Below are 55,890 nucleotides of genomic sequence, written 5' to 3' on the forward strand. Positions count from 1 at the left end.
CCACGGTAGGGGATGTTGACCTTCAAGGTCTTCTGGCGACGGCTCAGGGTGCTGAAGTTTGGCACCGCCCAATCCAAGTCGATCAGGTGCAGGAGGCTCTCGACAAACCCCGTCGTCTGCCGCAGCGCCATGCCGAACAGTACTTTCATCGTCAGACATGTCTGGATCGCAGCGTCACTGTAGTCGGCTGTCGGCCACGTTTTCCGGTCGGCGCAGCCTCCCAGGTCATGGTGGGATCGAACCAAATCGTCAGCGAGCCACGACGCTTGAGCGCTTCGTTATAGGCGGACCAGTTCCTGGTCTTGCAGGCGAGGGGTGTCGGTTTACTCATACCACACAGCTACCATGCTGGATTCACAAGATGAATCCCTCATGGGATTTGTGCAACAGAGCCGGTTAACAGGGCAAACTTACGAGAAAAGCTGTTTGAAAGACGATTTCAGATTTTTAAAAAGGCACAGTCATTTTTGTCTGAGATATTGGGAAAAGCAAAACTCTCAGATGAAAGTTATTGAAAATCCACAGACACATGCCAACGCATCACGGTTTCTTTTTGGGAAAGACATCCAGCGCTATCTTCTGGAAGTGCGAAATCATGCCGGCAAAATGAAAATGTATCAATCAATTTTGGCAGACTTAGAACTGGGTGAAGAACGAACAAAAAATGTTAGATTACAACACGATCACAACACTTGGTTAACGGACCAACTTAACCCGTTATTCGATAAGTTTGAACCGTTTCTCGGCTTTGGAAAACATAGGTGACATACGAAGTGTTCGGCACGCCTCAAAATAGTTTCACTTTAATTTCGGCTCTTCGAGACAATTACGCCACCCTTTGGCCCTGTTAGAAGCAAACGTAGGGTGAGGTTCCACCCCACAACTCCCCCACCCCACCAACAGCAAGTTAAAACCCACCCTACGCCCCCTTGCATCCTCCCTCCCACAAGCCCATCTTCCAACCACAGGCTCCGGCCCACCGCCCCTGATGTGCATATCGCGCAACCATCCGCCCGGCACCCCGCACGGCGGAAACTTCGGCCAAAGGGAACACCCCATGTCCAAAGAGAAAAACAAAGGCAACAAGGAAACCAAAAAGCCCAAAAAGGAAAAGGTCAAAATCCTCGCCACCGCCAATTCCAACGCGGGCAAGGATGCGACCACCATCGCGGGCAAAAAGATCAAATAACCACCGCGTCAGGCGTAGGTCGGGGTTCACCCCGACTCTCCCCCTCTCTGCGCACTCCCCTCCGCCCCCCGCACCCTGCCGCAAAAACCCGATATTTTCCCTTTGACAATACTCCCCCGCCCCCGGCATGAACCGCGAGCAATCAGCGCAGGCCGGGGGTGTGATGCCGCAGCGACGTTCCGGGTTTGACGTGGTCAAGGGGGCGGCCATCATTCTGGTAGTCATAGGCCATGTTTGGCGCGGGCTTTTCACCGCCGAAATGATCCCCAATACGGGTCTTTATCAACGCATCGACGCCGCCATTTACCTCTTTCACATGCCGGTGTTTTTCTTCCTGTCCGGCCTGTTCTTCAGCGCCCGCCTCCCTTTGACAGATTTCATGCAAAACCGCGCAATTCTGCTGATCTGGCCAATGCTGCTGTGGGGTTGGATTGATGCTGCCCTAAAAACCGCCGCAAACATCCCAATCAAAGGGCAGGTTTTGATATGGCCCGAGGTGGCGCTGTCGGTCCTGCCGCCCATCGGCATTTTCTGGTTTCTGTACACGCTGTTTATTCTGCATATCATCGGTTGGGCCGTCACGCGCTTGCCGCGCACCCTGCGCCTCATAACCCTTGCGGGGCTGTCTATCGCTGCGATCATGGGCTGGATCAACGTCAGCCCCTTCGACAGCCTGTGGCCCAGCGTCATCTATGCCCCACCGTTTTTCGCAGGGCTGGCCTTTGCTGTGGTGGCGGGGTCGGGCAAGCTGCTGCACCGCGCGCTGATTTGGCCGGGGATTGCCGCCTTTGTGCTGGCGCAAGGCATGGTCGCAAGCGGCGTGACCGTGCTGCATCCACTGGTCGCAGCGCTGGCGATGGTGCTTGGCACCGCCGCGTTCATCGGCCTGTTTGCGAACTTGCCGTCAGGGGCGCGCTGGCACGCAGGCTTGCTTGCGCTTGGGCGGGTGACCATGCCGATCTATCTGACCCATGTGATTTTTTCGGCAGGCACCCGTTTGATTTTGCGCGCGCTTGGCACCGAAAACCTTGCGCTGCACCTTAGCTTGGGCACAATCGCGGGCGTCCTTGGCCCCCTCGCTTTGGTCTGGGCGGCGCGGCGCATGGGCATTGCGACTTGGATCGGCTTCGATGCCCCCGCCCGCGTCAGTTCAACGACAGCCCGCTGATGCTGGCACGAATGGCGGTTTTGGTGTCGTCGCTGTCCGCAGACACGGCCAACCCAACCAAGGCCCCCGGCGTTCCACCAAACGCGCGCTTGTAATCCGCCACCAAATTCACGCTTTCGGAATGTTGCCCCGTCCCCGCCGCCCGCAGCAAAATCGTTTTGCCGCGACTGCCAAGGTACGGGCTGGCAAGCTGCGTGCCCCGCGCCCGGTTGTCGCCCCAAACATAGGTCAACACCCGTGCGGAATCTTTGGTCAACAGCTTGCGCACATCGGCATTTGCGCCCAGCGCGCGCGCCTCTGCCTCGGGCAAAAACACGAAATACAGTGACGCATTGCGATCATCGCCGCCTTTTTTCGCCAAATCCGTGGCGGGCACTGATTGCGTCACCCCCCAAGACCATTTCGCCGCCTTTGCCCCCCAAGATGCTTCAGTCACGCGGGCATACGCCAGCGATACCGATCCATCCGATGCAATGGACATCGACCGACCGCCAAACCCGTATTTATTCGACGAAAACAGCGAAAACCGTTGGGTTTTCCATGTGTTGTCAAAGGCCACGCTTTGCGCTTGCGCGCTGGTGGTCAGGCTGGGGGCAAGGAATGCGGCCAAAATGCTGGCAAGAATAAAACGCGTCATGGGGCCTCCAATATATGTAGCCTTAGCCCTAGCACCCTTTGGCTGTAACAGGGCACACAACTGCTTGAAGCGCGCGTGAGCGTGTCACACCACGACCTGCCCCGCCTCCAGCCGCACGATGCGGTCCATCCTTGCGGCCAATTCCATGTTATGCGTGGCGATCAAAGCTGACAGCCCGGTGTCGCGCACCAGCGCCATCAATGCGCCGAACACTTGGTCCGATGTGGCGGGGTCAAGGTTGCCCGTGGGTTCATCCGCCAACAGCAAACGCGGGCCGTTTGCCAGCGCCCGGCAAAAGGCCACGCGCTGTTGTTCGCCCCCCGACAGGGCGGCGGGGCGGTGAACCGCGCGGTGACCCACGCCCACTTGGTCCAACAGCATCCGCGACCGCGCATCGGCCACGCTGCGCGCCACGCCATTGGCGAGCTGCGGCAGGGTGATGTTTTCCAACGCCGAAAATTCGGGCAGCAGGTGGTGAAACTGGTAAATAAAACCCACATCGCGGCGGCGCGCATCGGTGCGCGCGCGGTCGGATAAACCCGCCAAATCGGTGCCCCCCAACCGCATTTCGCCACTATCGGCGGTGTCCAGCAACCCCGCGATATGCAACAACGTCGATTTGCCGGCCCCCGATGGGGCCACCAGCGCCACCACCTCGCCCCGCGCCACGGTCAGGGACGCGCCGCGCAGCACTTGCACCTCGGCGGGCTTGCCTTTGTTATAGGCTTTGGTCACGTCTTGCAGCGACAGCATGATGTCATTCATAGCGCAGCGCCTCCACGGGGTTCATTCGGGCCGCACGGCGCGCCGGGAATATGGTCACCACAAACGACAGCCCCAGCGACAACCCCACCGCCGACATCACATCGGCAAGTTGCAGCTTGGCGGGCAGCGCATAAATGCCGCGAATGGCCGGGTCCCACACGCCGCCCCCCGCAACATAATTCACAAAGCTGAAAATCGGGTCGATATAGACCGCAAACACGCAGCCCAACACCACGCCCAGCGCGGTGCCAATAATCCCGGTAAACGCGCCACAGATGAAAAACACGCGCAAAATCGACCCTTCGGTCAGGCCCATCGTGCGCAAAATCCCAACATCGCGGCCTTTGTTTTTCACCAACATAATCAGCCCCGACACAATGTTCATCGCTGCAATCAGCACCAAAACGGACATGATGATGAACATCACATTATCCTCAATATCCAGCGCGCGCAAAAATCCGCCCGAACTGTCGCGCCATGTCCAGACATTGGCCAGCGGCCCCGCAGCCCCCATCAGGTCATACACCATCCGGTCCACGCCTTCGGGGTCTGTCACCATCACCTCAATCTCATCCGCCAAACCTTCGCGGTTGAAATAGGTCTGCGCCTGCGCCAGCGGCATATAAATCCGTGTGCGGTCAATGTCATAGCGCCCAGCGGTAAAGACATAAACCACCTCATAGGCCGATACGCGCGGGCTGGTGCCAAAGGCGGTTTTCACCCCATTGGGCGAAATCAGGCGAATACGGTCGCCCACCGTCACCCCCAATTCGCGCGCCACCCCCGACCCTATCGCGATGCCTTCATCATAGCGTTCAATCGCGCCATATGCCTCCGCCCCGTCGCCCACGCGCGGGATGGACCGCATATCGGCGGCGCGCATGCCGTACACCTCAACCCCCGAACTGCGATCACCCGATGTCGCCATCACTTGGCCGCGCAGCATGGGGGCCGCGCGCGTCACACCCGGCACGGCGGCCACGTTTTGCGCCACCGCATCATAATCTTCAAAGCTGCGAATGGTACGCCCATCCGCCGCCTCATGCTGGCTGGCATAGATGGTCACATGGGCGTTGGCCCCCAAAATCGTGTCCACAAATTCCGCGCGAAACCCTGCGCGCACCGACAAGGTGGCAATCAGCGCAAACACCGCCAACGTGATGCCGATCAAGCTGATCCAGGTCATCACCGACACGCCACCTTCGGCCCGTTTGGCGCGCAGATACCGCCACGCGATCATCCATTCAAACGGCGCAAAGGGCGGGGTGGACAAAGGCATATCTCCTGTAATCGGGCGGCGTCTTGGCCCTAGGCCATAGGGTTAACCAAGCGCCGGGTCAATGCACGCGCCCGTGTGCGGCGTCGCGCACCGGGCTTTTCGCGCGCAACCGCCGAAACGGCCAACCAAGAATGGAAAAAACCAATTTTATCCCCGCAAAACCGCCAAAAAACCCCAGCACCCCAGCCACAGCCCCCGCCACCGTCAAGGGCAGCGCAGGTTGGTAATCCCCCCATGTCGCGGCGAACGTTTCTGCGTCGCCCAACCTATGCGGCATTGCGATGCGTTCCATCGGGCTGGCCAGCCGCAAAAACGCCAAATCCGCCGCCAACCGTTCGTGGCGCGCAAACATCCGCGCCGTATCGGTTTTGCGCGCGGCCAAAAACGCGGTGCCTTGCAACTGGTCCAGTGCGGCGTCCCGCGTCAGGCCATTGGCGGTGGCAGACCGATCAAAATCGGCCACCACCAGCGTCAGCGCATCGACTTGGCCGCCAAGGCGTTGAATATATTGCTGCGAAAATTCGGGGTATTGCGACAGCGCCACAGCCCCCGAAATGCCACCGGCAAGGGCAAGAATTTTAGCAATCATCCTTGCCCCCTGCCCTTAAATTCCGGCGTAGATTTCGACAATCCGCGCCACGGCATCCTCTGCCGTCATCTCTACACTTTCGCCCGTGCGCCTGCTGGTCAATTCCACCACGCCGTTTTTCAACCCACGCGGCCCCACGGTGATGCGCCACGGCAAGCCGATCAAATCCATCGTCGCAAACTTGGCCCCTGCGCGTTCGTCGCGGTCGTCATACAAGGGGTCAAGGCCAGCCTTTTGCAGCGCCTTATACATCGCCTCACAGGCCGCATCGGTATCGGCGTCGCCTTGCTTTAGGTTCACAATCCCGCAATGGAAGGGCGTGACACCTTCGGGCCAGATGATACCCTTATCGTCATGGCTCGCCTCAATAATCGCACCCAGCAAGCGTGATACGCCAATGCCGTGGCTGCCCATATGCACGGGCACTTTGCCGCCATCGGGCGTGACCACATTGGCCCCCATCGCATCGGAATACTTGGTGCCGAAATAGAAAATCTGGCCCACCTCGATCCCCCGCGCCGATTTGCGCCGTTCCTCGGGGATGGCATCAAACACCGCCACATCATGCGTCTCGTCCGTACGAGCATAAAGCGAGGTAAACTCCTGCATCACCGCCTCGCACTGCGCTTTGTCGTCATAATCAATCTCGCGCGCGCCCAGTTTGATGTCGGTCACTTGGGCGTCATAAAACACCTCCGACTCGCCGGTTTCGGCCAGCACCAAAAATTCATGCGTGTCATCGCCGCCAATGGGCCCCGAATCCGCGCGCATCGGAATGGCTTGCAGCCCCATGCGTTCATAAGTACGCAAATAACTGACCAAGTGGCGGTTATACGCGTGCAGCGCATCTTCCTTGGTCAAATCAAAGTTGTACCCGTCCTTCATCAAGAACTCGCGCCCCCGCATCACGCCAAACCGTGGCCGCATCTCATCGCGGAACTTCCACTGGATGTGGTACAGCGTCAGCGGCAAATCCTTGTAGCTGCCAACATGGGCGCGAAAAATATCGGTGATCATTTCCTCATTCGTCGGACCATAAAGCATGTCCCGCCCCTGCCGGTCCTTGATGCGCAACATTTCCTGCCCATAATCATCATAACGACCGGATTCGCGCCACAAATCAGCGGGTTGCAGTGTGGGCATCAACAACGGAATATGGCCTGCGCGCGCTTGTTCCTCATGCACAATCTGTTCAATCCGCCGCAGCACTTTGAACCCCAGCGGCAACCAGGAATAAATCCCCGCCGCCTGCTGCTTTATCATACCCGCCCGCAACATATAGCGGTGGCTGACAATCTGCGCCTCGGCAGGATTGTCTTTCAAAACAGGAAGGAAATAGCGTGTCAGCCGCATCAAGGCACCTATCGGGCAAAGGAATTTATCCGCAGCTTTAGGCAAAACCAACCGTTCAAGCAAGGGTATCGCTGCAAAGCACCGCCAATAGGCACCACACATCGGGCGCGGCCCTTGAAAACGGCGGGCTAATGGGCAATGTGTGGCTTAACTCATGGGGGCGCTATGGCATTGCCGGTAAAACAACAATTGACCTATTGGGGCGTGGCCAGCGTGGTGTTCTTGCTGGTGCTGTGGTTTTTGGCCCCTGTGCTGGCCCCGTTCTTGGTCGGCGGCGCGATTGCCTATTTCATGGACCCGGTGGCGGACCGCCTCCAACGCTTCGGCGCAAGCCGCGTTGTCGCTACCACCGTCATATCGCTGTCCGCGCTGCTGATTGCGGTGTTGCTGATGCTGGCCGTCATCCCATCCCTCGCCGCACAGTTGACCGCATTGATCGACGCCACCCCCCGCATTTTCCAACGCCTGCAAGCCGTGCTGACCGAACAATTCCCCGAGCTGCTGGATGAAAACAGCGTGATCCGTAAGGCGATCTTGTCCATCGGCGACAATTTGCGCCAATGGGGCACCGAGGCCGCGAAAACCGTGTTCACCAGCGCGCTTGGGGTGCTGAACGCAGTTTTGTTCTTGGTCGTGGTTCCCGTGGTCGCTTTCTACTTGCTGCTGGATTGGGACAATATGGTCGCCCGCATCGACGCGCTGCTGCCGCGCGACCACGCCCCCACCGTGCGCTTGCTGGCGGGCCGCATTGATGGCGTGCTGGCCGCATTCGTGCGCGGCCAAATCAGCGTTTGCATCGTGCTGGGCGTCTATTATTCGGTGGCATTGATGCTGGCGGGCTTGGAATTTGGGCTGGTTGTGGGGGCGATTGCGGGGGCCATCACCTTTATCCCCTATATCGGCGCACTGGTTGGCGGCGCTTTGGCAATCGGTCTGGCCTTGTTCCAGTTTTGGGGTGACCCCATTTCCATCGGCATTGTCGCCGCAATCTTCGCCCTCGGCCAGTTTTTAGAAGGCAACGTGATCACCCCCCGCCTGGTTGGCAATTCCGTGGGCCTGCACCCGGTGTGGCTCTTGTTTGCACTGTCTGCCTTTGGGTCCGTGCTGGGCTTTGTCGGCATGCTGGTCGCGGTGCCTGTGGCCGCCGCGATTGGCGTGATCGCCCGCTGGGGGATTGAACAATACCAAGACAGCCTTTTGTATCGCGGCACAAACACACCCGATGACACATCCCCCCCGTGACCGATCAACTGGCCTTTGATCTGCCATTTCGCGCGGCCTTGGGGCGGGGGGATTTCTTTGTCTCCGCCACCAATGCCGCAGCGCTGGCAGCATTGGACGATTGGCCCAATTGGCCAAGTGCCAAAATGGTGCTGACAGGCCCGCCCGCATCGGGCAAAACCCATCTGGCGCATGTCTGGGCCGAAACCACGAATGCCGCCCTGCACCAAGCCGCCAGTTTGGCCACTGCCGATATCGCCACCCTCGCCACCGCAGCCGCCGTGGTGGTGGAAGATTGCGAAAATCTGCCCCACCAAAACGGCGCGCAAAACGCCCTGTTCCATCTGCACAACATGCTCGCCGCCCGAAACGCGCCGTTGCTCATGACCGCCGCCACAGCGCCCCGCGATTGGGGCCTCACCCTGCCCGATCTGGCCAGCCGCGTCCAAGCTGCCCCCCTGACCCGGCTGGACGGTCCCGATGATGCGCTGCTCGCCGCCGTGCTGGTCAAACTGTTCGCCGACCGCCAAATCAGCGTCACGCCCGCCCTGATTGGCTATCTTTTGCCCCGCATGGAACGCAGCTTTGACGCCGCCCGCGCGCTGGTCGCCACGTTGGATGCCCACGCCCTTGCGCGCGGCACTGGCGTCACCCGCGCGCTGGCCGCAACTGTGCTGGACAATTCATAAAACCCAGCCCACAGTTGCCACATGCGCGTTACAAACCAAAGACATAAGCCCCGCCATGACACAGGCTGATTTCCTCTCTGCCCCCTTTGCGCCCCCCGTGGCGCTGCCCGGCGTCGATCTGCGCGGCCCCGCCCGGTTTTTCAACCGCGAACTCAGCTGGCTCGCCTTCAACTGGCGCGTGCTGGATGAGGCGTCGAACCCCGCCGTGCCGCTGCTGGAACGTCTGCGCTTTCTCTCTATCTCCGCCACCAATCTGGATGAATTTTACACCGTCCGCGTGGCAGGCCACCGGGCCTTGATGCGCGGCGGCAAACCCGCGATGTCTGAAGATGGCCACACCCCCGCCCAGCAATTGGTGATGATCAATGAAAACGCGCGCCGCTTGCTGCAAGCCCAACAAACCGTTTTCAACAAGCTGAAAAAGGAAATGGACGCGCAGGGCATCACCATCGTCACCCGCTCCAAACTCAACGCCCGCGACTTGAAATTTCTCGAAGATTACTTTGTAAATAAGGTGTTCCCGGTCCTGTCGCCGCTTGCCATTGACCCCGCGCACCCGTTTCCCTTCATCCCCAACACCGGGTTTTGCCTCGCACTCGAACTGGAACGCGCCACCGACCACCGCGCGCTGCAAGCGTTGCTACCCATCCCCCAGCAAATCAACCGCTTTGTTCCGCTGCCCGCCAAGGATGGCGAGGCGCGTTTTTTGCCGCTCGAAGAACTCCTCCTCCTGCACCTTTCCATGCTTTTTCCCGGCTACACCGATCGCGGCCATTGCACCTTCCGCGTGCTGCGCGACAGCGACCTAGAGGTGGAGGATGAGGCCGAAGATCTGGTCCGCGAATTTGAAACCGCCCTAAAACGCCGCCGCCGGGGCGAGGTGATCCGCATGAAAATCAGCGCAGGTGCGCCGCATGATCTGCGCGCCCTGATCATGGGGGAACTTGGCGTCACCGACGATGATGTGGTCGAATTGCGCGGGCTTTTGGGCGTCGCCGACCTCAAGGAATTGGTGCTGGACAGCCGCAAAGACCTGCAATGGCCCAAATTCACACCCCGCATCCCCGAACGCGTCCAAGACCACGAAGGCGATATGTTCGCCGCCATCCGCCAAAAGGATATGCTGCTGCACCATCCTTATGAAACCTTTGACATGGTCATCCGGTTTCTGGAACAGGCCGCGCGCGACCCCAATGTTTTGGCAATCAAACAAACCCTCTACCGCACCAGCCACGACAGCCCCATCGTCGCCGCGTTATGTGAGGCGGCCGAAGCGGGCAAATCCGTGACTGCGCTGGTGGAGCTGAAAGCCCGGTTTGACGAGGCCGCAAACATTCGCCAATCGCGCCGCCTTGAACGCGCAGGCGCGCATGTGGTCTACGGCTTTATGACCCTGAAAACCCACGCGAAAATCAGCACCGTGGTGCGGCGTGAAGGTGACAATCTGGTCACCTACACCCATTACGGCACGGGCAATTACCACCCCATCACCGCCCGCATTTACACCGATCTGTCGTTTTTCACCTGCGACCCCGCCTTGGGCCGTGATGCGACCAAAGTGTTCAACTACCTGTCTGGTTACGTCCAACCCGAAGGTTTGGAAAACCTCGCCATCGCGCCCAGCACCCTAAAACCCCGCCTGCTGGAACTGATCGCAGCGGAAGGCGACCACGCCCGCGCGGGCCGCCCGGCGGAAATCTGGGTCAAGGTCAACTCCCTTGTCGAACCCGATATCATCGACGCGCTTTACGCCGCCTCCGCCGCTGGCGTCAAAATCAGCCTTGTCGTGCGCGGCATTTGTGCGCTGCGCCCCGGCATCAAAGGGCTGTCCGAAAACATCCGCGTCAAATCCATCGTGGGCCGCTTCCTTGAACATTCCCGCATCGTCTGCTTTGGCAACGGCCACGGCCTGCCGTCCAAAAAGGCCCGCGTGTTTTTCTCCTCCGCCGATTGGATGGGCCGCAACCTGTCGCGCCGCGTAGAGACGTTGGTGGAGGCACATAACCCAACAGTAAAAGCCCAAATCGTCAGCCAAATCATGGCCGCCAATATGGCGGATGAGGCGCAAAGCTGGGTCCTTGGCCCCAATGGCTGCTACACCCGCAGCCTAACGCCAAAGGATGGTCGCCTGTTCAACTGCCACCGTTTCTTTATGGAAAACCCGTCCCTGTCCGGGCGCGGCAAAGTCGGTGCCAAGGATGTCCCAAAACTGGCGCACAGCCGCGACGACACCCCTTAACCACTTGGCCAATCGAACGGCATGAATCGTTGACCTCCACGCTGCAACGCGGCAAAGTCTGCGCGCAATAACCAAAAGCAGATGATAATGGCGCAAACGACCAAGACCAAAGCCCCCAAAACCCAAAAGCCCACACCTGCGCTTGATGATGGTGGCCCCTTTGGTCGCTCCCTGCTCGATGATCCGCAGGTCCGCGCCCTCAGCCGCTTTGGCGTGGTCGATGTCGGTTCCAACTCGGTGCGGATGGTGGTGTTTGACGGGGCCGCGCGCTCACCCGCCTATTTTTACAACGAAAAACTGATGGCGGGCTTGGGCAAGGGCCTTGCCGAAACCGGAAAACTGAACGTTGAAGGCAAAAAGCGCGCTCTGATCGCGCTGAAACGCTTTGCCATTCTGGCCCGCGGCATGGGCATATCGCCGCTCACCTGCGTCGCCACGGCGGCCGTGCGCGAGGCCAGTGATGGCCCCGAATTTGCCGCCCTTGTGCTGGCCGAAACCGGCCTAAAACTCTGGGTCGTGAATGGCGAGGAGGAGGCGCGCCTGTCCGCCCAAGGTGTGCTGCTGGGCTGGCCCGAGGCGAAGGGCATTGTTTGCGACATTGGCGGCAACTCCATGGAAATGGCGCGCATCGGCAATGGCAAGGTCGGCACCCGCGCCACATCCCCGCTTGGCCCCTTCCGTCTGCAACAGGTCGAAGGCGGCGTGGAAAAACGCCGTTTGCTGATCGACCGCGTGCTGAAAAAACTGAAATCCAAACTGGAACCCGATGGCGACCGCATTTATCTGGTCGGCGGCTCGTGGCGGGTCATCGCGCGTCTGGATATGGAGCGGCGCAACTATCCCCTCACCGTTTTGCACGAATACCGCATGACCCCGCAGTCGGTGCTGGACACGCTGGATTGGATCGCGGTGTCCGACCCCGCCATGCTGCGCGCCCGCACGGGCACTGGCGCCGAACGCATGGCGCTGGTCCCGCTTGCGTCCGAGGTGTTGCGCGAAATGATCCGCATTTTCAAACCCCGCGAAATCGACGTGTCCAGCTATGGCATTCGCGAAGGGCTGCTCTACGAACAAATGCACGAAAAACTGCGCGCCCGCGACCCGTTGATCGAGGCGGCGCGCGCCACCGAAATCACCTCCGCGCGCCTGCCCGGTTTTGGCAAAAAGCTGTTCAATTTCCTGCTGCCCATCTTCAAAACCGCCACCGCCGAGGAGATGCGCCTGATCAAAGCAGCTTGCCTGCTCCACGACACCACATGGCGCGCCCATCCCGATTACCGCGCCGAAGTGTGCTTTGACAACGCCACCCGCGCCAATCTGGGCGGGCTTGACCATCCGGGCCGCGTGTTTTTGGGCCTGTCCTTGCTGCACCGCTATAAAAACAGCCGCGCCGGGTCGCGCCTTGAACCCCTGTTTCGCCTGCTGACCGACGATCAGATCCAAAAGGCCGAAGTGCTGGGCAAGGCCATGCGGTTCGGTGCCATGTTTTCCGCCACAGGCCCCGAAAACGCAGGCAGCCTGCAATGGTTCCCGCGCAAAAAGGTGCTGGAACTGACCCTAACCCCCATGGGCCGCGACCTGTTTGGCGAGGTGACAGAGGCGCGGTTTCGCTCCTTTGCCACCGCCTTGCGCGCAATTCCCGTGGTGATCGACGGCCCCGCAATCACCGAAAACGCCCCCGATGTTTAAGCTCGATCATCTGGCGGTCTCCGCCACCAATTTGGCCGAAGGTGCGTTATGGCTAGAATCCACCCTTGGCGTCCCCCTCGCGCCGGGCGGTGAACATCCCCACATGTCCACCCACAACCGCTTGTTAAACCTTGGGGATTTGTACCTAGAGGTGATTGCGATCAACCCCGCAGCCCCCACCCCACCGCATCCGCGTTGGTTCGATTTGGACAATTACACCGGGCAGCCCCGGCTGACCAATTGGATCATCGCCTGCGATGATCTGGACGCAGGGCTGGCCCAACTGCCCGGCAGCGGCCAGGCCACCGACCTTGCACGCGGCGATTTGCGCTGGCGCATGGCCATTCCCGCAGACGGTCGCCTGCCCTACGGCGGCGCACATCCCGCCCTGTTGCAATGGATGGGCAGCGCCCATCCCGCGCACCGCCTGCCCGACCAAGCCGTGCGCCTTACCACCCTCCACATCACCACCCCCGATGCACATGCGCTGCAAACATCGCTGGCCGGGCTTACCGATCCGCGCTTGCACATCGCCCACGGGCATCACGCCCTGCGCGCCGAATTTGCCACCCCAAACGGACCGCGCGTGCTGGAATGATCCGCCCCGCGACCAGTGCCGATGTGCCCGCGATTGCCGCGATCATGAACCAAGTGATCGCCGAAACAACCATCACCGTCACAAGCGTCCTTAAATCCCACGCCGATGTGGCGGCCATGATCACCGAACGCCGCGCGCTGGGGTTTGACACTTTTGTCGCCGACCTTGACGGCATCAAAGGCTATGCCACCTATGCGCAATTTCGCCCCTCACCCGGTTATCTGCGCACGATGGAACACTCGCTTGCCCTGTCGCCCGCCGCCCACGGCCTCGGGTTTGGCCGCGCGTTGATGCATGCCGTCGAATCCAATGCCGCCGCCGCGGGCGCGCATGTCATGATCGCCGCAATCACCGCCGACAACACGACCAGCATCGCCTTTCACGCCCGCTTGGGCTACGCGCAGGCAGGGCTTTTGCCGCAAGTCGGCTATAAATTCGGCCGCTATCACGACCTTGTGCTGATGCAGAAATTCCTGACCTAACATCGCCCCCGCTTCCAAGGTATAAGGCCGCATGGAAACCTCAATCTGGACCCGTATCAACGACGCGCTGGCCGCTTTGGCGGCGGGCGAAGGTTTGTCAGTGGTCCTTGACCGCCTGCGCGGCGCGAAAATCGACACGCCCGAACGCTCTGTCAATTTCACCATCGCGGTCATCGCTTTGGGCGCAAAAATGGCCAAGGCCGATGGGCAAGTTACCCGCAATGAAGTCACCGCCTTTCGCCGCCTGTTCACCGTCCCGCCCGAAGAGGAGGCGAACGCCGCCCGCGTGTTCAACCTCGCGCGCCAGGACGTGGCAGGATTTGATGCCTATGCCCATAAAATCGCAGCCCTTTTCCCCGATGAAGGCCGCCAAACCCTGATTGACCTGCTGGAAGGGTTGTTCACCATCGCGATGGCCGATGGCGAATACCACCCGAATGAAGATGCGTTCTTGGCCGAAGTCGCCCGCATTTTCGGCCTTGGCGACCCGTGCTTTCGCAGCTTGCGCGCGCGGTTCGTCGAAGGCGCGCCGCGCGACCCTTACGATGTGCTGGGTGTGGCCCCCGGCGCCCCGATTGCAGATGTGCGCGCCGCATGGAAACAGGCCGTGCGCGACAGCCACCCCGACCGCATGATCGCGCGCGGCGTCCCGCCCGAGGCCGTCGAACTCGCCAGCCGCCGCATGATCGACATCAACGCGGCATGGGAAGAGATTAATGGAAAACGCGCGGCATGAAACCCCTGCGCCTTGCCACCTATAACGTCGAATGGTTCAACGCCCTGTTTGATGATGATGGCAATCTGTTGGACGACATCCAACGCTCCGCCCGGCATGACATCACGCGGGGCGAACAACTGGCCGCCCTTGCGGCCGTGTTCACCGCGATGGACGCCGATGGGGTGATGATTATTGAAGCACCCGATACCGGATCGCGCCGCAAAACCACCCAGGCGCTGGAAAATTTCGCGGCGCGCTGTGGGTTGCGCACCACCCGCGCGCTGCACGGCTTCACCTCAGACACCGAACAAGAAATCGCGTTTCTCTATGACCCGACCCGTCTCACGGCCACCCACGCCCCCCAAGGGGCACCCCCCTCCTCCCACGGCGATGCGGGGGGCGTGCAGCGCTTTGACGGGGTGTTTTGGCACGACCTGAACACCGACGCCCGCCCCGAACGCATCCGCTTTTCCAAACCCCCGTTGGAGGTGGCGGTGACCGACCGCGCAACAGGCCAAGCCCTGCACCTAATCGGCGTTCACGCCAAATCAAAATCGCCCCACGGCGGGCGCAACCCCGCCCAAATGAACCGTATCGCGATTGAAAACCGCCGCAAACAACTGGCGCAATGCTTGTGGCTGCGCGCGCGGGTGGATGTGCATCTGGACGCGGGCGATGCGCTGATTGTGATGGGCGATTTCAACGACGGGCCGGGATTGGACGACTATGAAAAACTGTTTGGCAAATCCGGCATCGAAATTGTGATCGGCACCGACGGCCCCGTTGATCGCCAAATGGCAGAGCCTTTTGCCCAAATGATCTTGTCCCGCCGCTTGGGGTTAAGCCCCACATCCGCACGGTTTTACGACCCCGCGCACAAACGCTATTTTGGCGCGATGCTTGATTTTATCCTGCTGTCCCCCGGTTTGGCGGCAACGTCGACGCCCGAATGGCGCATCTGGCACCCGCTGGATGATCCGGCCTGTTGGGGCGATCCCGCCTTGCGCACAGCCCTGCTGGCGGCATCCGACCATTTCCCCGTCACGCTGGACCTCGTCCCCCCCGCGCGTTGAAAGGGCTGGACATGCGGCCCCCCCCTCCCCATATCTGCAATATGAAACACATCCTCGCCCCCCTTGCCCTGGCGATTTTGCTGGCAACCCCTGCCATGCCCCAAGACACTTCGCCCACCCTGCCTCCGGGACCAAACGACGGCTTGGGCCTGATTGATCGTGGCATGCGGTTGCTGTTTGAAGGGTTGATGCAAGACGTCGAACCCGCCCTTGAGGATATGGCCGAAGCGATGAAGTCGCTGCAACCCATGGCGCGGCAATTGGCAGACCTGATCGGCGATGTGCAATATTACGATGCGCCGCAACGGTTGGAAAACGGCGATATCATCATTCGGCGCAAAGCGGATGCGCCGCCCCCGCCCGCGCTGCTGCCCGCCCTTCCCAAACCCGACGCAAACCCAGCCATTGATCAATCGCCCGACGGCCAGATCGAGCTGTGATGGGTTATTAAGGGTGAAAAAGGGGGCTGTTTGCCCCCTCGGGGCTGCGCCCCTCACCCCCAAAGGTATTTTAGCCAAGATGAATGGGGGCGTTAGGCGCGTGTTTCGCGGATCAGGCGCAAAATATCCTTTGCCGCCTCCGGGATATTGGTGCCGGGGCCGAAAATCGCTTTGACCCCCGCATCATAAAGGAATTGGTAATCTTGCTGCGGAATAACGCCGCCGCAGACCACCAAAATATCGCCCGCCCCTGCGGCCTTTAGCGCTTGCACCAGTTTCGGGGCCAGCGTTTTATGCCCTGCCGCTTGGCTGGAAATGCCGATGATATGCACGTCATTGTCCACCGCATCTTGCGCCGCCTCCTCGGGCGTTTGGAACAAAGGCCCAACATCAACATCAAACCCGATATCGGCAAAGGCGGTGGCGATGACCTTGGCACCGCGATCATGGCCGTCTTGGCCCATTTTCACAACCAGCATGCGCGGGCGGCGGCCCTCTTCTTCGGCAAACGCCTCAACATCCTGTTGGATCGCGGCAAAGCCTTCGTCGCCCGCGTAGGCCGCGCCATAAACACCCGCAAGCGTTTTCACCTCTGCGCGGTGGCGGCCAAACGTGGCTTCCATCGCCAATGAAATCTCGCCCACCGTGGCGCGGGCGCGGGCACAAACCACCGCCGCCTCCAGCAAATTGCCCCCTTCGGCGCAGCGACGACCCAATTCCAACAGGGCCGCATCACAAGCGGTTTGGTCCCGCGCCGCACGGGTTTTGGCCAGCCGCGCGATTTGGCTGTCACGCACCGCCACATTATCAATATCCAAGATATCAATCGCATCCTGCTGCGCCAGCTTGTATTTGTTGACGCCCACGATCACCTCTTCGCCCCGGTCAATCATCGCTTGGCGCCGCGCGGCAGATTCCTCAATCCGCAGCTTGGGCATGCCGGTCGCCACCGCTTTCGTCATGCCGCCCATTTCCTCCACTTCCTCGATCAGCTTCCACGCCTCCTCCGCCAATTGCGCGGTCAGGCTTTCGACATAATACGACCCCGCCAACGGATCGACGACCTTGGTCACCCCAGTTTCCTCCTGCAAAATCAACTGGGTGTTGCGCGCAATGCGGGCCGAAAATTCGGTCGGCAGGGCCATCGCCTCATCCAGCGCGTTGGTGTGCAGCGATTGCGTGCCGCCCAATGCCGCCGCCATCGCCTCATACGCCGTGCGCACCACGTTGTTATAGGGGTCTTGTTCTTGCAGGCTTACGCCACTGGTCTGGCAATGCGTGCGCAGCATCAAAGACCCCTCTTTTTGCGCGCCAAATTCCGTCATGATGCGATGCCACAGCAGGCGGGCGGCGCGCAGCTTTGCTGCCTCCATAAAAAAGTTCATGCCGATTGCAAAGAAAAACGACAGCCGCCCCGCAAACGCATCCACATCCATGCCGCGCGCAATCGCCGTGCGCACATATTCGCGCCCATCGGCCAGCGTGAACGCGAGTTCCTGCACTAAATTCGCGCCCGCCTCTTGCATGTGATAGCCAGAAATGGAGATGGAGTTGAATTTCGGCATTTCCGCCGCCGTATATTCGATAATATCCGCGATGATGCGCATCGAGGGTTCGGGCGGGTACACATAGGTGTTGCGCACCATAAATTCTTTCAGAATATCATTCTGAATGGTGCCAGACAGGTCCGCACGGGCCACGCCCTGCTCCTCTCCGGTCACGATATAATTGGCCAAGATCGGGATCACGGCACCGTTCATCGTCATGGAAACGCTGACTTTTTCCAACGGGATGCCGTCGAACAGGATCTTCATATCCTCCACACTATCAATCGCCACGCCCGCCTTGCCCACATCACCTTCAACGCGCGGATGGTCGCTGTCATAGCCCCGGTGCGTCGCCAAATCGAACGCCACCGAGACACCCTGCTGCCCTGCGGCCAGCGCTTTGCGGTAAAACGCGTTCGACGCCTCGGCCGTCGAAAACCCGGCGTATTGGCGGATGGTCCACGGGCGGCCCGCATACATCGTGGCCCGCACCCCGCGCGTGAACGGCCCCACACCGGGCACACCACCCATATGCGCCAAACCGTCCGTATCGGCCGCCGTATACAAGGGCTTGATTTTAATCCCCTCCAGCGTGTCCCATGTCAGGGTTGCCGGATCACGGCCTTTCAGCTCTTTTTGCGCCAGCTTTTCCCAGGTTTTCAAGGCGTCCGTCATGGCAATTCCCTTTCCTTCGCGTCAAAGGCCGCGCCCATGACATTCTTTCTTTGGTTTGCGGCCATTACACCCTATATCTGGGGTGAAGGAGACCGCATGAAACGACTTCAAATTCTTGTTCTCACAGCGCTTTTGCCGCTGATGGCCCACACCGCCGCCGCCCAAGAGGAGCCGCTGGTTGTACTGGATGCCGCAGGCGTCACGCTGTCCGAATTTCTCTGGCTCAAACGCCCGGTTGTGGTGTTTGCTGACAGCCCCAATGACCCATCCGTGGCCACGCAATTGGAATATTTGGCCCAACGTCCCGGCCAATTGGCCGAACGCGACGTGGTGGTGATCGTCGACACCAACCCCGCCGCCAAAGGGTCCATCCGCACCACCTTGCGCCCGCGCGGGTTTTCACTCGTGCTGATGGACAAGGATGGCGGCGTGGAAATTCGCAAACCAAGGCCCTGGGATGTGCGCGAGATTACCCGCGCCATTGATAAATTCCCATTGACCCGCCAAGAGGCACTGGAACGCTTCCCGGCGGGGCGGTAACCCCAACCCCCTGTTTTTACAGCAAAAATTGGGGGGCGGACCACCTTATTCAAACTCCATAATCACTTCGTCCACCTTCAGGCTGGCACCCGCTGTGGCGTTGACCGATTTGATCACGCCCTTTTTCTCAGCGCGCAGGATGTTTTCCATCTTCATCGCCTCAACCGTGGCCAGCGCTTGGCCCTCTTGCACCTCGTCGCCCACGGCCACGTTGATTTTTACAATCAACCCCGGCATGGGGCACAACAGGTATTTCGACGTATCCGCTGGCACTTTTTCCAGCATCAATCCCGCCAGTTCCGCCTGCCGTGGAGTGCGCACATGGCACAGAAATTCCGCGCCGCGCAGCCGCAAGCGGAACCCCTGCGGCACCTTGCCCACCTTCATCACCAAAGGAGTGCCATCCACCGTCAACCGCGCAAGCGGCTGGCCGGGTGTCCAATCGCTTTCCACCCGCATCTGCGTGCCATCGGCAAACCGAATGGTCGACCCGGCACGGTCCGCCGCAATCACGACCGGATGCGCCGCCCCTTGCAAGGTCACGGTCCAATCGCTGCCCACTTTACGTTCGTGGTTGTCCATTGTGCCCGAAATCCGGCTACGGCGAATTTCCGCAACCCGGTTCATCGCCGCCGCCGCCGCCACCACACGCCGCGCCAAATCATCCTTCAGCGTCACGCCCGCAAACCCATCCGGGTATTCCTCGGCAATAAACGCGGTTGTAATATCGCCGGAAACAAAGCGCGGATGGTCCATCACGGCCGAACAAAACGGCAAGTTATGCCCAATCCCCTCCACCTCAAACGTGTCGAGCGCCAGCCGCATTTCTTCAATCGCTTGCGCCCGCGTTGGTCCCCATGTGCACAGCTTGGCGATCATCGGGTCGTAAAACATGCTGATCTCGCCGCCTTCAAACACGCCGGTATCATTGCGCACAATGCCGCCGCGCGGGGTTTCCCCTTCAACGGGCGGGCGGTAGCGCGTCAAACGCCCAATGGACGGCAGGAACCCACGATAAGGATCCTCGGCATACAAACGACTTTCCATCGCCCAGCCGTTAATCTTCAAATCCGCCTGCTTGAACGGCAACGCCTGCCCCGCTGCCACGCGGATCATCTGTTCAACCAAATCCACGCCCGTGATCAATTCGGTGACAGGATGTTCCACCTGCAACCGCGTGTTCATTTCCAAAAAGTAAAAATTCTTGGCCCCGTCCACGATAAATTCCACCGTCCCGGCCGATGTGTACCCCACAGCCTGCGCCAGCGCACAGGCCTGCTCGCCCATCGCTTTGCGCGTTGCCGCGTCCAAAAACGGCGAGGGCGCTTCCTCAATCACCTTTTGGTTGCGGCGCTGGATCGAACATTCCCGTTCGTGCAAATACACGCAATTGCCGTGCTGATCGGCGAGCACCTGAATTTCAATATGGCGCGGCTGCGTCACGAATTTCTCAATGAAAATCCGGTCGTCGCCAAAACTCGCCGCCGCCTCGTTCTTGGATGATGCAAACCCCTCGGCCACCTCCCCCTCGGACCATGCAATCCGCATCCCCTTGCCGCCCCCGCCCGCCGAGGCTTTGATCATCACCGGATAACCGATTTCACCCGAAATCCGCACCGCTTCCTCCGCGTCCGCAATAATGCCCATATAGCCGGGCACGGTCGAAACCCCCGCCTCCATCGCCAGCTTTTTGGATGTAATCTTGTCGCCCATCTGCTCAATCGCGGAACTTGGGGGGCCAATGAAAACAACGCCTTCGCGTTCCAACGCCGCCGCGAAATTCATATTCTCAGACAAAAACCCATAACCCGGATGCACGGCTTCGGCACCCGTTTGGCGCACCGCCGCCATGATCTTTTCAATCACGATATAGGATTGGTTGGCAGGGGCCGGGCCAATATGCACCGCCTCATCCGCCATCCGCACATGCAGCGCACCCCGGTCCGCGTCCGAATAGACCGCCACCGTTTTAATGCCCATCGCGCGGGCGGATTTGATAACACGGCAGGCAATCTCGCCCCGGTTTGCGATCAGGATTTTCTTGAACATTTGGGTCCCTTTTTAAACACGCCCTTGGCACGCCCTTGGCGAAAAATGCAAAAAAGCCACTCGGGGAATTACCCCGAATGGCCTCGTCAGATCGATCACCGCGACAAATCGCAGCGCAGAAATGCTGGTATTAGTTACAAGGCGTAAGGCCCGGCAGGCCACACGACACGCCGCCCGCCAACGCACCAATAAGCGCGCCTTGGGTTTTGCTGCCGCCCGTGGCACTGGCAATAACAGCGCCAGTTGCCGCGCCACCAATGGTGCGCACAGCGGCGTTGTTGACAGGCGAGTTGCTGTTTTGAACGCAGCCCGACAGGGCCAATGCGGCGGCCGCCACGATAAGGAAGGATGATTTACGCATGCTACGAAGCCTCTTTTATGGGTTTTTATTGCGACCAATTCTAACGTCTCTGACGGTAAAAGAAAGGGGGAAATTCCGGCGGCCCGGCGCAACCCCGCCGACCCGCGCAGTTGTGATGCGCGGTGCGCCACCCCGCCCCCCGCCACAACCATACCCTTGATCCCACGCAAAAATCCCGCCCCCAACACCCGGCCAGCCATCGGCACAACGCCCCGCCGAATAGCGGCTTTTGGCCCATCAGATGTGGCGCTGCGCAAGATCATGCCTATTCCTCCTCGTCGCCCCAATCGTCCCAATCGTCCTCCAACGGGGGGGCATCGGGCGCGAACACTTTGGGAAATGACGCCTCGGCGATCTTCACATTGATCTTCAGCATCGCCTCGTAATCCTCAGCGTCAAACGGCTCCTCAGCGGGCACCACCTCACGGCCAAACAGCCACGACAGGCGGCCCGCATCCAGGTTGCCACGTTCAAACGGCTCTTCGCCAAAATGAATCCACAGCGCTTTCATAAAGCCTTCATCGGCCTTACGGTCCACCGCCGCGCGGTCGCGGTATCGTTCACGTTTGATGATTTTGGTCGCCCCGGCCTTGTTGCCCCGGCGGATCACGAACTGGAAATCAGTGGACGGCAACCGCCCCGGAAAGCCACGATGCTTGATCATAACGCACCCCCAATATGGGGCATGCGGCACAGAAAAAGGGCGGGCACGGCGCGCAATGCGCCTTGCACCCGCCCCGCAGTCTTACTTGTATTTGCCGGTGTAAGTTGGCTCAGCCGAAACTGCTGTATCTTCGATATACACAGTTTCAGTTTCTTTTGCGCCGCCGCATGCTGCCAAAAAGGCAAATGTGCAAAGCGCCAGAATTGCTTTCTTGCTCGTGGACATCCTCGTCTCCTAGTTTCTTGTGGGATTGGCCCGCCGGATTGTCCCGTCACGCGTCCCAAATGCGAGATATCGGCCGCTTGGGTTCGGCCTAGGGAAATAATACCCTGCTCCGCAGCTGAAGGACACAAGATATTGTGCAAGTTATCCGTATGTGGCTTGGTTACATCAGCAACCGGCGTATTCCTGCCAACGCCCCCTACATATTGTGTTTTCATCAAAATAGCTCCGATATGCAGGCACCGTCTTGGATCTGGTACGCTTCAAAAAACTGTGTGGCGTCAGGGCTGGCTTCGCCAAACGGCACCTCGATATCCGAAAAAGTCACGACAACCTGGGCGGGCTTGTCCGCGCCAGATTCAATCTGTGGCAATATGATGGTTTCGCACAAATGGCGCATATCAACCGCCGCCACATCATGCGAAACCGCCCCCTCCCCCCGCGCGATTTGCGGCGCAATAAACCGCACGCGCAAAATCAATTCATCGCCTTCCTCCCAGAACATATCCTGCAAGGTAACGACCTGCCCCGATGGCACCTCAAACCCGCTCATGCGCTGGCCTTTCGCAACAGCACGCGCCGCGTTTTGGGTGGCCCCTCAAGGTCACTCACATCGCCAAATTGCGCCAACGCCACCACCTGCGCCTCTGCCGTGCTTTCGCGCAAATCGAAAATCGCAGCCCCGCCGGGCACCAAGGCGCGGTCCAAAAACGGCAAGTACAAATCCACAGGATAATGAAAGCCGCAAGACAGAAAAGACACTGCCAAATCAACAGGCTTGACCGTTTCAGGCGCTTTGGTTTGCGGGTTCACCGTGGTGATTTGCTTGGCCAAAACCCCGTTGGCGCGCAGCAATTCCTTGGCCCGCGACAGGTTGGAATAGGCGGCTCCTTCCTCTTGAAAGCCGAAATGCTTGCGCTCATTGCTTTCCAGATCAATCAGCACCACATCCGCCTTCAAATCCCGCGCCACAAACAGATCGAAAAACCCATAGCCGCAGCCAATATCGGCCACCCGCGTTGGTGCAAGTTCGCGCAGCAATGGTGCAATCTCGCGGTATTCGGCATGGATAACCCCCGCCGCCCGCCGCGCAATTTCAACGCCAAGGCGGTCAAACTCGGCCTCCATCGGGGCCATATCCCCCGCCGCCCACGCCCGGATCACTTGCCCCGACCGTGGCCGATCAAACATCACTTCAGACCGCTGCAAGATGATGTTGATCAAATCTTCACGGTCCAAACAGGACAAATCAAGCGCCACAACGGCCGGATCAGCCGCCTCTTTTGCAATATCAAGGGAAACAGTCATGCGCACTCCGCCTTATGGGTTATAGCGGTATGTTATCGTGCTTTTTCCACGGAGTTGTAAGCTTCTTACCGCGCAAACTTGCAAAAGCCCGTGCCACACGCCGCCGCGTCGAATGGGGCATAATCACTTCGTCGATAAATCCCTTTTCAGCGGCCACAAACGGGTTGGCAAAACGGTCCTCATATTTCGCCGCCAGCGCCGCAATCTCCTCTGCCGATTTGCCGCGGTGGATAATCTCGGTGGCCCCTTTGGCCCCCATCACCGCAATTTCCGCCGTGGGCCAGGCATAGTTGAAATCTGCGCGCAAATGTTTGGACGCCATCACAACATAGGCCCCACCATAGGCTTTGCGCGTGATCACCGTCACTTTCGGCACCGTCGCTTCGCCATAAGCAAACAACAGTTTTGCCCCATGCTTGATCACGCCTGCATGTTCTTGCCCCACACCCGGCAAAAATCCGGGCACATCAACCAGGGTCAAAATCGGAATTTCAAACGCATCACAAAACCGCACAAACCGCGCGGCCTTGCGGCTGCTGTCAATGTCCAAACACCCCGCCAAAACCGTGGGCTGGTTGGCCACAACCCCCACTGTCTGCCCTTCCAACCGAATAAACCCGGTCAGAATGTTGCCCGCAAACGCCGCTTGAATCTCGAAAAAATCGGCCTCATCCGCCAGCTTCAGGATCAATTCCTTCATATCATACGGCTGGTTCGGGTTGTCGGGGATCAGCGTATCAAGGCTCATCTCCACCCGCGCGGGGTCATCGAAAAACGGTCGCACAGGCGCGCGGTCGCGGTTTGACATCGGCAAAAAGTCGATCAAACGCCGCGTTTCCGCCAGCGCCTCCACATCATTCTCATAGGCTCCATCGGCAACGCTGGATTTGTTGGTATGGGTCAATGCCCCGCCCAATTCCTCGGCGGTCACCACCTCATTGGTCACCGTTTTCACCACATCTGGGCCCGTGACAAACATGTATGAACTGTCTTTGACCATGAAAATAAAGTCGGTCATGGCGGGCGAATACACCGCCCCCCCCGCGCACGGCCCCATGATCAAACTAATCTGCGGCACCACACCGCTGGCCATGATGTTGCGCTGAAACACCTCGCCATACGCCGCCAAACTCGCCACCCCCTCTTGGATGCGCGCGCCGCCGGAATCGTCCATCCCAATGATCGGCGCGCCGTTTTGCATCGCCATGTCCATAATTTTGCAAATCTTTTGCCCGTGGGTTTCCGAAACAGACCCCCCCATCACCGTAAAATCCTGCGAAAATACATAGACCATGCGCCCGTTCACCGTGCCCCAGCCCGTCACCACGCCGTCCCCCGCAGGCCGCTCTTTTTCCATCCCGAAATCGGTGCAGCGATGCGCCACAAACATGTCAAACTCCTCGAACGATCCCTCGTCCAACAGCAGTTCAATCCGTTCGCGCGCGGTCAGCTTGCCTTTGGAATGTTGCGCCTCAATCCGGCGCGCACCGCCACCCAGACGGGCCACAGCACGGCGGTCCTCCAGCTCTTGCAGGATATCTTTCATGGCAAGCCCCTCCTCAAATTTGCCCAACCCTATCCACTTACACCCCACCCGAAAAGCGAATTTCGGAAAATTTGCAAAGTCTTGCAGGCCATATTCCTGCAAATTGCAACCATCGCAAACAGCCCGCCGTCGCATTTCGCCAATGGACAGCCCACACCGAACCGCTTATCCCTTTCCCATGACCACAAAACCGATTGTCCGCTACCTAGACCGGACCACCGCCCCGCACATCACCACACTCGTCTTGATCGCCGGCATCGCCGCGATGTCGCTCAATGTGTTTTTGCCCTCGCTCCCCTCGATGGCCGCTTATTTCGGCGTCGATTACGCGGTGATGCAGCTTTCCTTGTCGCTTTACCTCGGGGCCACCGCCCTTTTGCAACTCTTTGTCGGCCCCATATCCGATAGGTTCGGCCGCCGCCCCGTCATGCTCGCCGCCGCCGCAATCTTTACGTTTGCCAGCCTCGGCACGCTGATTGCGCCCAATTACGGCGTTTTCCTTGCCTGCCGCCTTATCCAAGCCGTCATCGCCGCAGGCTTCGTGCTGTCGCGCGCCGCCGTCCGCGATATGGTCCCCCAAGATCAGGCCGCCTCGATGATCGGCTACGTCTCCATGGGCATGGCGCTGGTGCCCATGATCGCCCCCATGGTCGGCGGCGCCTTGGATGAGGCGTTTGGCTGGCGCGCCTCCTTCTTCATGCTCGCCGTGTCCGGCGCCGCACTTTTTTGGCTGATCTGGGCCGATATGGGCGAAACCGCAAAAACCCGCGCCACCAGCTTCACCGCACAATTTCGCCAATACCCGCAGCTTTTCGCCTCGCAACGGTTTTGGGGCTATTGCCTCTCGGCGGGCTTCGCCTCAGGCGCTTTTTTCGCCTATCTCGGCGGCGCGCCCTATGTTGCCACCACGTTTTACGCGATGAACGCCGCCACGCTTGGCTTTTACTTCGGCGCGCCCGCATTGGGGTATATGGCGGGCAATTTCATCTCTGGCCGCTATTCCGTGCGCTACGGCATCAACCGCATGATCATGGCGGGCGCGCTGACCTCCAGCCTTGGCATGGGCCTTCTTACCCTGCTCGCCATGGTCGATCTGGCAGGCCCCACCGCGTTTTTCGGGCTGATGATCTTTGTCGGCATCGGCAACGGCCTGCTCACCCCGTCGGCCAACGCAGGCATGCTGTCGGTCCGCCCCGAACTTGCAGGTTCCGCCGCAGGGCTTGGCGGCTCATTCATGATCGCGGTCGGTGCTTGCCTCTCTGCGCTCGCAGGCTTGCTCCTCGGCCCCACCACTGGCCCGATGCCCTTGATTTTGCTTATGCTTTTGTCCTCTCTCGCCGCCATCGCTTGCGTGTTTTGGGTCAAACGCCGGGAAAGGCAAGTGGGCGCTGCCTAACGCCCCCCTCTTGACGGCCCAACTTTGCAAAGCCACGGTAAACTTTGCAAATTAAAGGGCATCACATGGCCACCCAAAAACTCTATGCCGGGGCAAAACTACGCGAATTGCGCGGCCGCGTGCGGCTCACGCAAAAGGCGTTTGCGCTGAAACTTGGCGTGTCCCTGCCCTATCTCAACCAAATGGAAAACAACAATCGGCCCATTTCGGCGGGCGTGGTCCTCGCCCTCGCTTCCGAATTTGGCCTCGATGTCACCGAACTCACCACGGGTGACGCCGAACGCATCGTCACCGACATGCGCGAGGCGTTGGCAGACCCTGTGTTCACCGCACAGCCCCCAGTGGCCGATCTGCGCCTCGCCGCCTCCAACGCCCCCGCCTTGGCCCGCGCTTTCCTTGATCTGCACCGCGCCTACCGCCAAAGCCATGAACGCCTCGCCAGTCTGGATGAGGCGTTGGGCCGCGACGGCACCCCCCTCGCCCCCAGCCCGTGGGAGGAGGTTCGCGATTTCTTTCACTATTGCGACAATTACATCGACGCGATCGACCACGCCGCTGAACATTACGCCACCGCCCAAGGGCCCGATATTGCAATTGAAACCACTGCCCTCGCCACCCTCGCGCGCCTTAACATAAATGTGTCCTTATCGAACACCACCGATCTGCGCCACTTTGATCCGCAAACCAATCACCTCGCGCTGTCGGGCCGCGTCACCGCCACCACCCGCCGCTTTCAACTGTTGCATCAGGTGGCCCTGCTCACCCAAAATGACTTGCTAGAGGCGACGCTGGATCTCGCTCAATTCCACAGCCCCGCCGCGCGCAGCATCGCCAAAATCGGCCTCGCCAACTATTTTGCGGGTGCGGCCCTGATGCCCTACACCGCCTTTCTGGCCGCCGCTGATGCGCAGCGCCACGATCTGGAACGGCTCGCGGACATTTTCGACACCTCCATCGAACAGGTCGCCCACCGCCTTTCTACCCTGCAACGTCCCGGCGCAAAGGGCGTGCCATTTTTCTTCGTCCGCGTGGACCAAGCGGGCACTGTCACCAAACGCCACTCCGCCACCAAGTTTCAATTCGCGCGATTCGGTGGGGCCTGCCCCTTGTGGAACGTCCACCAAGCCTTTGAATTGCCCGGACGTTTCTTGCGCCAACTCGCCGAAACCCCCGACGGTGTGCGCTACGTCTGTCTTGCGCGCGACGTGTCAAAATCCGGTGGCGCGTTCGGGGCCCCCGTGCGCCGCTACGCCATCGGCCTTGGCGTCGAGATCGCCCATGCTGATCGTTTGGTCTACGCCGATGGTCTTGATCTGCGCGGCAGGTTTGAACCCATCGGCATTTCCTGCCGCATCTGCGAACGCCCCGATTGTCACCAACGCTCCGTCCCACCGTTGGAAAAGCGCCTGTCCGTGGATCCAGACAGGCGCGGCGTTATCCCCTACGACATCAACCCGGCCTAGGCGCGCAGCATCGCCGCAACCTCATCCTTCAGACGCGCGCGCGTCTGGCGCAGCGCGTTTTGATGCGCATCACCCGTCGGCTCCACATCAGTTTCCGCCCGATGCACCGCCCGATTGACCGAGTGATATTCGTCAAAAATCTTGGCAAAATGCGCGTTATCCAGTTTCATCTGGTGCATTTTCTCCACGTCGGCCGGAAATTCCTCGGCCAGTTCATGCGGTGTGTTCGACATCCAATGCGCTCCTTTTTGCTGCGTATAACAACAGCATAGCGCGAAACCACAACCGCCGCCTTGACCCGGATCAAGTGGCGCACCGCCCTAACGCCGCGCCGCCCTAAATCCCGCAGCCCGCGCCTCTGCCGCGCTGCAAAAATACGCCTCGCCCTTGGCCACAGACACCCGCGTGGCCGCATAATCGCGCTGCCCCGGCATATGGTAAATCCGCACACCCTTGGCGTTGATATTGCCCTTGATCTGGCAGCCCTGCGGCGCAGGACCGCGCTTGGCCACCTTGCGGTATTCGCCCGGCGCTGTCACCGCCCCCGACCAAATCCCCCGCGCCTGCGCCTTCGCATCACGCTCCAACCCAATGTAATCGCGCGAATATTTGGCATAGGCTGTCGCGGCCCCCGCCTGCACCATCGCAGCCCCCACATCGCGCCCCGACACCGCACAGCGCGCCACGGTCCGGCCATAGCGGTCCGTATCCACCGCCTCGCAGGCCAGCACACCGCGCCCGACAATGCCCGCCAAAACCTCCGCCGCCCATGCGCCGCACGCCCAATCGCGCCCCGACGCATCGCACCGCTGCGCCAGCTCCGGGGCGTCAATTCCAAACAGCCGAACCCGTTCGCCCGCGATCACCAAACTGTCGCCATCCGTCACCCGCGCCTGCCCCGAAAGGGTCAACGCCGCAGCCGGACCTGCCAACAATAACAGAACAAGGGTGGAACGAATGATTAACATACGCCCGTTTTGCCGTCGAATCGGCCCTTCAGGCAAGCGTTTTGTTAACTATTGGTTAACCATTATTAACGAACACCCACATTATCGCTGCCGCTCCTGCCAATCCTGCGCCATCTCTGGCCCCAAATTTAGCGGTGCAAGCGGTGCGCGCCCCAAGATATGGTCGGCCGCCTTCTCGCCCACCATAATCGACGGGCCGTTCAAGTTGCCATTGGTAATGCGCGGGAAAATTGAGCTATCGGCCAGCCGCAGCCCCGCCACCCCAATCACCCGGCACTCCGCATCCACCACCGCCATCGGGTCGTCGCGCCGCCCCATCCGCGCCGTTCCACATGGGTGGTATGCACTTTCCGCATGTTCGCGAATAAAATCATCAATCTGCGCATCCGTTTGCACGTCCGCCCCGGGTTGGATTTCATGCTTCACAAACGGCGCCATCGCCTCTTGCGCAAACACCTCGCGCGTCAGGCGAATACAGGCGCGAAAATCCTCCCAATCCTTGGGGTCCGACATATAGTTGAACCGAATAACAGGCTGCGCCGCCGGGTCGTTGGACCGCAGCCGCACCGTGCCCCGAGACGGGCTGCGCATCGGCCCCGTATGCACTTGAAACCCATGCCCCTCCGCACTCACTTTCCCGTCATAACGCACTGCGATCGGCAGGAAATGATATTGAATATCAGGGTATTCCACGCTGTTCTTACTGCGAATAAACCCACACGCTTCAAACTGGTTCGACGCGCCCAAACCCTTGCGCGTGAACAACCACTGCGCCCCAATCAGCGCTTTGCCCAGCAGGTTCCAATGCTTGTACAGCGTGATCGGCTGCTTGCTGGCAAACTGCATATAGACCTCTAGGTGGTCCTGCAAATTGCTGCCCACGCCGGGTCTGTCCGCCACCACCGCAATCCCATGTTCGGCCAAATGCGCCGCCGGTCCAATCCCCGACAGCATCAACAATTTCGGAGAATTAAGGCTGCTGGCGGCCAAAATCACCTCAGCATCCGCGCGAATCACCTCCACCTTGCCGCCGCGCGCAACCTCCACGCCCACCGCACGCCCGCCTTCAATCACCACTTTTTGCGCCAGCCCGCGCACCACGCGCACGTTGCCCGACTTGATCGCAGGCTTCAAATAGGCGTTTGCTGCAGACCAGCGCTGGCCTTTGTAAATCGTCGCCTCCATCGCGCCAAAACCTTCTTGCGCGGCCCCGTTGTAGTCGGGCGTGACCGGGTATCCCGCCTGCTGCCCCGCCGAAATAAAGGCGTCGAACAAGGGGTTATCGCGCGGTCCTCGTGTGATGTGTAGCGGGCCATCCGTACCGCGATAATCGGACTCGCCACCGTGCCAATGCTCCATCCGCTTGAAATACGGCAGCACATCGGCATAGGCCCAACCATCCGCCCCCGCCTCCGCCCAATGGTCAAAATCATGGGCATGACCGCGCACATAAACCATGCCATTGATGCTGGATGACCCGCCAATCACCTTGCCGCGCGGCGTCACCAGTGACCGCCCGCCCAAATGCGGCTCAGGTTCGGACGACATGCCCCAATCATACATCGGCATGTTCATCGGGTACGACAGCGCGGCCGGCATCTGAATAAATGGCCCCACATCGGTGCCACCAAATTCAATCACAATCACCGATTTGCCAGCAGCCCCAAGGCGGTACGCCATCGCGCACCCAGCGCTGCCCGCGCCCACAATTACATAATCTGCCTGCATCATCGCGCCCACACTTCAGTTTCAATACGGCGCATCGACAGGCCCCATACCGACATAAACGCTTTTAATCTGGCTGTAATAGTCCAGCGCGGCCTTGCCGTTTTCACGCCCCACGCCCGACAGTTTCACCCCACCAAAGGGCATTTCAACCGGCGTCAAATTATAGGTGTTGATCCAGCACGTCCCCGCCTGCAACGCCCCAATCACCCGGTGCGCGCGCGTCAAATCGGCGGTAAACACGCCCGCCGCAAGGCCAAAGTCCGTATGATTAGAACGGCTTACAACCTCATCTTCATCTGAAAACTCAAGAACAGCCATCACCGGGCCAAACACCTCCTCGCGGGCAATCTCCATATCATCGGTCACGCCCGCAAACACCGTCGGCTCCACAAACAACCCATGCCCTTTGCCGCCCGTAACCAACCGCGCACCTTGCGCCACAGCGCGGTCCACAAACCCCATCACCTTTTCGGCCTGCGCGATTGATACCAAAGGCCCCATCTGCGTGGCCATATCCATCGGGTCGCCCAGCACAATCCGTTCGGCCCGCGCGGTCAAGCGGTCCAGAAACGCAGGCAAAATCCCCGATTGCACAAACACCCGCGTCCCATTCGAACACACCTGCCCCGCGGAATAGAAATTGGCCATCATCGCCGCCCCCACCGCACTGTCCAAATCGGCATCATCAAAAATAATCAGCGGCGATTTGCCGCCCAATTCCATCGTCACATGCCGCACGCCCGCCGCCGCCGCCGCATACACCTTGCGCCCCGTCGGCACCGATCCGGTCAGCGACACTTTGGCAACGCGCGCATCCGCAATCAGTGCCGCCCCCACCGCACCGCGCCCTTGCACCACGTTGAACAACCCCGCAGGCAGCCCCGCTTGCATGAAAATTTGCGCCAATTCCAGCGCGCCAAGCGGCGTCACCTCAGAGGGTTTGAAAACCATCGCATTGCCCATCGCCAGCGCGGGCGCCGATTTCCAGCACGCAATCTGGCTTGGGTAATTCCACGCGCCAATCCCCACGCACACCCCCAACGCCTCGCGCAGGGTATAGGCAAAATCGCCACCCAAGGGGATGGTTTCACCCGTCACACTTGGCACCAAACCGCCAAAATACTCCAGCGCATCCGCCCCTGATGGCCAATCGGCCACCAAGGTTTCTTGCAACGGCTTGCCCGTGTCCATCGTTTCCAACCGCGCCAAACGGTCGCCATCCGCGCGAATCAAATCCGCCGCACGCCGCAAAATGCGCCCCCGCTCAATCGGTTTCAACGCCGCCCAGGCGCCCTGCGCCGCCCGCGCCCCTGCCAGCGCCGCCTCAATCACCGCAGGCGTCGCCTCGTGCAGGCGGGCAATCACCGCCCCCGTGGCCGGGTTCACAACGTCCAACGCCGTACCACTGGTGTCTTCCATCCAATTGCCATTCACAAAATGGCTCGCTTTAGGTTGCACGTTCATGCCCCACTCCCCTTGTTCAATTCTGCCGCCAAATAGGCCTGCACCAAATATATCGCCGCCCGGCCATCCGCTGCCCCCGGCCCCAGCGCCTCGCGCAAATAGACCCCATCAATCAACGCGCCCAGCGCGGCCGCCACACCCGGTGCCCGCGCCCCAATCAACGGCCGCAACGCATGGGTCAAATTCGATTGCAACCGCGCTTGATACACCGCCAACAACCGCCGCGCGCCCGGCACCGTCTGCGCCAAAACGTAAAAATTCAGCCACGCACTCACCACCTCACGCCGAAAATTCGCGGGGCTGAACGACGCCAACAAAATCGCATCCAACCGCGCCCGTGGCCCGCCCACAACGCACAACGCGCCCCGCACCTCTGCGCCATACAGCGACAAGATATGCCGCATCGCCGCCAAAAATATCGCCTCCTTGCCACCGAAATAGTGGTGCGCCAGCGCGGTCGACATCCCCGCCCGCTTCGCAATCTGCCCCACCGTCACGTCCAGCGAGCCCGCGCGCCCGATTTCCACAATCGTCGCTTTGACCAAAGCGGTCTTTCGGATAGGCTCCATCCCAAGTTTCGGCATCGCAAACCCCAAATAACTTGCGTTCCGGGCTACCCTGAAGTTTATTGACCCGTCAATCAACAAAAAATCGAAAGGATCACCATGACCCATTTCAAACGCGCGCTCCTTGTCAGCGCCGCCACCCTCGCCCTCGCAGGCACCGCACAAGCCAATTGCGACAAAGTCACATTTTCCGACGTGGGCTGGACCGATATCACCGCCACCACGGCCACCACGACCCTCATCCTCAAGGCCCTTGGGTATGAAACCGATATCAAAGTCCTCTCCGTCCCGGTCACCTACGCCTCTCTCGCCAACGGCGATATCGACGTTTTCCTTGGCAACTGGATGCCCACGATGGAGGCGGACATCGCCGCCTACCGTGACGCGGGCACCGTCGACACCGTGCGCACCAACCTGACCGGCGCGAAATACACGCTGGCCACCAATGCCGCAGGCGTGGCTGCGGGCATCACCGATTTCGCCTCCATCGCGCAGGCGACCGAGGCGCTGGATGGCAAAATCTATGGCATTGAACCGGGCAATGATGGCAACCGCCTCATCCTCGACATGGTCGCCGCCGATACTTTCGGCCTCAAGGCTTTCGACGTCGTCGAATCCTCAGAACAAGGCATGCTGGCGCAGGCCAAACGCGCCGAACAGCGCGGTGAGGCGATTGTGTTCCTCGGCTGGGAACCGCATCCCATGAACGCCAATATCGCCATGACCTACCTGCCCGGCGGCGATGATATCTTTGGCCCCGATCTGGGCGGTGCCACGGTCGCTACCAACACCCGCGCAGGGTACGTCGCGGAATGTGCCAACACGGGCAAGCTGCTGCAAAACCTCGAATTTTCCCTAAAGTTGGAAAATGAGATTATGGGCGCAATCCTTGATGATGGCGTCGAACCCGAAGCCGCCGCAAAGGCGTGGCTGGCCGCAAATCCGGGCACGCTAACCGCGTGGCTTGATGGTGTGACCACCCGTGATGGCGGCGACGCAATGGCCGCTGTCACCGCAGCCCTCGCCAACTAAACCAACTCTGGCCCCGGCAAACACCGGGGCCAAACAGCCCAAAAGGCCCTTTATGTCCGCGATCACCGACCAAATCACCGCCGCCAAAATCCCCGTCGGTGACGCCGCCGAAACCGCCGTGACCTGGCTGCAAATCAACGCGGGCTGGCTGTTTGACACCATATCGGACGCGCTGAACGCCCTGATCGACGGCGTGACCTTCAGCATCGAATCCATCGGCCCCATCGGCATGACAATTCTCTTCACCGCCCTCACCTACGCCCTGCAACGCAGCGTCAAACGCTGCCTTATCGTGGCACTCGGGATGCTTTTTATCATCAACCAAGGCTACTGGGACCGCACGATTGAAACCCTCTCGCTCATCCTTGTGTCCTGCATCGTGTGCATGGGCGCGGGCGTGCCTTTGGGCATCGCAACCGCGCGGCGCAAATGGCTTTACACCGTGGTGGAACCCGTGCTGGACCTGATGCAAACCCTGCCGCCCTTCGTCTATCTCATTCCCGCCGTTATCTTTTTCGGGCTTGGTCAGGTTCCCGGCCTCATCGCCACCGTCATTTTCGCCCTGCCCGCCTCCATCCGCCTCACCCATCTCGGCATCTCCTCCACGCCCATGGCATTGACCGAGGCTGCAACCGCCTTTGGCGCCACGCCCATGCAGCGGCTGGTCAAGGTCGAACTCCCCTCCGCCTTTCCGCAAATCATGGTGGGCCTGAACCAAACCATCATGCTGTCGCTGTCGATGGTCGTCATCGCCACCCTTGTGGGCGCAGGCGGCCTTGGCCAACCGGTCCTGAACGGCCTCAACCGAATGCAGCCAGATCTCGGCTTTGAATCCGGATTTGTCATCGTCGCACTCGCCACCATCCTGCGCGTGATGCTGGAGGTGCGCAAAGCATGAACACCCGCCCCCCCCCCCGCACCGCAGTCGAATTTGACCGCGTCTCCATCGTGTTCGGCGACCGCCCCGATCTGGCCCTGCCCCTGATGGACCAAGGGCGAACCCGCAGCGACATCCAATCGGCCACTGCCCAAATCCTCGGCGTCCACGATTGCACGCTGTCGGTTGCGGAAGGTGAGATTCTTGTCCTCATGGGCCTCTCCGGCTCCGGCAAATCCACCCTGCTGCGCGGCGTGAACGGCTTAAACCCCGTGGTGCGCGGCGAGGTCCGCGTGCGCGATGGCGACCACATGACCAGCATCACCAACGCCGACCCCGCCACCCTGCGCCGCTTGCGCCTGTCCAATATCGCGATGGTGTTCCAACAATTCGGCCTGCTGCCGTGGCGCAGCGTGCGCGAGAATGTCGGCCTTGGCCTTGAACTCGCAGGCCAATCCCCCGCCCAACGCACGGTGGCCGTCGATGCGCAACTCGCCCTCGTCAACCTCTCGCAATGGGCCGATCGCAAAGTGGGCGAACTCTCTGGCGGCATGCAGCAACGCGTGGGCCTTGCCCGCGCTTTCGTCACCAACGCGCCGATTTTGCTGATGGATGAGCCCTTCTCCGCGCTGGACCCCCTCATCCGCGCCCACCTCCAAGACGAATTGCTGGAGCTGCAAAAATCCCTGCACCGCACCATCATTTTCGTGTCGCATGATTTGGATGAGGCGTTCAAACTCGGCAACCGCATCGCCCTCATGGACGGTGGCCGCATCGTGCAATGCGGCACCGCCCGCGAAATTATCGCCAACCCGGTGTCCGATTATGTGGCCGATTTTGTTGCCCACATGAACCCCATGGCCGTGCTGACCGCCCGTGATGTGATGCAACCCGGCGATGATGCCGCGCCCCAATCAGTGGACGCAGAAACCCCCGTTTTGCAAATCATGGAAATGATCCGCGACGGGGCCACCACCCTCGCTGTCACCGACGGTGGCGCGCGCATCGGCACCCTGACCCCCGCACATGTCATGGGGCGCTTAGTCAACCCGCGCGGGTAAATCGCATTAAAAAAGGGTTAAGGTTTTTTGCAAACCCTAACCCTTTCAATGTCTTAGCTTGTGCATCGCGCGCGATGCACCCCCCTTATTCCGCGATTTTCTTCGCAGGGGCCTTTTTCACCGCGGCCTTTTTAGCCGGGGCTTTCTCATCCGCCCCATCCTTCGCCACCGCAACTTTCTTGGCCGGGGCTTTTTTCACAGCCGCCTTTTTCGGGGCCGCCTTTTTCACAGCCGCCTTTTTCACAGCCGCCTTTTTCGGGGCCGCCTTCTTGGCCGGGGCCTTTTTCGCCCCCGCTTTCCCCGCCCGTTCGGCCAGCAATTCCAGCGCTTGTTCCACCGAAATATCCGCAGGCTCAATTTCTTTGGGCACCGTCGCGTTCACTTTGCCCCATTTAATATAAGGGCCGTACCGCCCCGGCAAAACCTGCATCACACCCCCTTCCGGATGCTCGCCCAAATCCTTGATCGGCTCCACCGCCACGCGGGCTTTGCTGTATTTATTGGCCAAAACCTCTACCGCGCGGTTCATCCCAATCGTGAAAACCTCCTCCACATCCGGCAGGTTCGCATAGACTTTATTATGCTTCACATAGGGGCCATAGCGGCCAATCGCAGCCTCCACCATCTCACCATCTTCGGGGTGCGGCCCAATCTGGCGCGGCAGTGACAGCAAGGTCAGCGCCTTTTCCAGCGTCATCGCCTCCGGCCCCCAACCTTTGGGCAAGCTGGCACGCGGCGGTTTTGGAACCTCCTCGGTCGCCTCGCCCCGCTGCACATAGGGGCCGAATCGCCCATTTCGCAGACTGATTTGTTCGCCATTATCATCGACGCCCAAAATCTGCCCGTCAGGGGAAATCGCAACCCCTTCATCGCCACCCACCACCGAAATCGGCCGGGTATACCGACATTCAGGATAGCTGCCGCACCCAATAAACGCCCCCCCCGACCGCGCGGTTTTCAGGTGCAAACGCCCCTCACCACAGACTGGACACACCCGTGGGTCCGACCCATCCGCCCGCGCCGGATACAGATGCGGTCCCAAAAACTCGTCAATCTTGGTCAGCACCTCACCAATCCGCAGGTCCGCAGTTTCGGCAATCGCCGCCGAAAAATCGCGCCAAAACCGGGCCAGCACTTCCTTGTAATCCCGCTCGCCCGCCGACACATCATCCAGCTGCCCTTCAAGGTCAGCCGTGAAATCATACTCCACATATTTGCGGAAATAATTCGACAAAAACGCCGTCACCAACCGCCCCTTATCCTCGGGGAACAGCCGGTTTTTATCTTTGCGGACATATTCACGGTCCACAATCGTGGTCATGATCGAGGCATAGGTCGACGGGCGACCAATCCCCAACTCCTCCATCCGCTTGACCAGCGTCGCCTCAGTATAGCGGGGCGGCGGCTGGGTGAAATGCTGCGCACCCAAGACTGATTTGCCCGCGTTGGTCACCGCCGATGCCACGCGCAGCGCAGTCCCTTCAATCACCGCATCGCCGTCCGCGGCCTTCGCAAATGCCTCCGCAAACGCGCCGCCCACAAAATTCGCAGCCTCGCCTTGCATGATCTGCGGCAGGCGGCCCTCATCGCCATCCTCGTCGTCGCGGCCTTCCTCATACAGCTTGAGGAACCCGTCAAACAGCACCACTTGGCCGGTCGCGCGCAAAACCACCTGCGCATCCTTGCTGCCCACATCAACCGTGGTTCGTTCCAACCGCGCGGCGGCCATTTGGCTGGCAATCGTCCGCTTCCAAATCAGGTCGTACAGCTTTTTCTGCTCCCCATCGAGGCGCAGATCATCAGCCGCTTTGTCCATATCGGTGGGGCGAATACATTCATGCGCCTCTTGCGCGTTCTTCGCCTTATTTTTGTAAATCCGCGGGCTGTCTGGCACATATTTATCGCCATAGCGCGACTTGATCGCGCCGCGCGCATCCCCGATCGCCTCAGGCGCCATGTCAATGCCGTCGGTCCGCATATAGGTGATGTGCCCGGCCTCATACAGCCGTTGTGCAGCCCCCATGCATTGCTTGGCGCCCATGCCAAACTTGCGGCTCGCCTCTTGCTGCAGGGTCGATGTCATGAAGGGTGGGGATGGGTTACGCGACGCGGGCTTTGCTTCCACCGACAGCACAGTCAATGTTCGATTTGTGACAGCCTGCACGGCCAAATCGGCAGCTTCAACATTCCCAATGTCAAATTTTTCCAACTTTTTGCCGCCCAGAACAGTCAGCCGCACATCATAATCTTGGCCGCGCGGGGTTTGCAGCCGGGCGTTTACCCCCCAAAATTCGCGGGCGCGAAAGGCCTCAATCTCCATCTCGCGTTCCACGATCAAGCGCAGGCAAACCGATTGTACGCGCCCCGCCGATTTGGCCCCCGGCAATTTGCGCCACAGCACGGGCGACAGCGTGAACCCCACCAAATAGTCCAGCGCGCGGCGCGCAAGATAGGCATCAACCAGCGGCACATCGATCTGGCGCGGGTTTTTCATCGCCTCGGTCACGGCGGCTTTGGTGATAGCGTTGAACGTGACGCGGCTGACCTTGGTGTCGGGCTTGATGCTTTTCACCAGCGCCTCTTGCAGGTGCCACGAAATCGCCTCCCCCTCACGGTCAGGGTCGGTCGCGAGGATCAATTCGTTGTCAGTTTTCATCGCATCCGCAATCGCCTTCAGATGCTTTTTGCTGTCCGCCGCCACTTCCCATTTCATCGCGAAATCGGCTTCGGTATCGACCGATCCATCCTTGGGCGGCAGGTCGCGCACATGGCCAAACGATGCCAGAACGGTGTAATTGGAGCCGAGATATTTGTTGATTGTCTTGGCCTTAGCGGGCGATTCGACGACGACAACAGCCATAAATACCTCTTTCAAAAACCGTTTGTGCTTTAGCGGAGTTAGATGTGGCTGAATGGGGGGCAATGTCAATGGAGCGGGCGCCCAATCGGAAATCGCGCGCCGATTGCCCTAGTGGTCGCCTTGGTTTTAGCGACCTTACACCGCGCGCGACAACAGCCCGCCGGGTTGGCGCAGCACTTTGCCCTCCAGCTCCAGCATCAGCAACTGAGGCGTGATCTGGGCCGGCGGCATCGCCAAATCACGGATCAATTGATCCTCTGCCAAGGGGCTGGGGCCAAGGCGGGCAAGGATTTGGCTGTGCAGGTTGGACATATCCGCCAGCGGACGGCGCGCGGGGACTGGACCCGGAAGCGGGGCGGGATGCGGCACAGGTTGGCGCGGTGGAGCGGCGGCTTGCGGCAAACAGGTGCCAATCGCCTCAATCACATCTGACGATGACCGCACCAAGGTGGCCCCATCGCGGATCAGCATGTTGCACCCCGCCGCGCGGGCATCAAACGGATGGCCGGGCACTGCCAGCACCTCTCGCCCTTGGTCAAGCGCGTTGCGCGCGGTGATCAGGCTGCCAGACCGCGCCGCCGCCTCCACCACCACCACCGCAAGTGACAGCCCAGACACCAACCGATTGCGCAGGGGGAAATGGCGGGCTTGTGGCGCAAGGCCCATCGGTTGTTCCGATATACGGCAGCCTTTGGCGGCAATATCCAGCGCCAATTGCGTATTTTCCTCGGGGTAGATCACATCCACGCCGCCCGCCTGCACCGCCACGGTGCCCAGCGCCAATGCCGCCTTGTGCGCCGCCGCATCAATGCCGCGCGCCAAGCCAGAAATGGTGACAAACCCGCGTTCGCCCAGCGTTTCGGCCAGCCGTGTCGCCATCCGCACTCCAAGGCTGGAGGCGTTGCGCGCCCCCACCATCGCGACGCCGGGCCGGTTCAGCAAGCGAACATCGCCCAGCGCCCAAATCAGGGGCGGCGCATCGTTCAGGTCATAAAGTGCTGTGGGATAAGTCGCCTCCCCCCAGCAGATCATCTGCGCACCCGCAACGCGGCCCAGCATCATTTCATGCTGCGCCACCTCCACCAGGCAAATGCTGTACTGTTCCACCCCAGCGGCCGCCGCAATGTCAGGCAAGGCCAGCAGCGCAGCAGACGCCGTACCATGTTCCGCGATCAGGCGGTGAAAGGTGACAGGCCCCACCCGCCGCGACCGGATCAAGCGCAGCCACGCCAGACGTTCCACCGCCGAGAGATCGGGTTGGCCGGGTTCGGGCCGCGCTGCAACATGATCAAACAGGTCCGAATCCATAGGATGCCTTTTGGTTACCTGCCGTTCACCTTTCCTAAAATGGATTAACAGAAGGTGAATCCCGGTGAAAATCACCCCGCCCCGCAAATTTTTTGCACTGTTGATTGGCAAACGGGCAACAACCGACTATGTCACCACAATGTTTGAAGCACTCCTTCGCCGTTTGACGGCCCCGACCCCAGATCGTTTGGCCGCACCCGACGCCGCTTTGGCACTGGCGGCCTTGTTGGTGCGGCTTGCCCGCGCTGATGGCGACTATGCCCCAAGTGAGGTGGCGCGGATTGACCGGGTTTTGGCCGCGCGCCATGCGCTGTCGCCCAGCGCCGCTGCCCAATTGCGCGCCCAAGCCGAGGTGTTGGAGGCGCAAGCCCCTGACACCGTCCGCTTTACCCGCGCGCTAAAGGATGCGACCGCGTTGGAGGATCGCGCAGAACTGGTGCAGGCCATGTGGTCCGTGGCGCTGGCCGACACCACGCGGGACGCCGCCGAAGATCAGTTGATGCGGCTGGTATCCAACCTTTTGGGGCTGACAGATCAGCAGTCGGCATTGGCCCGGCAAAAGGCTGCGCAAGCGTGATTGCGGCGCTGCCGATGTATGATTTTGAAGATATGACTGCCGCAAATGATGCCTTTTGGGCACAGGTTGCAAATGGGTTGCGCGCTGCGGGCGTGGCAGCACCCGCCCATTTGACGCGCGGCCGGGACCTTTGGGACATCTGGCAATCGCCAGATTTGGTGTTGGCGCAAACCTGTGGCTATCCGTTTCGTGCCCGCCTTGCGCCCCATGTGGGTTTGGTCGGGACGCCCGATTACGCGGTGGAGGGCTGTGCGCCGGGGTATTATTGCAGCCTGTTTATCGCCCGCGCGACGGACCCGCGCAGCGATTTGGCCGCGTTTGACGGCACGCCCTTGGCCTATAATGAAGCGATGTCGCAATCGGGTTGGGCGGCCCCGCAAAACCATGCAGCACAACATGGGCTGCACTTTCCTGCGGGGCCATTGACGGGCGCACACCGCGAAACCGCTTTGGCGATTGCCGATGGCCGCGCCGATCTGGGGGCGGTGGACGCGGTGACCTGGCGGCATTTGCAGCGGGTGGAACCGGCGGTGGCGGGGCTGCGCGTGGTGGCGCGCACCATGCCCACGCCGGGCCTGCCCTTTATCACGGCGCGCCAGAACCCAGCGTGCGTGATTTTTGACGTGTTGGCACAAACCATCGCCGGGCTGCCGCCCGAGATGCGGGCGATTCTGGGCCTGCGCGGTATGGTTGCTATTCCAGCGGCGGAGTATATGGCGGTGCCAAACCCGGCCCCGCCCGCCTGAAACCAGATCGAAACCGCCGGTGACGCAGCGCCCCCTAAGCGTAGTGGGTTGCAAAGCCCGTTTTTTTGCGCCCTAATTTGGCAACACCGCCGCACCCCAAAAGGAAATGCTTGTTGTGACTGCCCAAACCCGCCCTGCGATTGATTCTGGCCTTGATGCCGACAGCGCCATGCCTGTCATTGAAATCCGGGGCTTGCACAAAAGCTATGGCAATTTGGAGGTGCTGAAAGGCATTGATATGGTGGCCCCGCGCGGGCATGTGGTTTCGCTGATCGGATCATCGGGATCGGGAAAATCCACCTTGCTGCGCTGCTGTAATTTGCTGGAGGACAGTCAGGCCGGCACCATCACCTTTGAAGGCGAGGCGGTTGCATGGCGCGGCGAGGGGTTGAAACGCCACCCCGCCGACCGTGCCCAAGTCACCCGTATCCGCACCAATTTGTCGATGGTGTTCCAGCAGTTCAACCTGTGGGCGCATATGACCATCCTGCAAAACGTGATGGAAGCGCCCGTGACCGTGCTGAAACGTGACCCGGCCGAGGTGGCTGAAAAGGCGCGCTATTATTTGGATAAGGTGGGGATTGGCGACAAGGCCGATGCGTGGCCTGCGATGCTGTCGGGCGGCCAACAACAGCGCGCAGCCATTGCGCGCGCGCTGTGCATGGAACCCCGCGCCCTGCTGTTTGACGAACCCACATCCGCTTTGGACCCCGAGTTGGAGCAAGAGGTGGTGCGCGTGATCAAAGCGCTGGCCGAGGAGGGCCGCACGATGTTGCTGGTCACCCATGACATGCGATTGGCCGCCGATGTGTCGGACCATGTCGTGTTCTTGCACCAAGGCCGGACCGAGGAAGAAGGCCCGCCTGACCAATTGTTTGGAAATCCGCAATCGGACCGCTTGCGCGGCTTTATTTCTGCGGGCGGCTAAGGCACAAAGACCTATCAAAAAAACCAACGGGAGACGACAATGAAAAACCTGATCTTGACCACCGCGCTTTTGGCGCTGACTGCCGGTTCTGCAATGGCGCAAACTGTGCGCATGGGCACCGAAGGCGCCTACCCTCCCTACAACTTCATCAACGACAAAGGCGAAGTTGACGGGTTTGAACGCGAGCTGGGCGACAAGCTGTGCGAAATGGCGGCGCTGACCTGCGAATGGGTGACCACCGATTGGGACGGGATTATCCCCAACCTGCAATCTGGCAACTATGACACCATCATCGCGGGCATGAACATCACCGCCGAACGGGCCGAGGTTTTGGCCTTCACCCAAAACTACATCCCGCCCGCAAGCTCTGCCTATATGGCGTTGGATGCGGGCACCGATGTGATGAAGGGCGTGATTGCAGCCCAAACCGGCACAGTGCAGGCCGCACATGTGGCCGCCAGCGGCGCGACCTTGTTGGAATTTGCGACCCCGGATGAAACCGTGGCTGCAATGCGCAACGGTGAAGCGGACGCAGTGTTTGCCGACAAGGATTATCTGGTCCCAATTTTGGACGAATCCGCTGGCAAATTCGCTTGGGCCGGGACCGAAGTGCAGATCGGGGATGGTGTGGGCATGGGCCTGCGCAAATCCGACACCGAATTGGTGGAAAAGTTCAACGCAGGCATCACCGCGATGAAGGCGGACGGATCGTTGAACACCCTGATCACCAAGTGGTTTGGCGAAAAAGCAGTGACGTTTTGATCTGATCTAAACCTGCGGCAGCGCACCCTTTTAGGACCTTTTCCGTGGAAAAGGCGTGCGCTGCCACATCGGAATTTTTATGTTTTTAAGCTGCGCCGACCCATCCCTCCTTGACGGCCTGAACTGGCTGGCCTGCTACCTGACCACAGGCAAGCATTTCGATTTCTATTGGTCCTTTGTCACCGTGCTGGTGTTGCTGGCCGTGACCGCCCCCACAGCTCTTGCCTTTGGCTTCGGAGGCGCGATGCTGGCCCGGTCACAGCATTTGCCACTGCGCATTATTGGCAAAGGGTACACCGCGATGGTGCGCGGCGTGCCCGATATTGTGTTTTTTCTGTTCTTTGTCATTGCTTTGGACCAAGGCATCGAATGGGCCGTGCATCAAGTGCGCTGCCCCGATTGGACCGACCCCATTCGCAATGGTCTGGAATTCCGGGTCTGCCCGCAGGCGAAAGTGCCGAACAATTCGGCGGCGCAAGTGTGGCATTCCCTTTACGGGTTTGCGCTGGCGGTGGTGACGTTTGCGCTGGTGTTTGGGGCGTTTGCGGCCAATGTGATTTACGGCGCGATGCAGGCAGTGCCCCACACACAACTGGAAACCGCCGAGGCGTATGGCATGTCGCCCCGCCAAGTGTTCCACCGCGTGTTGGTGCCGCAAATGTGGGTGTTTGCGCTGCCCGGATTGTCGAACCTGTGGTTGATTTTGATCAAGGCGACGCCGCTTTTGTTTTTGCTGGGTGTCCAAGATATTGTGTATTGGGCGCGCGAACTTGGCGGCATGAAAACCGGTGCGTTTGATTATCCGCACCCCGATTGGCGGCTGTATTATTTCCTGTTTTTGCTGGTGTTTTACCTGTGTATGACCAAGCTGTCTGAAGTTTATTTGAACCGTTTGCAAAACCACCTTAGCCGGGGCCAAGCGACCGCTGCGGGTGAAGCGCAGCGAAAGGGGATTGCATGAGCTGCCTTCAGACCATCGCCGATTACGGCCTGCGGTCGATGGGCGTGGGCGAGCGTTTGTTGCCGCGCGGCGATTTCACGCTGTGCCAGCAATTCACCCTGATCGGGTCGGGGATGCTGTGGAATATCTATTTTGGCGTGCTGGCCTTGGCGTTTGGTTTTTTCTTTGCGAATGCGCTGGCGTTGGCCAAAGCATCGCGCCAGCCTGCGTTTCGCAAACCCGCTGAATGGTTCATTTTCATCTTTCGTGGATCGCCTTTGTTCATCCAGTTTTTTCTGGCGTACGAGGCGCTGGTGCTGCTGCCCCGCGGTGGGATTGAGATTTTCGGGATGACCGCCGAGGTCAGCTGGCTGTCGCGGGCCTGGGCGGGGGCGTTGATTGTGCTGTTTTTGAACACCGCCGCCTATTCTGCCGAGATTTTCTATGGCGCGCTGCGGTCCATCCCCAAGGGCGATCTGGAGGCGGCGGATGCGTATGGCATGACCGGCTGGGCGCGGTTTGCGCGCGTGCAATGGCCGACCATGCTGCGGCTGGCGTGGCCCGCCTATACCAATGAGGCAATATTTTTGTTTCATGCGACCACGCTGGTGTTTTTCTCGGGCTTTCCGGCCTTCGCGCAGAAAGGTGACGCGCTGTATTATGCCAGCTATTTTGTCGACAAAACGTTCAACCCCTTCATTCCTTACCCCATTGTCGCGTTTTACTTCATCGTTTTGACGATGGGGTTGATTGGGTTGTTTGGGCTTATCAATCGGCGGCTGAACAGGCATTTGCCGTCCAACGAGCGGTCGCGCGTGAAATTGCGCCCCCAAATCATCAGGTGAGATATGAAAGACTGGCTGCGCAAACATCCTGAGGTGCGCACGATCCGTGTGGCCGCGGCTGATTTGAATGGGCAAGCGCGGGGCAAGCGGATTCCGGCGCGGTTTGCGGATAAAGCGGTGTCGGATGGCACGCGGTTTCCGTTTTCGGTGCTGAATTTGGACATCTGGGGCGAGGATATTGACGACAGCCCGTTGGTGTTTGAACAAGGCGACCAAGACGGGGTTTTGCGCCCCACTGAACGCGGTTTTATGCCGATGCCGTGGCTGGAGGCGCCGACAGCCTTGCTGCCGATTTGGATGTTCCATGAAAACGGCCAGCCGTATGAGGGCGACCCAAGGCAGGCCTTGGCGGCCGTGGTCGCGCGGTACAAGGCGCGGGGGTTGACGCCTGTTTGCGCGATGGAGCTGGAATTTTTCTTGATTGATGACAGCGGGAAAAAGATGCAAGTGCCCGCCTCGCCCCGGTCGGGCAAGCGCAGGAAAGCGGCGGAGACGTTGTCGATCCGGGCGTTGGATGCGTTTGATAGCTTTTTTACCGATCTTTATGATGCGTGTGAGGCGATGGATATTCCAGCGGACACGTCGACTTCAGAAACCGGGTTGGGGCAGTTTGAGGTCAATCTGATGCATTGTGATGATGCGTTGCGGGCGGCGGATGATGCGTGGCTGTTCAAAATGCTGGTCAAGGGGCTGGCGCGCCGGCACGGGTTTGCCGCGTCGTTTATGGCCAAGCCTTATCCGGAATATTCGGGGTCTGGGCTGCACACGCATTTTTCAATCCTCGACAAAAACGGGGCCAATATATTCGACTGTGGTGGGCCGAAAGGCACCGCCTTGATGCGGCATGCGGTGGCGGGGTGTTTGGCTGCGATGGCGGATTCGACGTTGCTGTTTGCCCCGCATGGCAACAGTTATGCGCGGTTGGTGCCCGATGCCCACGCCCCCGTTGCGATTTGTTGGGGCTATGAAAACCGGACGGCGGCGGTGCGGATTCCGTCAGGCTCCACCTCGGCGCGGCGGATTGAACATCGGGTCGCGGGGGGGGATGTGAACCCCTATTTGATGCTGGCGGTGATTTTGGGCGCGGCCCTGAACGGGATTGAGGATGGGGTGGAGCCGCCGGACCCGATTTCGGGCAATGCCTATGCCCAGCCGGGGTTGGCGCAGATTCCGACCGAATGGGGGGCGGCGATTGCGGCCTTTGAAAATTCCACCATCATGCCCCGCATTTTCAGCCGCGATTTGATTAGGAATTATGCCCTGACCAAGCGGCAGGAAATGCATTATTTGGCGGAGTTGAACCCCGAGGAACAGCTGGAATTGTATCTGGATACAGTGTGAATTGCGCGCGATTTGGGCTGCGCATCGCGCGCGATGCGCAGATTAAGCCATTGAAAAACATAGGTTTCGTTTTTTTCGTTTAGACAAAATTAATCTTTGCGGCGCGCCCAGAGCATGAGGGTGAGCGACACCACCGCGCAGACCGTATAGCCGATTGCGATGGGATAGGCGGTCATGTTGAAAGAAAGCCCGATCACCGCCGCGATCATCAAATTCAGCGCGGTGGTGAGCGAGGCCAGAATGGCAGAGGCAAGGCCCGCGATATGGCCCAGATTGGCAAGCGCGATTGCGTTGAAATTGCCAAAGGTCAGGCCCATGAGAAACAGGGTCACGCAGTTAAACAGCATGAAGCCCCACAGCGGCACGGCGGCCCCGGTGATGGCTGCGAGCGCCCAAAAGCCTGCGCACCAAAGAAGAAGGGCGGTCATGGCTGCGATACAAATCCCCTCCATCCCGAAGCGCAGCACGAGGCGGGCGTTGATCAGGGTGGCAGCCGCGATGAAAGCCGCGCACAGGCCAAAAAGGGCGGCAAAAAGGTGGCCCGCGCCATACAAATCTTGGAACAATTGCTGGCTGGAATTCACATAGCCCATCATCGACCCGTAACAGCCCGCCCCCGCAAGGGTGTAGGCCATGGGTTTGGGGCTGGTCAGCACCTCACGCGCCGCCGTGATAAGGGCGCGCGCCGAGAAGGGGCGCGGGGCGGCGAGGGTTTCGGGTTGGCGCAAAAACAGCCAAACGCCGCCCGCGATGCACAAGGCAGGGAGCAGCGCAAACAGGGCGCGCCATGAGATGACCACCAGCAACCCTTGGCCCAAAGCAGGCGCGAGCATGGGGACAAGGATGAAAATGCCCATGATGATCGACATAACTTGGGCCATTGCCGGGCCTGCGAAGCGGTCGCGGATGATGGCCACGGTGACGATGCGCGGGCCAGCCGCCCCGATGCCTTGCAAAATACGGCCCGCGATGAGGCCCGAAAAGCTGGTGGCCGTGGCGCACAGCACGCTGCCAAGGGTGAACAGCGCGATGCCCACGAATATGGCGGGGCGGCGGCCTGTGGAATCGGACAAGGGCCCAAAGATGAGTTGGCCGATGGTGAGGCCGATGAATAAGGCGGTGACGACCCATTGGCGCTGGTTGTCGACCGCGCCCAGATCGGCCGCGATGGTGGCGAGGGCGGGCAGCATGATGTCGACCGACAGCGAGATGGTGGCCATGAGGATGGCGGCGATGCCGATGAGTTCGGCGCGGCGCGGCATGGGCTTTGTGGGTTGGGGCCTTGCAGCTTGGGGCCTGATGATTTGGGGTTTTGTGATGGGCGGGGTTTGGGGCATATGCGGCCTTTTGGTGCGTAGCTGTGGTGTGGCATAGTGTTTGCGCGCGCGCTAGGCCGGGTGTGGTTTGGCGGGCGTTTGGCGGGGCTTAGTTTGACGGGGCTTAGTTTGGCGGTCTGATGCTGTGGTTGGGCGAGAGGTGTGGTTGATGACCCCGGTTTTATATTCGTTTCGCCGCTGCCCTTATGCGATACGCGCAAGGCTGGCGATTGATGTGGCGGGCGTGGTGGTGGAGACGCGCGAGATTTTGCTGCGCGACAAGCCGACGGCGTTTTTGGCGGCGTCGCCCAGAGGGACGGTGCCCTGTTTGGTGACAGATGCGGGCGTGGTGGATGAAAGCCTGGAGGTGATGATCTGGGCGCTGCGCCAGCATGACCCCGAGGGGTGGCTGGAGATGCCCGATGCAGGCTGGGATTGGATTGCGCGCTGTGATGGGCCGTTTAAGGCAGCACTGGACCGAGTGAAATATGCCAGCCGCCATGCGCCCGGCGATGTGGCGGCAGCACGGGGCGTGGCGGTTGCGTTTTTGCAAGATTTGGAGGCGGCGCTGGGGGATTGGGTGTTTGCGCGGGCCAGCATTGCAGATTGCGCCCTGCTGCCCTTTGTGCGGCAATTTGCGATGATTGATGCGGCGTGGTTTGCGGCCCTGCCCCTGCCCCGCGTGCAGGCGTGGTTGGCGCAAGGGGTGGCGTCTGTGCGGTTTGTGCGGGTGATGGAAAAGCGCGCGGTTTGGCAAGGGTGAGGCGGGCGGTGGGTTGCACCCACCCTACGCCACGCGAACCGGGCCGTATAAAACGAAAGGTGGGGGCAAAACGTAGGGTGGGTGCAAAACGTAGGGTGGGTGCAACCCACCGCCCCTTTTTAGGTATTTAAGCCAAGCCGAAAGGGGTCACTGCTTTTTTGCAAATTGAAGACTTTGGTTTTGGAGCCGTCTTTGTTTTTGCGCCACTTGCAGCCGGGGTTTTTCGGCGCTGTGGTGGTGATGTTATATTCGCCGCGTTTGGTTTTGGTGAAGGTTTGATTGGAGGCGTCATGCCCGCCGATGCGGACGTTTTTGCCCAAGCGCACTTCGGCCATGGCGGGCGGGGCCAATGCCGGGGCCGCGAGGGTTAGGATGAGGGTGATGAGCGTGGCGCGGATCACAAGAGATCCTCCTCTTCGCCGTCCACGTCGACGCCCATGGCGTCGAGGCCCGCCTCTAGGTTTTCGGCAAGATGGGGCATGCCCATGAGGTAATCGGCGGTGGGGGTGGTTTTTTCTGTGCGCGCGGTGTGCAGCGCCTCGGCGTATTCCTCCACCTCAAAGCTGCCGCGGCCGATCCAGGCGATGGCGGTGAGGTGGGCCTGTTCATCGACGTTGAGGTTTTCGATGAAGGCAGAAAGCTCTCGGGCGGCCACATGGCCTTCGCGGGCTTGGAAGATGATTTGCACGACTTTGCTGGGGCTAATTTCGATCATGGCGGCCTCCTGTTTCGGTTGTCCTATGCTGCGCTTTGAAGGGCGTAAGGGCAAGGGGGCGTGGGCCGTTTCCCCCCTTGCCGCGCGGGGGGGGGAGCGCGTAGGATTGGGGCCAAGCAACACATAGGATATTTATGCGGATCGGCATTTTGCAGACAGGCGCGGCCCCGGACCAGCTGTTGGGGGAATTGGGGGATTATCCCGATTTGTTTGTGCGGATGCTGGGCGGGCATGGGTTTACGTTTCAGACGTGGCGGGTGTTGGATGGGGTGTTTCCGGACGATGTGACGGAATGTGAGGGGTGGTTGATCACCGGGTCCAAGCACGGCGTCTATGAGGACCATGCGTGGATCCCGCCGTTGGAGGCGTTTATTCGGGCGGCCTATGGCGCGCATGTGCCCATGGTGGGGATTTGTTTTGGCCACCAGATCATTGCGCAAGCGATGGGGGGCCGGGTGGAGAAATATGCGGGCGGGTGGGCTGTGGGTGCTACGGAATATGATTTTGAAGGGCGGCGCGTGGTGTTGAACGCGTGGCACCAAGACCAAGTGGTGGCGCGGCCTGCAGCTGCGACCGTGGTGGGGGGCAATGATTTTTGCGCCAATGCCGCGTTGTTGTATGATGACCGCATGTTCACCGTGCAGGCGCACCCGGAGTTTCGGGCGGAGTTTGTCGATGGGTTGATGCGGGTGCGCGGCAAGGGGGTGGTGCCAGACCCGTTGCTGGCTGTGGCGCAAGAGCGACTGGGGATGCCGTTGGATGAAAGCGCCGTGGCTGGGCAGATTGCGGAATTTTTCAAGCGGCCGCGCGTGTCGTTGGAACGGGCCTGAGATGTTGAGAACCGGAGAGTTACGATGACCAATTGGACCGAACATTTGCCCGACGCGGCCACGACCTATATCGCGGGGCGGCGCTTGGATGAGGTGGAGTGTATCATCGCCGATATTGCGGGGGTTGCACGGGGCAAGGCGATGCCTGCGTCGAAATTCGCCACGCAGGCGAATTATTACCTGCCAAATTCGATCTTTTTGCAAACGATCACCGGGGAATGGGCGGACAACCCCGGCGGGCAGTTCACCGAGCCGGATATGGTTTTGGTGCCGGATTATTCCACCACCACGGCCGCCCCTTGGACCGCGGATGTGACGGTGCAGGTGATCCATGATGCGCAAGACCAAGCGGGCAACCCCATTCCCATCGCGCCGCGCAATGTGTTGAAACGGGTTTTGGCGCTGTATGCGGCCAAAGGCTGGGCACCCGTGGTCGCACCGGAGATGGAGTTTTTCCTGACCGCGCGGAATTTGGACCCCAATATGCCCGTATTGCCCCCCATGGGGCGGTCGGGGCGCAGGGCGGCGGGCAAGCAGGCCTATTCCATGTCGGCGGTGGATGAATATGGCAAGGTGATCGACGATATCTATGACTTTGCCGAAGCGCAGGGGCTGGAGATTGACGGGATTTTGCAAGAAGGCGGCGCGGGGCAAGTGGAGATTAACTTGGCCCACGGTGACCCGGTGCGGTTGGCGGATGAGATCTTTTTCTTTAAGCGGCTGATCCGTGAGGCGGCGCTGCGGCATGATTGTTTTGCCACCTTTATGGCCAAACCGATTGAGGGCGAGCCGGGGTCGGCGATGCATATTCACCATTCGGTGGTGGATATTGCGACGGGCAAAAACATCTTTTCGGCACCCGATGGGTCCGAGACAGAGGCGTTTATGCATTTCATCGCGGGGATGCAGAATCACCTGCCGGGTGCGGTGGCGCTGCTGGCCCCTTATGTGAACAGCTATCGCCGCTATGTGCCCGATTTTGCGGCACCGATTAACCTTGAATGGGGGCGCGACAACCGCACCACGGGGCTGCGCGTGCCTATTTCGGGGGCCGAAGGGCGGCGGGTGGAAAACCGCTTGGCCGGGATGGATTGCAACCCCTATTTGGGCATCGCGGCCAGTTTGGCCTGCGGGTATTTGGGCCTGATTGAAGCGACCAAGCCGCGCGCGGAATGTACCGGGGACGCATATAATATTGAAACCGACCTGCCCTATACGCTGAACGATGCGCTGGATTTGTTGGAGGAGGACCCTGCCTTGCAAGAGGTTTTGGGTGAGGAGTTCTGCAAGGTTTATGATTCCGTAAAGCGCAACGAATACAAGGAATTTCAACAGGTTATTAGCCCGTGGGAGCGGGAGCATTTGCTGTTGAACGTATGAACCTGCTGTATGCCAACGATAAACCGGGGGAATTCCCGCCGTCTTATTACGCGGCCACGGCCACGCCGTTGGACCGATTTGCGCCGTTAAAGGGGCAAACGGTGGCGGATGTGTGCATCGTGGGGGGCGGATATACCGGGCTGTCGGCGGCACTGCATTGTGTGCAAGCGGGGCTGTCTGTAGTGCTGTTAGAGGCGCACCGGGTCGGGTTTGGCGCGTCGGGGCGCAATGGCGGGCAAGTGGGGTCCGGGCAGCGGTTGGAGCAAGACGCGCTGGAAAAACTGGCGGGAATTGGACCTGCGCGCGCGCTGTGGGATATGGGCGAGGAGGCCAAAACGCTGGTGCGGGAATTGGCGGCCAGCATGGGTGTGCCGTTTCACGCGGGCGTGGCGCATGCGTGCTATACCCAAGCGGAGGTGGACCACGGGCGCGGGATGGCCGAGAAATTAGCGCGCGATTATGGGTATTTGCAGGTGGAACCGTTACCCGAAGGGCTGATCGGGTCGCGGGCATTCAAAGGCGGCGATGTGGACCGGGGCGCGGGGCATTTGCACCCGCTGAATTTCGCTTTGGGCCTTGCGCGCATGGCCGTGGCGGCGGGGGCGCGGATATTTGAACGGTCGGAAGTTCATCAAATTGTACATGGATTGCATACGGTTGTGCAAACCGCGACCGGGCGGGTAAGCTGTAAGCATGTGATTTTGGCGGGCAACGGGTATTTGGCGGGCTTGGACCAAAAGGTGGCAGCGCGGGTGATGCCGATAAACAATTTCATCGTGGCGACGGAGCCGTTGGGCGATTATGCTGCCGTTTTGGCGGAAAATATCGCGGTGGCCGATAGCAAATTCGTGGTGAGTTACTGGCGGCTGTCGGACGACAAACGGCTGCTGTTTGGCGGGGGCGAATCCTATGGCTATCGATTCCCTGATATTGTGAAAACTGTGCGCAAACCGATGCTGGCGATTTATCCACAGCTGCGCGACGCGCGGATTGATTATGCCTGGGGCGGGACGTTGGCGATTACGATGAACCGGATGCCGTGTTTCATTCGGTCGCGCGACAATGTGGTGTCTGCGTCGGGGTATTCGGGGCATGGGGTAGCGATGGCAACGCTGGCGGGCAAGCTGTTGGCGCAGACGGTGCGCGGACAAGCGGGCGGGTTTGATGTGATGGCCGCCCTGCCCCAGCCGCGATTCCCCGGCGGGGCTGCGTTGCGCTGGCCGCTGTTGGCGGCAGCGATGACGTGGTACGGGCTGCGCGACCGATTTGGTTAAAGTTTAGACAGTTTCTTTTGCAGATCGGCCAATTGGGCTTTAATCTCGCGCAGCTCTGCCGCCGCGCTGGTTTCGGCTGATTCCGTTGGTTTTTCTGCGCTTGCAGTCCAACCAGCGGCACCGCCCATGATGGATTTCAAAAACGTCTCTTGCTGTTTGCGCATCGCGTCAAACCCCGGAACGGAGGCCATGGAGTTGGGAACCTTGGTCATATTTTCGACCATTTTGGACTGGCTGTCGCGCAGCATATCGAAAGAGGAAGCAAGAAACTGCGGCACGATAGAGGTGACACCCGTGGTATAGCTGCGCACCAAGTCATTGAGAACATTGGTGGGAAGGACGGATTGGCCTTTGTTTTCCTGTTCCGCCACGATTTGGAGCAAGTATTGGCGCGTTAGGTCATCGCCGGATTTTAGATCAATGATCTGCACCTCGCGGCCCAAGCGGATGAACCCGGAAATATCATCCAGCGTCACATAGTCCGAGGTTTCGGTGTTGTAGAGGCGGCGGCTCGCGTAGCGCTTGATCAAAAGCGGCTTGTCGGTTTCGGCCATGATGCCCCCTGTTGGTAATGCTGCGTTGGCGTAAAGGGTACGGCAGTGCAGCAAAAAAGGAAAGGGCGGGCTTTTTGTAAAGCCCGCCCTTTGACAGCGTCTAACGACAGGGAGGAAGCCGGACGCCAGCCCGAGGTCGCTTACTTTGCAGCGGAAGCCACTTTTTTCGCAGCGTTCTGTGCATCAGCAGTCGCTTTTTTCACAGCGGCGGTGGTTTCTTCGGACATGTCCTTGCCAGCAGCCAGCATCAGCTCAACAGTTTCCATCTGAACTTTTTTCGCAACTTCAGCGAAAGAAGCCATGTTTTCAGCAGCCATTTCGGATGCAGCAGATGCGAAGTCTGTTGCGGCTTTGGTGTATTCGGAAGCGTCTGCCTTGGCAGCGGTCACGCCGGACACTTTTGCAAGTGTGTCTTTTGCCCATTTGGACGAAATTTCGGTCGACTTTTCAGCAGCTTCCAAAGCGACTTTGGACATCTTTTCAGCCATAGCAGCTTGGGTTTTGAATGCGTTTGTGAAGGCTGCATTGTCCACTGGGAACGCTGCCATCATGTCTTGAACCATTTTGGTCATGTCTGGGGTCTTTGTCATTTGAAAGTCTCCTATCCGGCGGGCAATCCGCGTTTTCTCGATAGACCCTATGTAGATGCTGCACTGCGGCATTGCAAGTGTTTTTCTGCGTTGCGGCATAGATTTTGCGCAACGCAGCGTTGCATGGGGTGCATGGCTTGCCGTTAGGTCACCGGATCGGCGTGCGGTTCGGGGCGCGTGGCAGGAATGGCGCCAACGTAAGTGCCGGGGGCAGCAGACAAAATTGGGTTTTGCGGGCCGCCGGGGGGGCGTGCGGGGATTTGATCGCCGGACTGGGTGGCCAGCCATTTGCCCCATGTGGGCCACCAGCTTTCTTTATGGAAAGTGGCGTTTGCGATGAAATCCTCTGGGGTCGTGAGGGGGGCCGGGTTGGTGTAATGGCCGTATTTCAGCTTGGTGGGGGGGTTAACGATTCCCGCGATATGGCCCGATTGCGCCATGAGGAAGGTGATGTTGTTTGAGCCGAACTGCGCAAACCCACGGTAGCTGCTTTTCCACGCCGCGATATGATCGGTTTCGCAGGCGATGGCGCAGATGGGCAAGGTGATGGCGGACAGTTGGACGGGGTCGCCGAACACCGGGAACACGCCGCGCGCAAGGCCGTCTTGTTGGCACAGCCCTTGGATATATTCGACAGCCATTTTGGCGGGCAAATTGGTGCCGTCGCCGTTCCAATACAAAAGGTCAAAGGCTGGCGGGGCCTCGCCCATCATGTAGCTTTTGATCGCGGGTTGATAGATCAGGTCGTTGGAGCGCAGGAATGAAAACGTGCGCGACATAAAGGATTTGTCCAAAATGCCGTCCACGGCGACTTGGCGCGCGATGCCGTCAACGAAATCATCGGACAAGAACACGCCCACCTCACCCGGATCAGAGAAATCGGTGAGGGTGGTGAAATAGGTGGCGGATTTCACGCTATCGTCGCCCGATTTTGCCAGATGCGCGAGGGTGAGCGACAGCGTGGTGCCCGCGATGCAATAGCCGACAGCGTTGACCTGTTTGGTGCCACAAATGCTGCGCACCTCGGCCATCGCGCGCAGGTAACCGTCGCGGATATAGTCATCCATACCCACGTCGGCATAGGTGTAATCGGGGTTGACCCATGACACGACGAACAGCGTAAATCCTTGATCAACAACCCATTTTATCAGGCTGTTTTGCGGTTTCAGGTCCATGATGTAGAATTTGTTGATCCACGGCGGAAAGATGATCAACGGGATTTCATGCACGGTTTTGGTGGTGGGGCTGTATTGAATAAGCTCTATCATATGGTTGCGATAGACGACCGCGCCGGGGGTGGTGGCAATGTTTTCGCCCACTTTGAACGCCTGCTTATCGGCCAACGTCACCAATAAATCGCCGTTGTTCGCCTCTATATCGCGGACAAGGTTTTCCAGACCCGCAACAAGGCTTTCGCCATCGGTGGCGACCGCGCGTTCCAGCGCATCGGGGTTGGTGCCCAAGAAATTGGTGGGCGACATCATATCGACGATTTGGCGGGTGAAATATTCGACGCTGCGTTTGTCGTTCGGTTCCAAGTGTTCCAAACTGTCCACAGTGCCGGAAATCATTTCGGCGTTCAGCATATATTGTTGCTTGAGGTAATTGAAAAACGGATGATCTTCCCACAGCGGATTGGAAAACCGCTTGTCTTTTGGGGTTGGATCCGCCGGGGCCTTGATTTCACCTTTCAGCAGAACATGCTGGGCGTCAACATAGTGCTTTAGGGTTTTGCCCCAATAGCCGACTTGATTTTCCAGCATTTTGGAGGGGTTTTGCATCATTTCGGCGACAAAAGCGGTGGCGGCTTTCATGTACACCTCTTGTCCCGGACCGGACAGGGCAGTGTCGGCGGTTTTGCGATGGGCCAAGGCAGCGGTGAGGCGTTTGGAAAGATCTTCGACCCTGGCAAGGTTGGCGGTCAGTTTGTCCAGCCGTTCGTCGCCCTCATTCTGAGTTGTTGCCATATTAAGAACTCCCCCCTATATTCGCCGCAACGCAGCATACAGATCTTGGGCCAATTTTGGACCAAGACCACATCGCCGCAGCCCCGAAAGGCCTTGGAGATAGCATGAAGTATATGATGACCTACGACCTTATGGAAAGTGCGCGCAACACAAATGCGTGGATTGGGGCATCGGCCAAGGCGATGGCGTCCTATCCAGCCTTTGCTTTGACGATGAACCCAGCGATCCAATTGACCGCCGCCTGGGGCGAAGTGATGGAGCGCAGTTTTGCCCGGATGGTGGAAAAGCCGGACTGGGGTCTGCGGTCGATCGTGGGCACTGATGGCACCGATCATTTGGTGGATATTGTGAAAGTGGTCGAACGCCCCTTTGGCGATTTGCTGCATTTTTCGGTGCGCCGCCGCGCGCCGATGAAGCGCAAGGTAATGCTGGTGGCCCCAATGTCGGGCCATTATGCAACGCTGCTGCGGTCCACCGTGAAAAGCCTGCTGATTGATTGCGAAGTTTATGTAACAGATTGGCACAACGCGCGCGATATTCCCGTATCGGCCGGCAAGTTTGATGTCGAAGATTACACCCTGTATCTGGTTGATTTTAT

57 protein-coding genes (1 of these 57 only partly in view) are annotated in these 55,890 nt (G+C 59.8%); 30 read left to right on the forward strand and 27 right to left on the reverse strand.

Annotated features, from left to right (window positions below):
* The coding region (locus tag BMY36_RS19495; RefSeq protein WP_419186861.1) for a transposase at positions 1–245 on the reverse strand (245 nt) is incomplete at its 3' end.
* Between the two features lie 256 nt (positions 246–501).
* On the opposite strand from BMY36_RS19495, the gene BMY36_RS20295 reads away from it, so the two are divergent.
* From BMY36_RS20295 to BMY36_RS10795, 3 genes are all read left to right on the forward strand, one after another.
* Positions 502–765: a hypothetical protein gene (locus BMY36_RS20295; RefSeq protein ID WP_050518545.1), complete on the forward strand. Its 264-nt coding sequence runs from the start codon at positions 502–504 to the stop codon at positions 763–765.
* Positions 766–1,057: 292 nt separating this feature from the next.
* Positions 1,058–1,189 carry a hypothetical protein gene (locus tag BMY36_RS20750; protein WP_269430806.1) on the forward strand — a complete coding sequence of 44 codons (132 nt, stop codon included), beginning with the start codon at positions 1,058–1,060 and terminating at the stop codon, positions 1,187–1,189.
* 127 nt (positions 1,190–1,316) lie between these two features.
* Positions 1,317–2,357 (forward strand): acyltransferase family protein, encoded by a 1,041-nt coding sequence (locus BMY36_RS10795; protein ID WP_050518546.1) that lies wholly within the window; start codon positions 1,317–1,319, stop codon positions 2,355–2,357.
* On the opposite strand, the gene BMY36_RS10800 is transcribed toward BMY36_RS10795, so the two are convergent.
* The 5 genes from BMY36_RS10800 to proS form a co-directional block, all read right to left on the reverse strand.
* On the reverse strand, positions 2,335–2,994 hold the full coding sequence (locus tag BMY36_RS10800; RefSeq protein ID WP_050518547.1) for a DUF3047 domain-containing protein: 660 nt from the start codon (positions 2,992–2,994) through the stop codon (positions 2,335–2,337). The genes BMY36_RS10795 and BMY36_RS10800 overlap by 23 nt on opposite strands.
* Positions 2,995–3,078: 84 nt before the next feature.
* Entirely contained in the window at positions 3,079–3,759 is a 681-nt protein-coding gene (locus BMY36_RS10805) for an ABC transporter ATP-binding protein (protein ID WP_050518548.1), read from the reverse strand.
* Positions 3,752–5,038: a lipoprotein-releasing ABC transporter permease subunit gene (locus tag BMY36_RS10810; RefSeq protein ID WP_050518549.1), complete on the reverse strand. Its 1,287-nt coding sequence runs from the start codon at positions 5,036–5,038 to the stop codon at positions 3,752–3,754. Before BMY36_RS10810 ends, BMY36_RS10805 begins: the two co-directional genes overlap by 8 nt.
* A 58-nt stretch (positions 5,039–5,096) precedes the next feature.
* Complete coding sequence (locus tag BMY36_RS10815) at positions 5,097–5,627, reverse strand: DUF2937 family protein (RefSeq protein WP_050518550.1); 531 nt, start codon at positions 5,625–5,627, stop codon at positions 5,097–5,099.
* A gap of 15 nt (positions 5,628–5,642) precedes the next feature.
* Positions 5,643–6,980 carry a proline--tRNA ligase gene (gene proS, locus BMY36_RS10820; RefSeq protein WP_050518558.1) on the reverse strand — a complete coding sequence of 446 codons (1,338 nt, stop codon included), beginning with the start codon at positions 6,978–6,980 and terminating at the stop codon, positions 5,643–5,645.
* Between the two features lie 165 nt (positions 6,981–7,145).
* On the opposite strand from proS, the gene BMY36_RS10825 reads away from it, so the two are divergent.
* From BMY36_RS10825 to BMY36_RS10865, 9 genes are all read left to right on the forward strand, one after another.
* Positions 7,146–8,222 carry an AI-2E family transporter gene (locus BMY36_RS10825; RefSeq protein ID WP_050518551.1) on the forward strand — a complete coding sequence of 359 codons (1,077 nt, stop codon included), beginning with the start codon at positions 7,146–7,148 and terminating at the stop codon, positions 8,220–8,222.
* The gene (locus tag BMY36_RS10830) at positions 8,219–8,890 is read left to right on the forward strand and encodes a P-loop NTPase family protein (protein ID WP_050518552.1); all 672 of its coding nucleotides are present in this window, start codon (positions 8,219–8,221) and stop codon (positions 8,888–8,890) included. Before BMY36_RS10825 ends, BMY36_RS10830 begins: the two co-directional genes overlap by 4 nt.
* Before the next feature lie 55 nt (positions 8,891–8,945).
* Complete coding sequence (locus BMY36_RS10835; protein ID WP_050518553.1) at positions 8,946–11,129, forward strand: RNA degradosome polyphosphate kinase; 2,184 nt, start codon at positions 8,946–8,948, stop codon at positions 11,127–11,129.
* 87 nt (positions 11,130–11,216) lie between these two features.
* Positions 11,217–12,818, forward strand: a complete 1,602-nt coding sequence (locus BMY36_RS10840) for a Ppx/GppA family phosphatase (protein ID WP_050518554.1) — start codon at positions 11,217–11,219, stop codon at positions 12,816–12,818.
* A complete protein-coding gene (locus BMY36_RS10845; protein WP_050518555.1) occupies positions 12,811–13,416 on the forward strand; it encodes a VOC family protein in 606 nt (201 codons plus the stop codon). The genes BMY36_RS10840 and BMY36_RS10845 overlap by 8 nt, the downstream gene beginning before the upstream one ends.
* On the forward strand, positions 13,413–13,898 hold the full coding sequence (locus tag BMY36_RS10850) for a GNAT family N-acetyltransferase (RefSeq protein ID WP_050518556.1): 486 nt from the start codon (positions 13,413–13,415) through the stop codon (positions 13,896–13,898). The genes BMY36_RS10845 and BMY36_RS10850 overlap by 4 nt, the downstream gene beginning before the upstream one ends.
* A gap of 31 nt (positions 13,899–13,929) precedes the next feature.
* Complete coding sequence (locus tag BMY36_RS10855) at positions 13,930–14,634, forward strand: molecular chaperone DjiA (protein ID WP_050518557.1); 705 nt, start codon at positions 13,930–13,932, stop codon at positions 14,632–14,634.
* The gene (locus tag BMY36_RS10860) at positions 14,631–15,689 is read left to right on the forward strand and encodes an endonuclease/exonuclease/phosphatase family protein (RefSeq protein WP_050518560.1); all 1,059 of its coding nucleotides are present in this window, start codon (positions 14,631–14,633) and stop codon (positions 15,687–15,689) included. The genes BMY36_RS10855 and BMY36_RS10860 overlap by 4 nt, the downstream gene beginning before the upstream one ends.
* 41 nt (positions 15,690–15,730) lie before the next feature.
* The gene (locus BMY36_RS10865) at positions 15,731–16,129 is read left to right on the forward strand and encodes a hypothetical protein (RefSeq protein WP_050518672.1); all 399 of its coding nucleotides are present in this window, start codon (positions 15,731–15,733) and stop codon (positions 16,127–16,129) included.
* A gap of 92 nt (positions 16,130–16,221) precedes the next feature.
* Here BMY36_RS10865 and scpA read toward each other — a convergent pair whose 3' ends face one another.
* Complete coding sequence (gene scpA, locus BMY36_RS10870) at positions 16,222–18,351, reverse strand: methylmalonyl-CoA mutase (RefSeq protein WP_050518561.1); 2,130 nt, start codon at positions 18,349–18,351, stop codon at positions 16,222–16,224.
* Positions 18,352–18,447: 96 nt separating this feature from the next.
* Here scpA and BMY36_RS10875 point away from each other — a divergent pair, with 96 nt between their 5' ends.
* A complete protein-coding gene (locus BMY36_RS10875) occupies positions 18,448–18,891 on the forward strand; it encodes a DUF4174 domain-containing protein (RefSeq protein WP_050518673.1) in 444 nt (147 codons plus the stop codon).
* Between the two features lie 45 nt (positions 18,892–18,936).
* On the opposite strand, the gene BMY36_RS10880 is transcribed toward BMY36_RS10875, so the two are convergent.
* The 7 genes from BMY36_RS10880 to BMY36_RS10905 form a co-directional block, all read right to left on the reverse strand.
* Positions 18,937–20,940, reverse strand: a complete 2,004-nt coding sequence (locus BMY36_RS10880; protein ID WP_050518562.1) for an acetyl-CoA carboxylase biotin carboxylase subunit — start codon at positions 20,938–20,940, stop codon at positions 18,937–18,939.
* Positions 20,941–21,070: 130 nt separating this feature from the next.
* Positions 21,071–21,301 carry a YMGG-like glycine zipper-containing protein gene (locus tag BMY36_RS10885; RefSeq protein ID WP_050518563.1) on the reverse strand — a complete coding sequence of 77 codons (231 nt, stop codon included), beginning with the start codon at positions 21,299–21,301 and terminating at the stop codon, positions 21,071–21,073.
* 265 nt (positions 21,302–21,566) lie between these two features.
* On the reverse strand, positions 21,567–21,965 hold the full coding sequence (locus BMY36_RS10890) for a hypothetical protein (protein ID WP_050518564.1): 399 nt from the start codon (positions 21,963–21,965) through the stop codon (positions 21,567–21,569).
* Positions 21,966–22,046: 81 nt separating this feature from the next.
* Complete coding sequence (locus tag BMY36_RS19910) at positions 22,047–22,190, reverse strand: hypothetical protein (protein ID WP_175469285.1); 144 nt, start codon at positions 22,188–22,190, stop codon at positions 22,047–22,049.
* A 214-nt stretch (positions 22,191–22,404) separates the two neighbouring features.
* The gene (locus BMY36_RS10895) at positions 22,405–22,740 is read right to left on the reverse strand and encodes a DUF6497 family protein (protein ID WP_050518565.1); all 336 of its coding nucleotides are present in this window, start codon (positions 22,738–22,740) and stop codon (positions 22,405–22,407) included.
* Complete coding sequence (locus tag BMY36_RS10900) at positions 22,737–23,495, reverse strand: class I SAM-dependent methyltransferase (RefSeq protein ID WP_050518566.1); 759 nt, start codon at positions 23,493–23,495, stop codon at positions 22,737–22,739. The genes BMY36_RS10895 and BMY36_RS10900 overlap by 4 nt, the downstream gene beginning before the upstream one ends.
* A 19-nt stretch (positions 23,496–23,514) precedes the next feature.
* A complete protein-coding gene (locus tag BMY36_RS10905) occupies positions 23,515–25,041 on the reverse strand; it encodes an acyl-CoA carboxylase subunit beta (protein ID WP_050518674.1) in 1,527 nt (508 codons plus the stop codon).
* A gap of 178 nt (positions 25,042–25,219) precedes the next feature.
* Between BMY36_RS10905 and BMY36_RS10910 the strand changes: the two genes are divergently transcribed.
* A complete protein-coding gene (locus tag BMY36_RS10910; protein WP_050518567.1) occupies positions 25,220–26,437 on the forward strand; it encodes a multidrug effflux MFS transporter in 1,218 nt (405 codons plus the stop codon).
* A 65-nt stretch (positions 26,438–26,502) separates the two neighbouring features.
* Positions 26,503–27,900: a helix-turn-helix domain-containing protein gene (locus BMY36_RS10915; protein ID WP_050518568.1), complete on the forward strand. Its 1,398-nt coding sequence runs from the start codon at positions 26,503–26,505 to the stop codon at positions 27,898–27,900.
* On the opposite strand, the gene BMY36_RS10920 is transcribed toward BMY36_RS10915, so the two are convergent.
* From BMY36_RS10920 to betI, 5 genes are all read right to left on the reverse strand, one after another.
* On the reverse strand, positions 27,897–28,133 hold the full coding sequence (locus BMY36_RS10920; RefSeq protein ID WP_050518569.1) for an HP1242/YdcH family protein: 237 nt from the start codon (positions 28,131–28,133) through the stop codon (positions 27,897–27,899). The two genes, BMY36_RS10915 and BMY36_RS10920, sit on opposite strands and share 4 nt — an antisense overlap.
* A gap of 87 nt (positions 28,134–28,220) precedes the next feature.
* Positions 28,221–28,868, reverse strand: a complete 648-nt coding sequence (locus BMY36_RS10925; RefSeq protein ID WP_050518570.1) for a thermonuclease family protein — start codon at positions 28,866–28,868, stop codon at positions 28,221–28,223.
* Positions 28,869–28,949: 81 nt separating this feature from the next.
* Positions 28,950–30,596 carry a choline dehydrogenase gene (betA, locus tag BMY36_RS10930; RefSeq protein WP_050518675.1) on the reverse strand — a complete coding sequence of 549 codons (1,647 nt, stop codon included), beginning with the start codon at positions 30,594–30,596 and terminating at the stop codon, positions 28,950–28,952.
* 21 nt (positions 30,597–30,617) lie between these two features.
* Complete coding sequence (gene betB / locus BMY36_RS10935) at positions 30,618–32,060, reverse strand: betaine-aldehyde dehydrogenase (protein ID WP_050518571.1); 1,443 nt, start codon at positions 32,058–32,060, stop codon at positions 30,618–30,620.
* On the reverse strand, positions 32,057–32,644 hold the full coding sequence (betI, locus tag BMY36_RS10940; protein WP_139194012.1) for a transcriptional regulator BetI: 588 nt from the start codon (positions 32,642–32,644) through the stop codon (positions 32,057–32,059). Before betI ends, betB begins: the two co-directional genes overlap by 4 nt.
* 81 nt (positions 32,645–32,725) lie before the next feature.
* Here betI and choX point away from each other — a divergent pair, with 81 nt between their 5' ends.
* From choX to choV, 3 genes are read left to right on the forward strand one after another with little or no spacing between them, the layout of a single operon-like run.
* Complete coding sequence (gene choX, locus BMY36_RS10945) at positions 32,726–33,658, forward strand: choline ABC transporter substrate-binding protein (RefSeq protein WP_050518572.1); 933 nt, start codon at positions 32,726–32,728, stop codon at positions 33,656–33,658.
* Between the two features lie 52 nt (positions 33,659–33,710).
* Positions 33,711–34,556: a choline ABC transporter permease subunit gene (gene choW, locus BMY36_RS10950; protein WP_050518573.1), complete on the forward strand. Its 846-nt coding sequence runs from the start codon at positions 33,711–33,713 to the stop codon at positions 34,554–34,556.
* Positions 34,553–35,596 carry a choline ABC transporter ATP-binding protein gene (gene choV / locus BMY36_RS10955; protein ID WP_050518574.1) on the forward strand — a complete coding sequence of 348 codons (1,044 nt, stop codon included), beginning with the start codon at positions 34,553–34,555 and terminating at the stop codon, positions 35,594–35,596. Before choW ends, choV begins: the two co-directional genes overlap by 4 nt.
* A gap of 85 nt (positions 35,597–35,681) precedes the next feature.
* Here choV and topA read toward each other — a convergent pair whose 3' ends face one another.
* Together topA and dprA are read right to left on the reverse strand one after the other, a co-directional pair.
* Entirely contained in the window at positions 35,682–38,456 is a 2,775-nt protein-coding gene (topA, locus tag BMY36_RS10960; RefSeq protein ID WP_050518575.1) for a type I DNA topoisomerase, read from the reverse strand.
* Between the two features lie 135 nt (positions 38,457–38,591).
* Positions 38,592–39,764 carry a DNA-processing protein DprA gene (gene dprA, locus BMY36_RS10965; RefSeq protein ID WP_082224757.1) on the reverse strand — a complete coding sequence of 391 codons (1,173 nt, stop codon included), beginning with the start codon at positions 39,762–39,764 and terminating at the stop codon, positions 38,592–38,594.
* A gap of 139 nt (positions 39,765–39,903) precedes the next feature.
* Here dprA and BMY36_RS10970 point away from each other — a divergent pair, with 139 nt between their 5' ends.
* The 7 genes from BMY36_RS10970 (at position 39,904) to BMY36_RS11000 (ending at position 45,903) form a co-directional block, all read left to right on the forward strand.
* Positions 39,904–40,341, forward strand: a complete 438-nt coding sequence (locus BMY36_RS10970) for a tellurite resistance TerB family protein (RefSeq protein WP_050518678.1) — start codon at positions 39,904–39,906, stop codon at positions 40,339–40,341.
* Positions 40,338–41,087: a phosphate/phosphite/phosphonate ABC transporter substrate-binding protein gene (locus BMY36_RS10975; protein ID WP_074818718.1), complete on the forward strand. Its 750-nt coding sequence runs from the start codon at positions 40,338–40,340 to the stop codon at positions 41,085–41,087. Before BMY36_RS10970 ends, BMY36_RS10975 begins: the two co-directional genes overlap by 4 nt.
* Positions 41,088–41,202: 115 nt before the next feature.
* Complete coding sequence (locus BMY36_RS10980) at positions 41,203–42,015, forward strand: ABC transporter ATP-binding protein (RefSeq protein WP_050518680.1); 813 nt, start codon at positions 41,203–41,205, stop codon at positions 42,013–42,015.
* A 39-nt stretch (positions 42,016–42,054) separates the two neighbouring features.
* Positions 42,055–42,777 (forward strand): transporter substrate-binding domain-containing protein, encoded by a 723-nt coding sequence (locus BMY36_RS10985; RefSeq protein ID WP_050518576.1) that lies wholly within the window; start codon positions 42,055–42,057, stop codon positions 42,775–42,777.
* A 79-nt stretch (positions 42,778–42,856) separates the two neighbouring features.
* Complete coding sequence (locus tag BMY36_RS10990) at positions 42,857–43,738, forward strand: ABC transporter permease (RefSeq protein ID WP_050518577.1); 882 nt, start codon at positions 42,857–42,859, stop codon at positions 43,736–43,738.
* Positions 43,735–44,562 carry an ABC transporter permease gene (locus BMY36_RS10995; protein ID WP_050518578.1) on the forward strand — a complete coding sequence of 276 codons (828 nt, stop codon included), beginning with the start codon at positions 43,735–43,737 and terminating at the stop codon, positions 44,560–44,562. Before BMY36_RS10990 ends, BMY36_RS10995 begins: the two co-directional genes overlap by 4 nt.
* Before the next feature lie 3 nt (positions 44,563–44,565).
* Positions 44,566–45,903, forward strand: coding sequence for a glutamine synthetase family protein (locus tag BMY36_RS11000; RefSeq protein WP_050518579.1), 1,338 nt, complete (start codon positions 44,566–44,568; stop codon positions 45,901–45,903).
* Between the two features lie 89 nt (positions 45,904–45,992).
* On the opposite strand, the gene BMY36_RS11005 is transcribed toward BMY36_RS11000, so the two are convergent.
* Complete coding sequence (locus tag BMY36_RS11005) at positions 45,993–47,165, reverse strand: multidrug effflux MFS transporter (protein WP_050518580.1); 1,173 nt, start codon at positions 47,163–47,165, stop codon at positions 45,993–45,995.
* Positions 47,166–47,388: 223 nt separating this feature from the next.
* On the opposite strand from BMY36_RS11005, the gene BMY36_RS11010 reads away from it, so the two are divergent.
* On the forward strand, positions 47,389–47,982 hold the full coding sequence (locus BMY36_RS11010; RefSeq protein WP_050518681.1) for a glutathione S-transferase N-terminal domain-containing protein: 594 nt from the start codon (positions 47,389–47,391) through the stop codon (positions 47,980–47,982).
* Positions 47,983–48,101: 119 nt separating this feature from the next.
* On the opposite strand, the gene BMY36_RS11015 is transcribed toward BMY36_RS11010, so the two are convergent.
* Together BMY36_RS11015 and BMY36_RS11020 are read right to left on the reverse strand one after the other, a co-directional pair.
* Positions 48,102–48,383 carry a hypothetical protein gene (locus BMY36_RS11015; RefSeq protein WP_217646619.1) on the reverse strand — a complete coding sequence of 94 codons (282 nt, stop codon included), beginning with the start codon at positions 48,381–48,383 and terminating at the stop codon, positions 48,102–48,104.
* Entirely contained in the window at positions 48,380–48,697 is a 318-nt protein-coding gene (locus BMY36_RS11020) for a DUF3775 domain-containing protein (protein ID WP_050518581.1), read from the reverse strand. The genes BMY36_RS11015 and BMY36_RS11020 overlap by 4 nt, the downstream gene beginning before the upstream one ends.
* A gap of 134 nt (positions 48,698–48,831) precedes the next feature.
* Here BMY36_RS11020 and BMY36_RS11025 point away from each other — a divergent pair, with 134 nt between their 5' ends.
* Genes BMY36_RS11025 through BMY36_RS11035 form a run of 3 tightly spaced genes read left to right on the forward strand, consistent with a single transcriptional unit; the run spans position 48,832 to position 52,181 of the window.
* Positions 48,832–49,527 carry a type 1 glutamine amidotransferase gene (locus BMY36_RS11025; protein WP_050518582.1) on the forward strand — a complete coding sequence of 232 codons (696 nt, stop codon included), beginning with the start codon at positions 48,832–48,834 and terminating at the stop codon, positions 49,525–49,527.
* 24 nt (positions 49,528–49,551) lie between these two features.
* Positions 49,552–50,907, forward strand: a complete 1,356-nt coding sequence (locus BMY36_RS11030; protein ID WP_050518583.1) for a glutamine synthetase family protein — start codon at positions 49,552–49,554, stop codon at positions 50,905–50,907.
* Positions 50,904–52,181 (forward strand): NAD(P)/FAD-dependent oxidoreductase, encoded by a 1,278-nt coding sequence (locus BMY36_RS11035; RefSeq protein WP_050518584.1) that lies wholly within the window; start codon positions 50,904–50,906, stop codon positions 52,179–52,181. The genes BMY36_RS11030 and BMY36_RS11035 overlap by 4 nt, the downstream gene beginning before the upstream one ends.
* On the opposite strand, the gene phaR is transcribed toward BMY36_RS11035, so the two are convergent.
* From phaR to phaC, 3 genes are all read right to left on the reverse strand, one after another.
* Complete coding sequence (gene phaR / locus BMY36_RS11040; RefSeq protein WP_050518585.1) at positions 52,178–52,735, reverse strand: polyhydroxyalkanoate synthesis repressor PhaR; 558 nt, start codon at positions 52,733–52,735, stop codon at positions 52,178–52,180. The genes BMY36_RS11035 and phaR overlap by 4 nt on opposite strands.
* A 140-nt stretch (positions 52,736–52,875) precedes the next feature.
* Positions 52,876–53,325 carry a hypothetical protein gene (locus tag BMY36_RS11045; protein WP_050518586.1) on the reverse strand — a complete coding sequence of 150 codons (450 nt, stop codon included), beginning with the start codon at positions 53,323–53,325 and terminating at the stop codon, positions 52,876–52,878.
* 143 nt (positions 53,326–53,468) lie between these two features.
* Positions 53,469–55,292 (reverse strand): class I poly(R)-hydroxyalkanoic acid synthase, encoded by a 1,824-nt coding sequence (gene phaC / locus BMY36_RS11050; protein WP_050518587.1) that lies wholly within the window; start codon positions 55,290–55,292, stop codon positions 53,469–53,471.
* A gap of 104 nt (positions 55,293–55,396) precedes the next feature.
* Here phaC and phaZ point away from each other — a divergent pair, with 104 nt between their 5' ends.
* Positions 55,397–55,890: the 5' portion of a polyhydroxyalkanoate depolymerase gene (gene phaZ / locus BMY36_RS11055; protein WP_050518588.1), read on the forward strand. Its footprint extends 817 nt past the window's final position; the window shows 494 of its 1,311 coding nt (coding positions 1–494); it begins with the start codon at positions 55,397–55,399; the stop codon falls past the right edge of the window.

The organism is Pseudorhodobacter antarcticus, assembly GCF_900110135.1.
Lineage (GTDB): Bacteria > Pseudomonadota > Alphaproteobacteria > Rhodobacterales > Rhodobacteraceae > Pseudorhodobacter > Pseudorhodobacter antarcticus.

Excerpts from the sequence above, each read along its gene's own strand:
- phaR (WP_050518585.1), bottom strand. The coding sequence starts at position 52,735 with ATGGCCGAAACCGACAAGCCGCTTTTGATCAAGCGCTACGCGAGCCGC.
- BMY36_RS11030 (WP_050518583.1), top strand. The coding sequence starts at position 49,552 with ATGACCAATTGGACCGAACATTTGCCCGACGCGGCCACGACCTATATC.
- BMY36_RS10910 (WP_050518567.1), top strand. The coding sequence starts at position 25,220 with ATGACCACAAAACCGATTGTCCGCTACCTAGACCGGACCACCGCCCCG.
- BMY36_RS20750 (WP_269430806.1), top strand. The coding sequence starts at position 1,058 with ATGTCCAAAGAGAAAAACAAAGGCAACAAGGAAACCAAAAAGCCCAAA.
- BMY36_RS10915 (WP_050518568.1), top strand. The coding sequence starts at position 26,503 with ATGGCCACCCAAAAACTCTATGCCGGGGCAAAACTACGCGAATTGCGC.
- BMY36_RS10845 (WP_050518555.1), top strand. The coding sequence starts at position 12,811 with ATGTTTAAGCTCGATCATCTGGCGGTCTCCGCCACCAATTTGGCCGAA.
- BMY36_RS10880 (WP_050518562.1), bottom strand. The coding sequence starts at position 20,940 with ATGTTCAAGAAAATCCTGATCGCAAACCGGGGCGAGATTGCCTGCCGT.
- BMY36_RS11025 (WP_050518582.1), top strand. The coding sequence starts at position 48,832 with ATGCGGATCGGCATTTTGCAGACAGGCGCGGCCCCGGACCAGCTGTTG.
- BMY36_RS10840 (WP_050518554.1), top strand. The coding sequence starts at position 11,217 with ATGGCGCAAACGACCAAGACCAAAGCCCCCAAAACCCAAAAGCCCACA.
- betI (WP_139194012.1), bottom strand. The coding sequence starts at position 32,644 with ATGCCGAAACTTGGGATGGAGCCTATCCGAAAGACCGCTTTGGTCAAA.
- choX (WP_050518572.1), top strand. The coding sequence starts at position 32,726 with ATGACCCATTTCAAACGCGCGCTCCTTGTCAGCGCCGCCACCCTCGCC.
- BMY36_RS11035 (WP_050518584.1), top strand. The coding sequence starts at position 50,904 with ATGAACCTGCTGTATGCCAACGATAAACCGGGGGAATTCCCGCCGTCT.
- BMY36_RS10815 (WP_050518550.1), bottom strand. The coding sequence starts at position 5,627 with ATGATTGCTAAAATTCTTGCCCTTGCCGGTGGCATTTCGGGGGCTGTG.
- BMY36_RS10825 (WP_050518551.1), top strand. The coding sequence starts at position 7,146 with ATGGCATTGCCGGTAAAACAACAATTGACCTATTGGGGCGTGGCCAGC.
- BMY36_RS10990 (WP_050518577.1), top strand. The coding sequence starts at position 42,857 with ATGTTTTTAAGCTGCGCCGACCCATCCCTCCTTGACGGCCTGAACTGG.
- BMY36_RS10995 (WP_050518578.1), top strand. The coding sequence starts at position 43,735 with ATGAGCTGCCTTCAGACCATCGCCGATTACGGCCTGCGGTCGATGGGC.
- BMY36_RS10895 (WP_050518565.1), bottom strand. The coding sequence starts at position 22,740 with ATGAGCGGGTTTGAGGTGCCATCGGGGCAGGTCGTTACCTTGCAGGAT.
- BMY36_RS11005 (WP_050518580.1), bottom strand. The coding sequence starts at position 47,165 with ATGCCGCGCCGCGCCGAACTCATCGGCATCGCCGCCATCCTCATGGCC.
- BMY36_RS11020 (WP_050518581.1), bottom strand. The coding sequence starts at position 48,697 with ATGATCGAAATTAGCCCCAGCAAAGTCGTGCAAATCATCTTCCAAGCC.
- BMY36_RS10865 (WP_050518672.1), top strand. The coding sequence starts at position 15,731 with ATGAAACACATCCTCGCCCCCCTTGCCCTGGCGATTTTGCTGGCAACC.
- topA (WP_050518575.1), bottom strand. The coding sequence starts at position 38,456 with ATGGCTGTTGTCGTCGTCGAATCGCCCGCTAAGGCCAAGACAATCAAC.
- BMY36_RS10800 (WP_050518547.1), bottom strand. The coding sequence starts at position 2,994 with ATGACGCGTTTTATTCTTGCCAGCATTTTGGCCGCATTCCTTGCCCCC.
- dprA (WP_082224757.1), bottom strand. The coding sequence starts at position 39,764 with ATGGATTCGGACCTGTTTGATCATGTTGCAGCGCGGCCCGAACCCGGC.
- BMY36_RS11000 (WP_050518579.1), top strand. The coding sequence starts at position 44,566 with ATGAAAGACTGGCTGCGCAAACATCCTGAGGTGCGCACGATCCGTGTG.
- BMY36_RS19910 (WP_175469285.1), bottom strand. The coding sequence starts at position 22,190 with ATGTCCACGAGCAAGAAAGCAATTCTGGCGCTTTGCACATTTGCCTTT.
- betA (WP_050518675.1), bottom strand. The coding sequence starts at position 30,596 with ATGCAGGCAGATTATGTAATTGTGGGCGCGGGCAGCGCTGGGTGCGCG.
- betB (WP_050518571.1), bottom strand. The coding sequence starts at position 32,060 with ATGAACGTGCAACCTAAAGCGAGCCATTTTGTGAATGGCAATTGGATG.
- BMY36_RS10835 (WP_050518553.1), top strand. The coding sequence starts at position 8,946 with ATGACACAGGCTGATTTCCTCTCTGCCCCCTTTGCGCCCCCCGTGGCG.
- proS (WP_050518558.1), bottom strand. The coding sequence starts at position 6,980 with ATGCGGCTGACACGCTATTTCCTTCCTGTTTTGAAAGACAATCCTGCC.
- choV (WP_050518574.1), top strand. The coding sequence starts at position 34,553 with ATGAACACCCGCCCCCCCCCCCGCACCGCAGTCGAATTTGACCGCGTC.
- BMY36_RS10875 (WP_050518673.1), top strand. The coding sequence starts at position 18,448 with ATGAAACGACTTCAAATTCTTGTTCTCACAGCGCTTTTGCCGCTGATG.
- BMY36_RS10860 (WP_050518560.1), top strand. The coding sequence starts at position 14,631 with ATGAAACCCCTGCGCCTTGCCACCTATAACGTCGAATGGTTCAACGCC.
- BMY36_RS10850 (WP_050518556.1), top strand. The coding sequence starts at position 13,413 with ATGATCCGCCCCGCGACCAGTGCCGATGTGCCCGCGATTGCCGCGATC.
- BMY36_RS10970 (WP_050518678.1), top strand. The coding sequence starts at position 39,904 with ATGTTTGAAGCACTCCTTCGCCGTTTGACGGCCCCGACCCCAGATCGT.
- BMY36_RS10920 (WP_050518569.1), bottom strand. The coding sequence starts at position 28,133 with ATGTCGAACACACCGCATGAACTGGCCGAGGAATTTCCGGCCGACGTG.
- BMY36_RS10855 (WP_050518557.1), top strand. The coding sequence starts at position 13,930 with ATGGAAACCTCAATCTGGACCCGTATCAACGACGCGCTGGCCGCTTTG.
- BMY36_RS10985 (WP_050518576.1), top strand. The coding sequence starts at position 42,055 with ATGAAAAACCTGATCTTGACCACCGCGCTTTTGGCGCTGACTGCCGGT.
- BMY36_RS10925 (WP_050518570.1), bottom strand. The coding sequence starts at position 28,868 with ATGTTAATCATTCGTTCCACCCTTGTTCTGTTATTGTTGGCAGGTCCG.
- BMY36_RS11010 (WP_050518681.1), top strand. The coding sequence starts at position 47,389 with ATGACCCCGGTTTTATATTCGTTTCGCCGCTGCCCTTATGCGATACGC.
- scpA (WP_050518561.1), bottom strand. The coding sequence starts at position 18,351 with ATGACGGACGCCTTGAAAACCTGGGAAAAGCTGGCGCAAAAAGAGCTG.
- BMY36_RS11045 (WP_050518586.1), bottom strand. The coding sequence starts at position 53,325 with ATGACAAAGACCCCAGACATGACCAAAATGGTTCAAGACATGATGGCA.
- BMY36_RS10900 (WP_050518566.1), bottom strand. The coding sequence starts at position 23,495 with ATGACTGTTTCCCTTGATATTGCAAAAGAGGCGGCTGATCCGGCCGTT.
- choW (WP_050518573.1), top strand. The coding sequence starts at position 33,711 with ATGTCCGCGATCACCGACCAAATCACCGCCGCCAAAATCCCCGTCGGT.
- BMY36_RS10795 (WP_050518546.1), top strand. The coding sequence starts at position 1,317 with ATGAACCGCGAGCAATCAGCGCAGGCCGGGGGTGTGATGCCGCAGCGA.
- BMY36_RS10805 (WP_050518548.1), bottom strand. The coding sequence starts at position 3,759 with ATGAATGACATCATGCTGTCGCTGCAAGACGTGACCAAAGCCTATAAC.
- BMY36_RS10885 (WP_050518563.1), bottom strand. The coding sequence starts at position 21,301 with ATGCGTAAATCATCCTTCCTTATCGTGGCGGCCGCCGCATTGGCCCTG.
- BMY36_RS20295 (WP_050518545.1), top strand. The coding sequence starts at position 502 with ATGAAAGTTATTGAAAATCCACAGACACATGCCAACGCATCACGGTTT.
- phaC (WP_050518587.1), bottom strand. The coding sequence starts at position 55,292 with ATGGCAACAACTCAGAATGAGGGCGACGAACGGCTGGACAAACTGACC.
- BMY36_RS10905 (WP_050518674.1), bottom strand. The coding sequence starts at position 25,041 with ATGAAAGATATCCTGCAAGAGCTGGAGGACCGCCGTGCTGTGGCCCGT.
- BMY36_RS10890 (WP_050518564.1), bottom strand. The coding sequence starts at position 21,965 with ATGATCAAGCATCGTGGCTTTCCGGGGCGGTTGCCGTCCACTGATTTC.
- BMY36_RS10810 (WP_050518549.1), bottom strand. The coding sequence starts at position 5,038 with ATGCCTTTGTCCACCCCGCCCTTTGCGCCGTTTGAATGGATGATCGCG.